The organism is Sinomonas gamaensis, assembly GCF_005876955.1.
GTDB lineage: Bacteria > Actinomycetota > Actinomycetes > Actinomycetales > Micrococcaceae > Sinomonas > Sinomonas gamaensis.
Genome location: NZ_SSCL01000003.1, coordinates 230,146 through 287,029, shown reverse-complemented (window position 1 = coordinate 287,029; position 56,884 = coordinate 230,146). Strand labels below are relative to the sequence as shown.

Annotated in this window: 52 protein-coding genes and 1 pseudogene (2 of these 53 running past the window's edge); 39 read left to right on the top strand and 14 right to left on the bottom strand. The window is 67.6% G+C overall.

Annotated elements, in window-relative coordinates; translation table 11 throughout:
- Window positions 1-126 carry the 3' portion of a holo-ACP synthase gene (locus tag E5679_RS06085; protein WP_138414172.1) on the top strand. Its footprint begins 225 nt before the window's first position, so the window shows 126 of its 351 coding nt (coding positions 226-351); its start codon lies off the left edge, out of view; the stop codon is at window positions 124-126.
- Here E5679_RS06085 and E5679_RS06080 read toward each other — a convergent pair.
- On the bottom strand, window positions 104-286 hold the full coding sequence (locus E5679_RS06080) for a hypothetical protein (protein WP_138414171.1): 183 nt from the start codon (window positions 284-286) through the stop codon (window positions 104-106). The genes E5679_RS06085 and E5679_RS06080 overlap by 23 nt on opposite strands.
- A 48-nt stretch (window positions 287-334) precedes the next feature.
- On the opposite strand from E5679_RS06080, the gene E5679_RS06075 reads away from it, so the two are divergent.
- The 4 genes from E5679_RS06075 (at window position 335) to E5679_RS06060 (ending at window position 4,382) form a co-directional block, all read left to right on the top strand.
- Window positions 335-1,750: an NAD(P)H-hydrate dehydratase gene (locus E5679_RS06075; RefSeq protein WP_138414170.1), complete on the top strand. Its 1,416-nt coding sequence runs from the start codon at window positions 335-337 to the stop codon at window positions 1,748-1,750.
- Window positions 1,747-2,793: an AraC family transcriptional regulator gene (locus E5679_RS06070; RefSeq protein WP_138414169.1), complete on the top strand. Its 1,047-nt coding sequence runs from the start codon at window positions 1,747-1,749 to the stop codon at window positions 2,791-2,793. The genes E5679_RS06075 and E5679_RS06070 overlap by 4 nt, the downstream gene beginning before the upstream one ends.
- 110 nt (window positions 2,794-2,903) lie before the next feature.
- Complete coding sequence (locus E5679_RS06065) at window positions 2,904-3,404, top strand: hypothetical protein (RefSeq protein ID WP_171042244.1); 501 nt, start codon at window positions 2,904-2,906, stop codon at window positions 3,402-3,404.
- Between the two features lie 24 nt (window positions 3,405-3,428).
- Window positions 3,429-4,382 (top strand): TlpA family protein disulfide reductase, encoded by a 954-nt coding sequence (locus E5679_RS06060; protein ID WP_138414167.1) that lies wholly within the window; start codon window positions 3,429-3,431, stop codon window positions 4,380-4,382.
- A 20-nt stretch (window positions 4,383-4,402) separates the two neighbouring features.
- Here the strand turns inward: E5679_RS06060 and galE are convergent, their stop codons facing one another.
- Window positions 4,403-5,416 carry a UDP-glucose 4-epimerase GalE gene (gene galE / locus E5679_RS06055; protein WP_138414166.1) on the bottom strand — a complete coding sequence of 338 codons (1,014 nt, stop codon included), beginning with the start codon at window positions 5,414-5,416 and terminating at the stop codon, window positions 4,403-4,405.
- Window position 5,417: 1 nt separating this feature from the next.
- Entirely contained in the window at window positions 5,418-6,875 is a 1,458-nt protein-coding gene (locus tag E5679_RS06050) for a sugar transferase (RefSeq protein WP_249335983.1), read from the bottom strand.
- A gap of 273 nt (window positions 6,876-7,148) precedes the next feature.
- Here E5679_RS06050 and E5679_RS06045 point away from each other — a divergent pair, with 273 nt between their 5' ends.
- The 11 genes from E5679_RS06045 to E5679_RS05995 all read left to right on the top strand — a co-directional run bounded on the left by E5679_RS06045 (window position 7,149) and on the right by E5679_RS05995 (window position 20,551).
- Window positions 7,149-8,924: an ABC transporter ATP-binding protein gene (locus E5679_RS06045; RefSeq protein WP_171042260.1), complete on the top strand. Its 1,776-nt coding sequence runs from the start codon at window positions 7,149-7,151 to the stop codon at window positions 8,922-8,924.
- Entirely contained in the window at window positions 8,924-9,847 is a 924-nt protein-coding gene (locus tag E5679_RS06040) for a glycosyltransferase family 2 protein (protein ID WP_138414164.1), read from the top strand. Before E5679_RS06045 ends, E5679_RS06040 begins: the two co-directional genes overlap by 1 nt.
- The gene (locus E5679_RS06035) at window positions 9,844-10,857 is read left to right on the top strand and encodes a CgeB family protein (RefSeq protein WP_138414163.1); all 1,014 of its coding nucleotides are present in this window, start codon (window positions 9,844-9,846) and stop codon (window positions 10,855-10,857) included. The genes E5679_RS06040 and E5679_RS06035 overlap by 4 nt, the downstream gene beginning before the upstream one ends.
- Window positions 10,854-11,939, top strand: a complete 1,086-nt coding sequence (locus tag E5679_RS06030) for an RNA-binding protein (RefSeq protein WP_212746910.1) — start codon at window positions 10,854-10,856, stop codon at window positions 11,937-11,939. The genes E5679_RS06035 and E5679_RS06030 overlap by 4 nt, the downstream gene beginning before the upstream one ends.
- Window positions 11,936-12,646 carry an acylneuraminate cytidylyltransferase family protein gene (locus E5679_RS06025; protein WP_138414162.1) on the top strand — a complete coding sequence of 237 codons (711 nt, stop codon included), beginning with the start codon at window positions 11,936-11,938 and terminating at the stop codon, window positions 12,644-12,646. The genes E5679_RS06030 and E5679_RS06025 overlap by 4 nt, the downstream gene beginning before the upstream one ends.
- Entirely contained in the window at window positions 12,643-14,886 is a 2,244-nt protein-coding gene (locus E5679_RS06020; protein ID WP_138414161.1) for an N-acetylneuraminate synthase family protein, read from the top strand. The genes E5679_RS06025 and E5679_RS06020 overlap by 4 nt, the downstream gene beginning before the upstream one ends.
- Window positions 14,877-15,968, top strand: coding sequence for a glycosyltransferase family 4 protein (locus E5679_RS06015; protein WP_138414160.1), 1,092 nt, complete (start codon window positions 14,877-14,879; stop codon window positions 15,966-15,968). Before E5679_RS06020 ends, E5679_RS06015 begins: the two co-directional genes overlap by 10 nt.
- Window positions 15,965-17,125, top strand: a complete 1,161-nt coding sequence (locus E5679_RS06010) for a hypothetical protein (RefSeq protein ID WP_138414159.1) — start codon at window positions 15,965-15,967, stop codon at window positions 17,123-17,125. The genes E5679_RS06015 and E5679_RS06010 overlap by 4 nt, the downstream gene beginning before the upstream one ends.
- A gap of 257 nt (window positions 17,126-17,382) precedes the next feature.
- A complete protein-coding gene (locus E5679_RS06005) occupies window positions 17,383-18,465 on the top strand; it encodes a glycosyltransferase (protein ID WP_171042259.1) in 1,083 nt (360 codons plus the stop codon).
- Window positions 18,462-19,400, top strand: a complete 939-nt coding sequence (locus E5679_RS06000) for a glycosyltransferase family 2 protein (protein WP_138414157.1) — start codon at window positions 18,462-18,464, stop codon at window positions 19,398-19,400. The genes E5679_RS06005 and E5679_RS06000 overlap by 4 nt, the downstream gene beginning before the upstream one ends.
- 26 nt (window positions 19,401-19,426) lie before the next feature.
- Window positions 19,427-20,551, top strand: coding sequence for a glycosyltransferase (locus tag E5679_RS05995; RefSeq protein WP_212746909.1), 1,125 nt, complete (start codon window positions 19,427-19,429; stop codon window positions 20,549-20,551).
- A 9-nt stretch (window positions 20,552-20,560) separates the two neighbouring features.
- On the opposite strand, the gene E5679_RS05990 is transcribed toward E5679_RS05995, so the two are convergent.
- Window positions 20,561-21,412, bottom strand: a complete 852-nt coding sequence (locus E5679_RS05990) for a nucleotidyltransferase family protein (protein WP_138414155.1) — start codon at window positions 21,410-21,412, stop codon at window positions 20,561-20,563.
- Window positions 21,413-21,416: 4 nt separating this feature from the next.
- The gene (locus tag E5679_RS05985; RefSeq protein ID WP_138414154.1) at window positions 21,417-21,758 is read right to left on the bottom strand and encodes a hypothetical protein; all 342 of its coding nucleotides are present in this window, start codon (window positions 21,756-21,758) and stop codon (window positions 21,417-21,419) included.
- A 161-nt stretch (window positions 21,759-21,919) separates the two neighbouring features.
- Here E5679_RS05985 and glgX (E5679_RS05980) point away from each other — a divergent pair, with 161 nt between their 5' ends.
- The 4 genes from glgX (E5679_RS05980) (at window position 21,920) to treZ (ending at window position 30,703) form a co-directional block, all read left to right on the top strand.
- Window positions 21,920-24,022, top strand: coding sequence for a glycogen debranching protein GlgX (gene glgX / locus E5679_RS05980; RefSeq protein ID WP_138414153.1), 2,103 nt, complete (start codon window positions 21,920-21,922; stop codon window positions 24,020-24,022).
- An 81-nt stretch (window positions 24,023-24,103) separates the two neighbouring features.
- Window positions 24,104-26,524: a glycogen debranching protein GlgX gene (glgX, locus tag E5679_RS05975; RefSeq protein ID WP_138414152.1), complete on the top strand. Its 2,421-nt coding sequence runs from the start codon at window positions 24,104-24,106 to the stop codon at window positions 26,522-26,524.
- 1 nt (window position 26,525) lies between these two features.
- Window positions 26,526-28,901, top strand: coding sequence for a malto-oligosyltrehalose synthase (gene treY, locus E5679_RS05970; protein WP_138414151.1), 2,376 nt, complete (start codon window positions 26,526-26,528; stop codon window positions 28,899-28,901).
- A complete protein-coding gene (gene treZ, locus E5679_RS05965; protein ID WP_249335982.1) occupies window positions 28,898-30,703 on the top strand; it encodes a malto-oligosyltrehalose trehalohydrolase in 1,806 nt (601 codons plus the stop codon). Before treY ends, treZ begins: the two co-directional genes overlap by 4 nt.
- Window positions 30,704-30,773: 70 nt before the next feature.
- Here treZ and E5679_RS05960 read toward each other — a convergent pair whose 3' ends face one another.
- Window positions 30,774-31,037: a GlsB/YeaQ/YmgE family stress response membrane protein gene (locus E5679_RS05960; protein WP_138414150.1), complete on the bottom strand. Its 264-nt coding sequence runs from the start codon at window positions 31,035-31,037 to the stop codon at window positions 30,774-30,776.
- A 150-nt stretch (window positions 31,038-31,187) separates the two neighbouring features.
- On the opposite strand from E5679_RS05960, the gene mgrA reads away from it, so the two are divergent.
- The gene (gene mgrA / locus E5679_RS05955) at window positions 31,188-32,204 is read left to right on the top strand and encodes an L-glyceraldehyde 3-phosphate reductase (RefSeq protein ID WP_138414149.1); all 1,017 of its coding nucleotides are present in this window, start codon (window positions 31,188-31,190) and stop codon (window positions 32,202-32,204) included.
- A 13-nt stretch (window positions 32,205-32,217) separates the two neighbouring features.
- Here the strand turns inward: mgrA and E5679_RS05950 are convergent, their stop codons facing one another.
- Window positions 32,218-32,472, bottom strand: a complete 255-nt coding sequence (locus tag E5679_RS05950; RefSeq protein WP_138414148.1) for a PLD nuclease N-terminal domain-containing protein — start codon at window positions 32,470-32,472, stop codon at window positions 32,218-32,220.
- Between the two features lie 93 nt (window positions 32,473-32,565).
- Between E5679_RS05950 and E5679_RS05945 the strand changes: the two genes are divergently transcribed.
- The 7 genes from E5679_RS05945 (at window position 32,566) to E5679_RS05915 (ending at window position 40,771) form a co-directional block, all read left to right on the top strand.
- Window positions 32,566-33,651, top strand: coding sequence for an inositol-3-phosphate synthase (locus tag E5679_RS05945; RefSeq protein WP_138414147.1), 1,086 nt, complete (start codon window positions 32,566-32,568; stop codon window positions 33,649-33,651).
- Window positions 33,652-33,902: 251 nt separating this feature from the next.
- Window positions 33,903-35,249 (top strand): MFS transporter, encoded by a 1,347-nt coding sequence (locus tag E5679_RS05940; protein ID WP_138414146.1) that lies wholly within the window; start codon window positions 33,903-33,905, stop codon window positions 35,247-35,249.
- A gap of 211 nt (window positions 35,250-35,460) precedes the next feature.
- Window positions 35,461-36,108, top strand: coding sequence for a GntR family transcriptional regulator (locus tag E5679_RS05935; RefSeq protein ID WP_138414145.1), 648 nt, complete (start codon window positions 35,461-35,463; stop codon window positions 36,106-36,108).
- Between the two features lie 30 nt (window positions 36,109-36,138).
- Entirely contained in the window at window positions 36,139-36,951 is an 813-nt protein-coding gene (locus E5679_RS05930; protein WP_138414144.1) for an aspartate/glutamate racemase family protein, read from the top strand.
- The gene (locus E5679_RS05925) at window positions 36,951-38,414 is read left to right on the top strand and encodes an amidohydrolase family protein (RefSeq protein WP_138414143.1); all 1,464 of its coding nucleotides are present in this window, start codon (window positions 36,951-36,953) and stop codon (window positions 38,412-38,414) included. The genes E5679_RS05930 and E5679_RS05925 overlap by 1 nt, the downstream gene beginning before the upstream one ends.
- Window positions 38,411-39,142, top strand: coding sequence for a maleate cis-trans isomerase family protein (locus tag E5679_RS05920; RefSeq protein WP_249335981.1), 732 nt, complete (start codon window positions 38,411-38,413; stop codon window positions 39,140-39,142). The genes E5679_RS05925 and E5679_RS05920 overlap by 4 nt, the downstream gene beginning before the upstream one ends.
- 162 nt (window positions 39,143-39,304) lie before the next feature.
- The gene (locus tag E5679_RS05915; RefSeq protein WP_138414142.1) at window positions 39,305-40,771 is read left to right on the top strand and encodes an FAD-binding oxidoreductase; all 1,467 of its coding nucleotides are present in this window, start codon (window positions 39,305-39,307) and stop codon (window positions 40,769-40,771) included.
- Window positions 40,772-40,785: 14 nt separating this feature from the next.
- Here the strand turns inward: E5679_RS05915 and E5679_RS05910 are convergent, their stop codons facing one another.
- The 3 genes from E5679_RS05910 to mshA all read right to left on the bottom strand — a co-directional run bounded on the left by E5679_RS05910 (window position 40,786) and on the right by mshA (window position 44,543).
- Window positions 40,786-41,448: a MerR family transcriptional regulator gene (locus E5679_RS05910; protein ID WP_138414141.1), complete on the bottom strand. Its 663-nt coding sequence runs from the start codon at window positions 41,446-41,448 to the stop codon at window positions 40,786-40,788.
- A gap of 180 nt (window positions 41,449-41,628) precedes the next feature.
- Window positions 41,629-43,314 (bottom strand): formate--tetrahydrofolate ligase, encoded by a 1,686-nt coding sequence (locus E5679_RS05905; protein WP_138414140.1) that lies wholly within the window; start codon window positions 43,312-43,314, stop codon window positions 41,629-41,631.
- Between the two features lie 5 nt (window positions 43,315-43,319).
- Window positions 43,320-44,543: a D-inositol-3-phosphate glycosyltransferase gene (gene mshA, locus E5679_RS05900; protein WP_138414328.1), complete on the bottom strand. Its 1,224-nt coding sequence runs from the start codon at window positions 44,541-44,543 to the stop codon at window positions 43,320-43,322.
- A 123-nt stretch (window positions 44,544-44,666) separates the two neighbouring features.
- On the opposite strand from mshA, the gene alr reads away from it, so the two are divergent.
- Genes alr through tsaD form a run of 5 tightly spaced genes read left to right on the top strand, consistent with a single transcriptional unit; the run spans window position 44,667 to window position 48,805 of the window.
- Window positions 44,667-45,896, top strand: coding sequence for an alanine racemase (alr, locus tag E5679_RS05895; RefSeq protein WP_138414139.1), 1,230 nt, complete (start codon window positions 44,667-44,669; stop codon window positions 45,894-45,896).
- Complete coding sequence (gene tsaE / locus E5679_RS05890) at window positions 45,893-46,537, top strand: tRNA (adenosine(37)-N6)-threonylcarbamoyltransferase complex ATPase subunit type 1 TsaE (RefSeq protein WP_249335979.1); 645 nt, start codon at window positions 45,893-45,895, stop codon at window positions 46,535-46,537. The genes alr and tsaE overlap by 4 nt, the downstream gene beginning before the upstream one ends.
- The gene (gene tsaB / locus E5679_RS05885; RefSeq protein ID WP_138414138.1) at window positions 46,534-47,217 is read left to right on the top strand and encodes a tRNA (adenosine(37)-N6)-threonylcarbamoyltransferase complex dimerization subunit type 1 TsaB; all 684 of its coding nucleotides are present in this window, start codon (window positions 46,534-46,536) and stop codon (window positions 47,215-47,217) included. The genes tsaE and tsaB overlap by 4 nt, the downstream gene beginning before the upstream one ends.
- A 35-nt stretch (window positions 47,218-47,252) precedes the next feature.
- A complete protein-coding gene (gene rimI, locus E5679_RS05880) occupies window positions 47,253-47,735 on the top strand; it encodes a ribosomal protein S18-alanine N-acetyltransferase (protein WP_249335978.1) in 483 nt (160 codons plus the stop codon).
- Window positions 47,732-48,805: a tRNA (adenosine(37)-N6)-threonylcarbamoyltransferase complex transferase subunit TsaD gene (tsaD, locus tag E5679_RS05875; protein WP_138414137.1), complete on the top strand. Its 1,074-nt coding sequence runs from the start codon at window positions 47,732-47,734 to the stop codon at window positions 48,803-48,805. The genes rimI and tsaD overlap by 4 nt, the downstream gene beginning before the upstream one ends.
- Before the next feature lie 71 nt (window positions 48,806-48,876).
- On the opposite strand, the gene E5679_RS05870 is transcribed toward tsaD, so the two are convergent.
- Together E5679_RS05870 and E5679_RS05865 are read right to left on the bottom strand one after the other, a co-directional pair.
- A complete protein-coding gene (locus E5679_RS05870; protein ID WP_138414136.1) occupies window positions 48,877-49,065 on the bottom strand; it encodes a hypothetical protein in 189 nt (62 codons plus the stop codon).
- The gene (locus tag E5679_RS05865; RefSeq protein WP_138414135.1) at window positions 49,062-50,207 is read right to left on the bottom strand and encodes a glutamate--cysteine ligase; all 1,146 of its coding nucleotides are present in this window, start codon (window positions 50,205-50,207) and stop codon (window positions 49,062-49,064) included. Before E5679_RS05865 ends, E5679_RS05870 begins: the two co-directional genes overlap by 4 nt.
- A gap of 325 nt (window positions 50,208-50,532) precedes the next feature.
- Between E5679_RS05865 and E5679_RS21575 the strand changes: the two are divergent.
- Both E5679_RS21575 and E5679_RS21185 read left to right on the top strand, forming a co-directional pair.
- A pseudogene (locus E5679_RS21575) lies at window positions 50,533-50,691 on the top strand (hypothetical protein); the annotation flags it as partial.
- A 561-nt stretch (window positions 50,692-51,252) separates the two neighbouring features.
- A complete protein-coding gene (locus tag E5679_RS21185) occupies window positions 51,253-51,489 on the top strand; it encodes an endonuclease domain-containing protein (protein WP_249335977.1) in 237 nt (78 codons plus the stop codon).
- 138 nt (window positions 51,490-51,627) lie between these two features.
- On the opposite strand, the gene E5679_RS05855 is transcribed toward E5679_RS21185, so the two are convergent.
- Window positions 51,628-53,268: an acyl-CoA dehydrogenase family protein gene (locus E5679_RS05855; RefSeq protein ID WP_138414133.1), complete on the bottom strand. Its 1,641-nt coding sequence runs from the start codon at window positions 53,266-53,268 to the stop codon at window positions 51,628-51,630.
- An 80-nt stretch (window positions 53,269-53,348) separates the two neighbouring features.
- Here E5679_RS05855 and E5679_RS05850 point away from each other — a divergent pair, with 80 nt between their 5' ends.
- On the top strand, window positions 53,349-54,179 hold the full coding sequence (locus tag E5679_RS05850; protein ID WP_275092544.1) for a shikimate 5-dehydrogenase: 831 nt from the start codon (window positions 53,349-53,351) through the stop codon (window positions 54,177-54,179).
- Here the strand turns inward: E5679_RS05850 and E5679_RS05845 are convergent.
- On the bottom strand, window positions 54,176-55,411 hold the full coding sequence (locus tag E5679_RS05845; RefSeq protein WP_138414132.1) for a class I SAM-dependent methyltransferase: 1,236 nt from the start codon (window positions 55,409-55,411) through the stop codon (window positions 54,176-54,178). The two genes, E5679_RS05850 and E5679_RS05845, sit on opposite strands and share 4 nt — an antisense overlap.
- A 66-nt stretch (window positions 55,412-55,477) precedes the next feature.
- Here E5679_RS05845 and E5679_RS05840 point away from each other — a divergent pair, with 66 nt between their 5' ends.
- The 3 genes from E5679_RS05840 to groL all read left to right on the top strand — a co-directional run.
- On the top strand, window positions 55,478-55,843 hold the full coding sequence (locus tag E5679_RS05840; protein WP_138414131.1) for a hypothetical protein: 366 nt from the start codon (window positions 55,478-55,480) through the stop codon (window positions 55,841-55,843).
- 196 nt (window positions 55,844-56,039) lie between these two features.
- Window positions 56,040-56,336: a co-chaperone GroES gene (groES, locus tag E5679_RS05835; protein WP_043120020.1), complete on the top strand. Its 297-nt coding sequence runs from the start codon at window positions 56,040-56,042 to the stop codon at window positions 56,334-56,336.
- A gap of 80 nt (window positions 56,337-56,416) precedes the next feature.
- Window positions 56,417-56,884: the start of a chaperonin GroEL gene (gene groL, locus E5679_RS05830; RefSeq protein WP_138414130.1), read on the top strand. It continues 1,140 nt past the right edge of the window; the window shows 468 of its 1,608 coding nt (coding positions 1-468); its start codon is at window positions 56,417-56,419; its stop codon lies off the right edge, out of view.

The following is a 56,884-nucleotide window of genomic DNA, read 5'->3' as shown; positions in this document are numbered from 1 at the left end:
GGGCCAACGATCCAGATCAAGGGCACGGTGCTCGCCGTCGCCCAGGATCGCGGCGTGCGGACGTGGCACCTGAGCATGTCGCACGACGGCGGCATCGCCACCGCTATGGTCGTCGCCGAGAGCTGAGCTTCAGACGCCCGACGGTCGCGAGTCCGAACACCACCCCGAAGACCCCGCACGCCCCCCACGCGAGGAGCGCTGGATCTGAGGATCCGTTGGTGACAAGATGCGCCGCGATATACGACGCAACGGCGACGACGACGGCAATTCCGACCGGATTCTTCACGAGGTACCCCCAACTTCCGTGGTCCGGGACAAAGTCTAGACTCGCCCTATGATCACGGCCTTTACCGGTACGGAGGTCCGCGAGGCCGAACGCCCGCTTCTGGCGCGGCTGGGCCCTGAGCTCATGGCAAGGGCCGCGCACGGGCTGTACCGCGTCCTCGTCGCCGAGCTGCTCCGCGCCCGGGGCTCGCTCTACGGAGCGCGCGTTTCCGCCGTCGTCGGCAAAGGCAACAACGGCGGCGACGCCCTCTTCGCCCTCGCCGAGCTCGCAAGGCGCGGGGTGCGGACGACGGCGGTGCTCGCCTCGAGCACGGCCCATTCCGATGGCCTTGCGGCGTTCTTGGCGGCAGGCGGACGCATCGAGAAGGCCCTCGAGCCCGCCGAGCTGGTGGTGGACGCCGTGCTCGGAACAGGCGCGTCGGGGGAGTACCGCGCCCCGTTTCCCCGCCCCGAGGGCCTTGTCGTGGCCTGCGATCTCCCTTCCGGCGTTGACGCCGACACGGGGATGGCATCCGAGGACGTCTGGGAGGCGGACGTCACGGTGACCTTCGGAGCGCTCAAGACGGGGCTCCTGGTCGGACGGGGGAGGGTCCTCGCCGGCCGGGTCGAGGTGGTCGACATCGGCCTCACACCCGAGCTGCCTCGTCCTGACGTCCTCGTCCTCGAGCCTGAGGATGTTCGCGCGCTCCTTCCGGAGCCGCGGGAAGACTGGCAGAAATACAGTCGGGGGGTCTTGGGCATCGTCGCAGGGTCGGACCAGTATCCGGGGGCAGCGGTGCTGGCGACGTCCGCGGCGCTCGCAGTCGGAGTGGGCATGGTCCGCTTCATCGGCCCCGAAAGCGTGCGGCGTGCCGTCCTCGCCGCTCACCCTGAAGTGGTGGCATCGGGCGCCCCTCAGGGGCGTGTTCAAGCGTGGGCTGTGGGTCCCGGGATCGCGGACGACGCCGATCAGCACCGAGCGGTCGACGAGGCCGCAGGGTCGGGGCTGCCCCTGGTGATCGATGCCTCGGCACTCAACGGGATTCCCGGAGCGCACCTTAACGGCCGCGCCGTGCTGACGCCCCACGCAGGGGAGCTCTCGCATCTTCTCTCGCGCATGGGGATCGAGGCCGAGCGCGCGGCGATCGAGGAGCAGCCCCTTCGCTGGGCACGCTTCGCCGCCGAACATGTTGGGGCCACGGTGCTCCTCAAGGGGCCCGTCACGGTCTGCGCGGCTCCCGACGGTACGACCTACGTCCAGGCCTCCGGACACCCCTATCTCGCTACGGCCGGGTCGGGCGACACCCTGACGGGAATTCTCGGCGCCCTGCTGGCCACCATCCCCCACGAGCGACCGGTCCAGATTGCCGCTGCCGCCGCCCTGATCCACGGTCGCGCTGGCCGCATCGCGGCCGAAGGAGGTCCCTTCGGTGCCGGTGCCCTCGCGGCTGCGGTTCGGGAATCGGTTGCCAGGCTCAGCCGGTGACATCCAGCCGCCGCGCCCCTGACCGCTTCAGGGTCATTGCCGGAGCCGCGGGCGCGGCTGGCGGAGGGCGCATTTGGACCGCGGACGACCTTGCAGCGAAGGGCTTGGTCCTGGACGGCTCGGACGGCTGGGCGATCAGGGCGGAAGGGGTGCGGTTTGAGCGCTCGTCTGCGTTCAGGCTCGCTGCGCATCCTGGTGAAGTCCGAGTGGGCGCCGGGAGTCTGGGAGTAGGGGTGCTGTTCGGCTTCGTGGAGCGAGGGATGGTGAGCCTCCACTGCGGCGGAGGCACCGAAAGGCTCGGCCCTGGCCAGGCCTTCTTTCTTCAACCGCGTGCCGACCTCGTAGTCCAATGGCCGCTCCAGACCCTCCTGACGGTCGTCAAAGTGCCGCTCAGCGTCCTGGCCGACCATGGGGCTGTTCTTCCGCTCGAATGCGGGAGGCTCTTGGCGCAACGATCCATCGTGGGACCCGTCAAGGACTTCGTCGGGGCCGTGTCCGAGACCGAGGCACCCGAGCCCAGCGCGGGGCGCCGGATCGAGCGACTGCTCGAGGAGATGACGGCGGGGCTGGCCTTGGAGCACAAGGCTGCGCTGCCGTGTCCCCATGGGGGGCGCGACCTCTACGCTGCCGCGGTGGCCCTGATCGAGACGCGCAAGGGCGACCGACGCCTGACTCCCGCCAGCATCGCTGTCAGCCTCAATGTCTCCCTGCGTCACCTCCAACGCGAGTTCAGCCAGCGCGGCGACGCCGTTGCGACGGCGATTCGCCGCCTCCGCACCGAGTACGCCCGCGAACTCCTCCGCGACCCCCGCTTCGCGGCGGTGACCAGCTCCGGGATCGCGGAGCTCGCCGGCTTCGGGTCCGCGAAGTCACTGCACAGGGCCCTGGTGGACTCGATGTCTGATGCTCCGTCGCGTGATGCTCCGTCGCACGACGTTTCAACGCCGGATGTTTCGTCAGGAGAGACAGGACGCGACATGCCTCAGGACGAGTTGCGACAGTTCTCGCCTGAGGCGCCCAATCAACCTCAGCCGTCCTTGTAGAACTGGGGGACAGGCACGCGGGGACGTGCCCACGGACTGAGGAAGGTCGGGGGACCATCATGGAAAGAACTGTTGAGCTACAACCGCCCGCGGTCGAACGTCGTCGAGTCGTGAAAAGCGCAGCATGGGCCGCACCGGTCATCGCCGCGGCAGTCGCCGCTCCCAGGGCAGCAGCCTCCCAGGGATTCTGGGACGTGGGGGTAACCGGAACGTGCACGACCGGACTGCTCGGAATACTGGGGCAGCCGCAGCTGAAGTTCACCATCACTGCTGTGCAGGGCACTGTTCCCGCCGGCACGAGCTTCACGTTGACATCGAACTCGTTGCTGACGATCAGCGCACTCGGCGCCAGCCCGGGCTCTCTCCTCGCGATCTCGCTGCTGAGCGGCTCCTCCGCCTTGCTCACGCTGAACGCGCCGCTCGTGCAGGGAAGCAACGTGACGCTCGACCTCATGGGCCAGCTCATCACCATAGGACTGATCTACACGTACACGCTCCAGCTCAACGGCAACGATCACCCGGCGAATCCGGCAGTCGAGGCGCCGGACTCTGCCGCGCTTTCTGCGCTCGTTCAGCTCAACATCGGCCTCAGGTCACTTGTGTGCCTCTGACTGAGCCTTGCGTGCTGGTGTGCCATGGGCTTTGAGGAGCTTCTCGCCTTCCTCGCGGCCGGATGCCTCTCTGCCCTGTACGGAGTCTCCGGAACTCTCAAGCTGCGCTCGGCGGATTCCTCGGCGAGGAACGCCCGCGAGTTGGGCGTCGCACCACGATTCGCGAGCGTTCGCTTGATCCGGACGCTCGCCTGCTTCGAGCTGGTGCTGTCGGCGGGGTTCCTCCTAGCGCGGGGTCCAGTCCTGACGGCACTCGGTGCGGTCTCCGCCGTCGTCCTCTCTGGTTTCGTGTGGCTCCTCGCGCGCGCCGTTCACCACGGCATCCAGACCCCCTGCCCCTGCTTCGGCTCGGGAGGATCTGTTATGTCCCTGAGGGACGTGGCGCGCAACGCCGCGCTCGTGGTGGTATCCGTGGGCGCTGGCTTCGCGGGTCTAGGCGGGCATGGACTTCTGGCATCTCTCGGGTCGGCGACGCTATCGGACGGAGTCTGGATGTTCTGCCTTGCGGTCGCGATCCTGGGTCCGGCGGCGCGGTCGAGGAGAACCGAGTGGGCGAGAGGCTCGCCACGGCTTACCGGTCGCCCCGTGCCCGATGTCGAGCTCGTTGCCGTGACCGGGCACGTCCGAACACTGCCGCAACTTGTCGGTGGCCGGCCAGCTCTGATGGTCTTCACGAAGGCGGGGTGCGGTGCCTGCGAGGAGGCCGCAGTGCGCGCCGCGGCCTGGGCGGACCGGCTACAGGGCGTGACGGTGATGGTGGCTACGTCGGCAGACACGTCTCAGCTCACGGTGCCTGAAGGCCTCGCGCTGCACATGCTGGGAGCGGGGGCAGCGCGCGAGGCGTTCGGTGTGGGGCCTATGCCCGCCGCAGTGCTGCTCTCACATGACGGCACGGTGGCGAGCGAACTCGTGGAGGGCCTGGCGAGCATCGAGAAATTCGTGGACGCCGTCGAGGGTTTCCTGCCGGCCCCTCACTGAGTTGTGCTCAGGTGCCCGTCCTAACCCCCGTATCCCATCGGATTGCGGCTCTGCCATCGCCAGTGGTCCTCGATCATCTCGCGCAACCCCTGTCGTGCGGTCCAGCCCAGTTCGCGTTCGGCTTTGGCCGGGTCCGCGTAGCTGCTGCTCACGTCGCCCTGCCGCCTCGCGACGATGCGTCGCGGGATCCGCTGCCCTGAGACCTGCTCGTACATCCGGATGACCTCGAGCACCGAATGGCCCTGGCCCGTGCCGAGGTTCCACACACCGATGCCGGAATGCTGCAGTACCCACTCGAGGGCCGCGAGATGGCCGGCAGCAAGGTCCTCGACGTGGATGTAGTCGCGCACGCCCGTTCCGTCCGGTGTGGGATAGTCGCCGCCGAAGATGTTCACCAGAGGTTCGCGCCCGACTGCCACCCGGCCCACGTAGGGGACGAGGTTGCTGGGCGTGCCTCGAGGGTCTTCGCCAATGCGGCCCGACGGATGGCTGCCGACCGGATTGAAGTAGCGGAGGACGGCGAATGACCAGCGAACATCCGAGGCCGCTAGGTCAGCGAGTAGTTGCTCGCCGACGAGCTTCGTTCGGCCGTAGGGATTGGTGGTGCTCAGCGAATGATCCTCCTTCACCGGAACTTCGTCTGGCACCCCGTAGACGGTGGCCGACGACGAGAAGATCAGGCGCCCGAGGTCCGTCTCCTGCATCGCATTGAGGAGATTCAGGGTGCCGCTCAGATTGTTGGAGAAGTATCGCAGAGGCTGCGAATGTGATTCGCCGACGGATTTCAGCCCAGCGAAGTGGATCACCGCGGCAGGGCGGGTTCTGGCGAGGGCTCTTTTGATGGTCTGCGGGTCCCCGAGATCGGCCTCGATGACCTGGAGCCTTCTGCCTGCCAACTCGCTCACGCGGCAGATCGCCTCTGGGACCGAATTCGAGAAGTTGTCCAGAACTGTGACGTCATGTCCGGAGTTGAGCAGAGCCAGGGCGGTGTGGGAGCCGATGTACCCGGCCCCGCCCGTCACCAGGATCCGCATATCAGTACGCCCCGTTTTTGCCAGTCACCGCGCCCGCCGTGCGAAGAAGGATCATCAGATCCTGGATCATCGACCAATTCTCTACGTAATAGAGGTCCAGTTTGATGGAGTCGTCCCACGAAAGGTCACTGCGGCCGCTGACCTGCCATAACCCGGTAATGCCGGGTTTGATCAGGAGGCGTCGATGGGCGGACTTGTCGTATTGCTCAACTTCCTGGGGCAGGGGAGGGCGAGGACCGACGAGACTCATGCTGCCGCTCATGACATTCAGCAGCTGCGGCAATTCATCCAGCGAATATCGGCGCAGGAATCTCCCGAGTCGAGTGACCCGGGGATCTTGTTTCAACTTGAACAGCGGACCGCTTCCCTGGTTGCGGCTTCTGAGACTGTCGAGCTTCATTTCGGCGTCCACCACCATCGAGCGGAACTTGAGCATCCGGAAGGGCTCGCCTGCCCGCCCGATGCGGGTCTGGCGGAAGAACACTGGTCCTGCACTATCGATCTTCACGAGGACCGCGATGAGCGCCATCGGTAGAGCGAGGAGGACAAGGAGGGCCGTCGCCGCGGTCAGATCGAACCCTCGCTTGGCGATTCCCTTCGCTCCTTCTAGGCGTGGAGTGGTCACGTGGATGAGGGGCAGACCGGCAACGGGCTGAGTGTGGATGCGGGGACCCGCGACGTCGGTGAGGGCGGGTGCCATGACCAACCCGATATCCCGGGTCGAGAGGGCCCATCCGAGATGCCGAAGTGCAGTGGGATCGAGCGGCGCCCCGCCGGAAATCACGACGGCGTCTGCGCGGGCAAGGTCGGTAGCGGCAAGCACGCCGTCGAGGTCAGGGCTTCTGCGGGGCACGGGAACGGGGAGGTTCCCCAGCATGTTCGCCTCGCACGGGAGATTCGTGACGTAGGCCGCCACGGGCTCGTAGCCCGCCTCGGGATGTCTGCCCAGTTGCTGCTCCAAGTGGAGGACGCTCTCGGCAGAACCGACGATCAGGACGCGTCGCAGGTCGGCGCCGTGGTGCCGGGCGTCGATGAGCATACTCCGCAGGATCCAGCGTCCGAACAGAAGGCTCGCGAGCCCGAGTGGAAGCGCGACTGCGACGTAGCCGCGGGCGGTCTCGAGCTGCAGGACGTAGGAGAGGACGGCTATGGCGCCGAACAGCCACAGGGAGGCGGAGGTGAGCCGCTTGTACTCTTCCGGGCCGTAACCGAGGACGCGCTTGTCGCGGCTGCCGGCAAGGCCAAGGACGGTCCACCAGAGCGCGATCAGGACCGCGCTCACGAGCGCATAGGGGATCTGGCGCGAACCGACTCCCACACTCGTGTCCTCGACACCGAATCTGAGGAGCTGCGCGCCCGCGACGGCCCACGTGACGGATGCGAGATCGAAGGCCATGAGCCATGCTGCGGGGCGCAGTGCCAGACTGCCAGTTGGATTCCCTGCGAAGGGATTGGTCACATTCGTGCTATTGAATAGTTCGCTTTTGTCCCGTGCCTGTGGCGGGAGATTGGCCACCACCGCATTCTCGCTCATTGTTCCCCTGAATACGCCCACGCTTCTGTTGCGGGGCAGCCCGGCAGCCCCGTTTGAGCCTAAAGCGGAATGCCACCACTGAGATGAGGCGAGCATGGCGATCTCCGTGGTTCGGGAATGCGTTTGAATGGGACCGGCCGTTCGTCGTGCAGGAAAATTTGCACGGCATTGTCGGTTTTAGGTGTGTATGGGGGAATTGTGATCAACCAGTTGAAGGCCGTCCGTCGACTCGTTCGTCGTCCCGTGGCGGGTGGGACGGTGTTCTCAGTTGTGGGTTCCTTCGTCGTGGCCGGACTCGACATGCTGGGTGTCGCGGCGATGCTCCCGCTCATGCAGGTTGTCACCGGCGCCTCTGCGTCGCCCCTCGTGCAGGTGGCTGCGAACACCGTGGGCTCGTCGGAACCCCAGGTCCTCGTTCCAGCCATCGCCGCGGTGGTGGCAGGTGCGTTCGTCCTCAAGAGCCTGGTAACCATCGTCTTCCGCTGGTGGCAGCTGGGCTTCACCGCCCAGTTGGAGACCGAGGCATCGACCGAGCTCATGCGCCGCTATCTCCAGGCACCGTACTGGGCTCATCGCCAGCGGAAACTCGGCGAAGTTCACCGAAGCATCGAGTCCTTCGTGCCACAGACCTTCTCGCACGTCGTGCAAGGGCTTCTGAACTGGCTGACCGACGCCCTGACCCTGGCGGCGATTGCCGTGATCCTGGTCTTCGTCTCTCCGATCGCGACGGCACTCGCCGTGCTCGTGATTGCAGGCTCCGGCTGGGCCGTCCAACGCGTGCTGCGTCCGAGATTTCGTCGGATCGGGAAGGTCGTCGCCCAGACAGAACTCGAAGCATGGGCTGCACTCATGCCGGGTATCAGCGGGTTCCGAGAGGTCAGGCTCGCGGGGGCCGCAGCCATGCTCATCGCTCGGTTCAGCCGCGCGAAGACGGAGCGGGCAAGAGCTCGCCGCGAGCAATCGCTGGCTTCGGAGCTGCCGAAGTATGTGCTCGAGGTTTCCTTCGTGGTTGGAATCGGGCTCATCGCGGGCGTCCTGTTCGCCACCCAGGCGCCCGGTGAGGCCGTGGCGGTCATCGGGGTCTTCGCGGCGGGGTCGACCAGAATCCTGCCGACCGTCAATCGCTTGGTCGCCACCACAGGACTGATCCGCTCGGGGCAGCATGGGCTTTCGGTCCTCTGCGCAGAGCTGAACGAGCTCGAGCAGCAGGGCCAGCATTCTGCGGGCCCGCCGTCCGTCCTCTACGACGGCGACCTCGTCGTGGATCAGCTCACCTACTCCTTCCCAGACTCACGGCAACCCGTCCTCCGCAACGTGTCCACGGTGATCAAACACGGGACAACCACGGCTTTCGTCGGTTCGAGCGGCGCTGGGAAGAGCACACTCCTCGACCTTGTGCTCGGGCTCCTGACGCCCACGGCCGGCAGGATCACGTGCGGGGGACGCGACATCCAGGAAGATCTCAACGGCTGGTATTCGGGGATTGCCGTTGTGCCACAGGACGTCTTCCTCCTCGACGACACCCTGGAAGCCAACATCACGCTCGGTGAGAATGGCACCGCCGACCCTGAGCGGCTCAGCGAGGCGGTCCGCCTTGCTCAACTCGAGCCCGTCCTCGATGATCTTCCACTTGGCCTCGGCACGCGCCTAGGGGAGCGCGGCGTCCGCCTCTCCGGGGGCCAGCGTCAGAGAGTGGGAATAGCGCGGGCTCTGTATCGGCGACCCCGTCTGCTGGTCCTCGATGAGGCCACCTCTGCGCTCGACAATGCCACCGAACAGCGGATCACCGAAACGATCGAAAGGCTGAGCGGTTTGGTGACCGTCGTCATCGTGGCGCACCGGCTCTCCACGGTCCGCAAGGCCGGGACCGTGGTCTTCATGGCCGATGGATCCGTTGCCGCCGAGGGGACCTTCTCGGAGGTCGAGGCGCAAAGTCCGCAGTTCTCGGAGCTCGTCTCGCTGGGGCGGGTCTAGTGGCTGCGGAAGACGCTCCAGACAAGAGGTCCCTTCGGGTCTCTGCCGTCATTCCGCACTACGGCGCGCCAGCACAGACACTCGCTCTGGTCAGGTCCCTCCAGACGCAGGAATCGGTGCGCCCCGCACGCATCATTGTGAGCGACGACGCCTCGCCGGTGCCTTTTCCAGACACCGAGGATGTCCTCGTCGTCCGTCGATGCAGCAACGGAGGCTTCGGCTCGGCGGTCAACAGCGGCCTCAAGAACGTGGAGACCGAATTCGCGCTGGTCCTCAACAGCGATCTCGAGATCGGCCCGACGTTCGTCGCCGACCTCCTCGCCGCTGCCCTCCCCTGGCAGCCCGCCGTGGTCAGTCCGCAGGTTCGAGGGCGCAGCGGTGAGCCGCAGTGGGTTGGGAGGCACTTCCCCACAGTTGGACATCAGGCGGTCGAGTGGCTTACGCCTTTGGCCCGCCATCGCCATCGCCCGCTCCTCCATGAAGCGGTGGGGCACGACACCAGATGTTCGGACGGTGTCTCGATTCCAGTGGATTGGCTGGTGGGGGCGGCGCTCCTCATCCCGGTGAAGGAGTTCCGAGCCGTAGGAGGCTTCGACGAGAGGTTCTTCATGAACTGCGAGGAGGTCGATCTCCAGCGGCGGTTGAGGGCACTCGGCGTACTATCCGTCTTCGCCGGAGGCGTCGAGGTGATCCACGACGGAGGCGGTTCCTCGGACCCCGCAGCGCGACGGCAGTGGCTGGTGGAGTCGCGCCTGGCCTATGCGAGCAAGTGGGGCGGGGAGGTTCGGCTTCGATCAGCGCTCCTTGCTGCCTCTGCCTTCAACTTGGCCGCCAACGCGATTCGTCAAGCGGCTGGGCGAGATGTCCGGGCGGTGGCCACCTTCCGGCAAGAAGTCGGCTATCTGCGAAGGCGGCCTTCATGAGTCGTCAGCCCCGTGTGCTCCTCGTGACCCCCGCCTTCCACGGCTACCACCGCTCCATCGCGCGTGCCCTCGAGCGGCGTGGCTACGAGGTTGTGACGCATTCGTACGACGCTTTTGAGACGCTCCGCGACAAGGTGCGCAACAAAGTGGCGGTGGAGCTGCCACGCCGTCTCGGAGCCGACAGCCACGCGCACGCCGCCGCCTGGGCGACGCATCGCGCCCTCACCGCGCTGCGGTCCACTGGCCCGGACCGGCTCATCGTTGTCAAGGGGGATACCCTCGGTAGCGCCTTCTGGGACGAGGTCGTCCGCAGGAGACTGCCACGGATCCTGTGGCTTTACGACGACCTGGCGCGACATCGCTACACCCTGCATTTCCTCCGCGAGATCGGCCCGGTGGTGAGCTACGCCCGGAGCGAGGCGGAGCACCTTGTCGGCTGTGGGATCAATGCGACCTTCGTTCCGAACGCTTTCGATCCAGACCTTGCGGAACCCTCCGCTAGGCGTACCGGCGAGATCGTCTTCGTCGGCGCCCGATACGCCAATCGGGTCGCCGTGCTCACCCGGCTCCGCCAAGCCGGGCTGCCTGTGCGCGCGTATGGCCGCCAATGGTCACATCACCCCTTGGACCGGCTGCGGACGTGGGAGATCGGTCGGCCCGACATCCCCGCCGAGCGCGATATTGCGCTCCAAGCCGCCTATGCGGTCCAAGGGGAAGCCGCTGCCGCCGTCAACATCCATGGCCCGCAGGCAGGGCTTTCGATGCGGTCCTTCGAAGTTCCTGGAATGGGCGGCCTACAGCTCGTCGATCGCGCAGACGTGGCCGAGTTCTATGACATCGGAACGGAGACCTTGGTCTTCGAGAGCGAGGAGCAACTGGTCGAGCTCGCGGGGCGGGCGCAGCGAGACCGCGCATGGTCCGAGCGGATCCGGGCTGCTGGAAGGCGCCGAAGCCTGGCAGAGCACACGTTTGCCCATCGGGTCGCTCGAGTGGATGGGCTCTGGGCATGACGCGCAGTGGGCTCATCCATCCGCGGGATGTCGAGGCGTGGAGGCGATGGCAGGGCAGGCAGGCTCCTCTACGACGGATCCGTGCCGCCCTCCGCCGTCGGCCTCAATCCGTGCCGTGGCTCGCCGTTCGAGGCACCTCGCCCGCGATCCTCGTCGCCGTCGATGCCCTGACGCCCACCCAGCTTTCTTCGCTGGTGCGGCCGCTTGCGCTGCTCGCCGACCTCGACGTCGCGGTCTTGGCTCCAGGTCGGCTCTCAGGGGTGCTTCCCTCCGGCGACTGGCACTGGCATCAGCCAGCCGGACACGACGTTGTCCCGGAGGCGCTCGTCGGTGTCCGTGCCGTGCTGTCGGTTGGCCATCACCTTCCGAACGGTGCGCTCGCAGAGGCCTGGGCGGAGAAGCTCGAGGCTGAGCGCGTCGTCGTGCAGCATGGCCTGCTCACCCCGCACGCACCGCCTTTGCCGGCCAACGCGCGCCTGCTCGCGTTCAGCGATGCCGATGCGGCGTTCGCGGCGTCTGGGCGTGACGACATCCTGAGTGTCACCGTGGGGTCGCAGCTTCTGTGGGCGGCGGGTTCAAAGGGGGTCGCCCTCACGGACGATGCCTGCGCTCGCCTGCTCTATCTCGGCCAGCTCCATGGGGCGGAGCTTCCGCGCAGGGCCAAGGCCAGCGCTGCCGAGGCGTTCTGCCGCGCCCATGGCGCCGAGTACCGACCGCATCCCGCCGAGGGAGATGTTGCCTCGCGGCTCCAGCACCGCCTCTGGGAGAGGGCAGGGATCGGGATCGACCGCGAGCCGAAGCCTCTCGGGGAGCACGGGCGACCGGTGGTGTCCGTGTTCTCCACAGGGGTTCTAGAAGCCGCGTCCCTGGGCGTTCCGGCCTGGGTCTCGTACCCACGCCCACCTCGGTGGCTTGAGGAGTTCTGGGACCGGTATTCCATGAGCCGTTGGGGCAGAAGGCCGACGTCGGCGCCTCCGAGGCCGGAGAGGGAACCCGCCGCGGCGGTGGCCGATCACGTGGCCCGGGCGGCCGGGCTTCAGCGCGTCGAGGACACCTCGAGACCTTCCAGAGGGAGAAGATGAGCATTCTGTGTGTGATACCCGTCCGGGGCGGGTCCAAGGGGGTTCCGCGGAAGAATCTCCGCGTCGTCGCGGGCAAGCCTCTCGTTGTGTGGACCATCGAGCAGGCGCTCGCCGCACGCGCCGACCTTGACGTCCTCGTTTCGACCGACGATCCCGAGATCGCGGGGGTGGCCAAGGACGCCGGCGCCGACGTACCGTTCCTCCGCCCGTCCACCCTCGCTCGTGACGAGACGCCGACCGAACCAGTGGTCCGCCATGCCATCGGGGTCCGAGTGGAGCAAGGGCGCCGTCCTGAGGCCGTCATGCTCCTGCAGGCCACGTCTCCGGTCCGTTTTGCGGGAACGCTCGACCGCGCAGTCGAGCAATTCCACGCGAGCGGCGTCGATTCCCTCGTCGGGGTCGTTCCCCAGACGCCTTTCCTCTGGATGATGGGAACGGATCCCATTGCCGCCTACGAACCTTCTCGGCGTCCTCGGCGGCAGGATCTATCGGCCGAAGACTACGCGTACCGCGAGACGGGCTCGCTGTATCTCACGAAGACGTCGCTCTACTCGGAGTGCGGAAGCCGGCTTGGCGGCAGGATCGGCCTCTTCGTCATGGACGAACGTGAGGGAGTCGACGTCGACACGGAGCTGGACCTGCTGATCGCGGAACAGCATCTGGACTGGTTCCGCTCCGAACTCGATGGGGGAGAGCGGGCGTCATGATCATTGAACGCGACATTGCGCGCTACGTGGTCTTCGCCGAGGATCCCGTCCTTTCCGCGCTCCACAAGATCACCTCCAATCAGGAGCGCATCGTGTTCTGCGTCGACGAGCACGGTGTTCTGAGGGGTTCGCTCTCCGACGGCGACTTCCGGCGCTGGATCGTAGAGAATCCCGGCGCGGATCTTGGCGCGTTCGCACTTGCCGTGGCGAACCGTGCGGTTCGCAGCGCACATCACAAGAGTCCATTGACGAAGCTGCGTTCCCAGATGTCCTCGGGAGTCACTCACGTCCCGCTCGTCGATGATCGCGGGCGCCTCATCGCCGTCGCTGTCGACCGCGCGGACGTTCTGCGGCTCGGCTCGCACGATGTCGGGGAAGGTCTTCCCGCGTTCGTCATCGCTGAGATCGGCAACAATCACAACGGGTCGGTCGACCTTGCGCGGCATCTCGTGGACCTCGCGGCCGACGCGGGCGCAGACGCCGTGAAGTTCCAGCTCCGCGACCTGGATGCCCTCTATCGGCAGGGGAGCGCTTCGAGCGAAGGCGAAGACCTGGGCGCCCAGTACACGCTCGATCTCCTCTCGCGGTTCTCCCTCCCGGCCGAAGCCCTCTTCACGGTCTTCGACCACTGCCGGGAGCGAGGAATCGACGTGATGTGCACCCCGTGGGACACGCCGAGCGTGGCTGCGCTGGCCGACTACGGCATTCCAGCGCTCAAGATCGCCTCGGCCGATCTCACCCATCACTCGCTCCTGCGCGACGCGGGTTCACGGGGACTTCCGCTTGTCCTCAGCACGGGGATGTCTCGCGAGGACGAGATTCGCGAGACTGCCGCCCTTCTTCGCGGCCTCGGCACGTCGTTTGCGATGCTCCATTGCCAGTCGGCCTATCCGGCGCCCTACAAGGACGTCAACCTGGCTTACATGGACCGGCTTGCTGAGATCGGGCAATGCGTTGTGGGGTACTCCGGGCACGAGCGCGGATACCACGTGCCGGTGGCGGCAGTGGCCCGTGGAGCGAAGATCATCGAGAAGCACTTCACTGTTGACGTGTCGATGGAGGGGAATGATCACAAGGTCTCCCTCCTGCCAGACGAGTTCGCCGAGATGGTCCGCTGGATTCGGGAGACCGAGGAATCAATCGGGGAGAGCGCGCCGCGGGAAGTCTCGACGGGCGAGCTCATGAATCGCGTCAATCTGGCGAAGTCGCTGGTGGCCGCGCGCCCCCTCTCAAAGGGACAAATCGTGCGCGAGGCCGATGTCGACGTCAGGAGTCCAGGGCGGGGGCTGCAGCCCAACGCGCTGCCGCAGCTGCTGGGCCGGACGCTCGGGCGGGACCTCGCGAGAGGCGACTTCTTCTTCGCCGGTGATCTCGCCGACGTCGTGCCGTCGGGTCGTGACTTCGCGTTCCGCCGACCGTGGGGATTGCCCGTCCGATATCACGACCATGCCGCCCTTGTTCGCGACTGCACGCCGAACTTCCTCGAGTTCCATTTCTCCTACAAGGACCTCGAGATCGATGTCGGCTCCGTGTTCACCGAGCCGCTCGACATGGGCTTCACCACCCACCTCCCGGATCTCTTCTCGGGTGATTTCATCGTGGACCTCGCCTCCCCCGATGACGTGGTGTGGGAGCGTTCGATCGCCGAGGTCCAGAGAACCATCGACGTCACCCGATCGCTCACGCGGTGGTTCCGCCGCGCTGACGAGCCGATCATGGTCGTGACCATGGGCGGCTTCACGACCGACGCTCACGTTGCCGCCGAACGCCGGCCGGCAATGTACGAGCGGATCGCCAGCGCGCTCGCCCGGCTCGATAGAGGTGGCATCCGGCTCGCAGCTCAGACACTGCCGCCCTACCCCTGGCTCATGGGCGGCCAGCAGTTCCACAACTTGTTCCTCGATCCGGCTGACACTGCTGAATTCGCGCGTTCCACCGGAGTTGGACTCTGCCTTGACATCTCGCATTCCAAACTGGCCGCCAACCATCTCGGAATGCCTTTCTCGGAGGCCGTCGAGCTGCTCGCCCCGCACGCGGTTCACCTGCACCTTGTGGACGCCAAAGGGGTAGACGGCGAAGGGATCCAAGTGGGCGAAGGGGAAGTTGACTGGGGCGCGCTGGCGCAGCAGCTCGACCGGTTGGCCCCGGGGGTGGGCTTCATTCCGGAGATCTGGCAAGGGCACGTGAACAGCGGCGAGGGCTTTTGGACCGCGCTCGAAAGGCTTGAGCAGTGGTTCTGAGTGGACGACGGCGGTCTCCGGGCCTCAGCGCCCACCCCACCACTCTCTGGGCAGTGCCAGTCGGTGGGCTCGGCGGCGTCGCGCGACACGTCCTCGATGTGGCAACGGTCGGGATCCCAGGCTGGCGTCTGATTGTCCTGTGCCCGGAGGGCGATCTCGCCCATCGGCTCCGAGCAGCGGGGGCGGCGGTGGTCACCGGCCCGTTCGGTCCCGAGGCCGGCTTGGTCCGATCAGTACGGACCCTGCTGAAACACGTCGCGGCTATTCGACCCAATGTCCTCCATTCGCACCTTGCCTATGCCGACGTTGTCGCTGCCGTTGCGAGGGTTCTGACCGGAATTTCTCTGGCCACGACAGAGCACGGCATCGCGGGGGACGAAAAGCTCTACCACCGAACGCGGCGGAGGGCACGAGTCAGAGCGCTAGTGCATTCATGGCGCCTCCGGAGGACCGACCTCACGATCGCTGTTTCCCGGGCGACCCGACAGGCCATGCTGGAGAAGTGGCGTCCGCCTGTGGATCCAGTGATCATTCCCAACGGCGTGGAGGCAACCAGACGCCCGCAGCCGCGGCCACCCCGTTCCTCGCCTCGAGTTCTTTCGCTCTCCCGTCTTTCGCCCGAGAAGCAGCTCCCGGAGCTCCTGCATGCCTTCGCCGAACTCCAGAGGCGCGATCCAGGCGCGCGTCTCACGGTGGCGGGGGAAGGACCAGAGCGGGAGGCAGCTGAGGCGATGACCAAGGCGTTAGGCCTCGAGCATGTGGTCTCGTTCCCCGGGTTCCTCGACGCGTCCCAGGCGATGTCCGCAGCGGACGTCGTCATCCAGCTCTCGGCCTGGGAGAACTGTTCCTATACGCTGCTCGACGCTGTTGCAGCTGGCCTCGGTGTGGTGGCGACCCCAGTGGGAGGCAACCCCGAAATCCTGCCCGAGGTCTGTCTGGCGCGCGCCACTGATTCCCGGGCCGTGGCGGCGGCCATCGTCCGCCAGGTTGGCAACGAGGCGCGACCGGCGTTGCCTGAGGGCTGGCCCTCGAGGAAAGAGATGACGGCGCGAATAGCCGCGGCGTACGGAACCCTGCTATGACCGCAGCGACGGTAGCGGTGCACGAGAAGGCACCGCCAAGACGGGACCGCGTGCGGGGCGTTGAATTCAGCCTGTTCTTCCTTCTGATCTTTGACGGCCTCGGCGTACCCGTACTGCCGGTCTCGGTTCCCCTTTCGGAACTGGCGGCCGTTGCTCTCGTTGCAGTCGGCATCTTCCGCTCGCCCGCCCGACCGCTCACTCGATACGGCTGGTACATCCCCTTCTGGGCGATCCTGCTTGCCTATTGCGTCATCGAGTCCTGGGTCAATGAGGTGGATTGGTTCAGGCGTACGGTCCGCCTTGTGGCGATGGTCGTGCTGTCGCTCCAGATCGCAACCGGGAGGCTGGACGTGTGGTCCGGGCTGCGGGGTCTTCTCGCCGGGCTCGCCGTCAACGTGCTGCTCTTCTACTTGCGGCTCGCCCCGGACAGCTACGGGGGCCTTCTCACGGGGTTCCTGGGCGACAAGAACGTCGCGGGCCTGTTCTATGCGACAGTGCCCCTTCTCGCGCTGCCCTGCGTGAGCCGTGCGCGATGGCGCGTTGCTCTGCTCGTCTTTGCTGGGGTGACGGTCTTCCTCACGGGGTCGCGGACGTCAATAGCTGCGCTCGCCGCCGCTTCTCTGTGGGTGTTGGTGCGGCGACGGCTTCCGCTCCCGTTTCATCTCCCGATGTTCGCGGCGCTCTACGCCGGAATTCAGTATCTCGAGGCCAATTTTGCCCACGCATGGATCTTCAGTGACCGAAAGGGCACCGATCTTCTCCGATCGCGCATTGACGAAGCGTCATGGCAGAAGGCCGAGGGCGCCCCGCCGTATGGACTTGGACTCGGTGAGGCCACCGTCTACCTCGATGGGAGGTCATGGTTCTTCCACAACTCCTTCCTGGGGCTGTATGTAGAAGGAGGCTGGATCCTTCTCGTCGCCGTCACCGGTGTTCTCATCGCCGTCGCGCTCCCACTTCTGAGGGCGACGCATATGCGGCCTCCGATTGCGTTGGAAGCCGCCGCCATTGCGCTGTTATTTTGCGCTTCAAGGCTCGGTGAAGTTCTCCTTGCGCTTCCGGTATTCCTCCTTCTGGGCTGCGTTATGGCAATAGGACTGCAACGCGGATTGGCGCCGCCGAAATGCGAAAAAGCAGCAGCGGCGGTGGAAGAATGAAACTATTCGTTGGGACAAGAGTGGGCCTCGGATGCCGTCGTAGCTGGCCTCCCCGGCTCTCGTCCTCGGGCCGGACGAACGGCACCGGCGTGTTGGATGCGGCGCCCGCGTGCGGGCCGATCGGACCGGCTATTCTCGTGAGTGGTGCATTCCATCCCCGGGCACGCGGTCATTCGGTGGTTGCCGCCAATTCGATGAACGCGTGAGCGGTGTACGGGCGTGAGATTTGGTAGTCGAGTGACATGGGGACAGTGAACATGACAAATCCTCCTTCTGATTTTCCGGTTGTCCTCGCCGCCAACAATGGCGATATCGCCGGCGGCGAGGTCATGCTCCTTGCGCTTGCCGAAGCGCTCCGTGAACTCGGGAAAGAACCGCTCGTCGTCGGCATGGACACTCCCGCAGGCCTCGTCGAAACGGCGCGGAACCGCGGCTTCACGGTCGAGGCGCTGCGCGTGCGAGGCCGCGCCGAGTACATGCACGTGCTGCGCCGCTGGCGCAAAGAGCACCCCGAGGGGGTGCTGTGGTGCAACGGGCTGGTCCCAGCGGCGGCAACGTCCGGAATGGCCCGCCGAATCGTTCACCTGCACCAGCTTCCAGCAGGACCGCAGCGTGCCGCGGTGACGGTCGCTCGCCTCGGGGCAATGGCCACAGTGGTGCCGTCCGAATTCATGGCCAGCAGGATCTCGGGGGCCAAAGTCCTCCATAATTGGTCCCCCGCCCTCGAGCGGGTCGTCGTTCCCCGGGGCAAGGGTCCGCTCCGTCTAGGATTCCTGGGGCGCCCGTCAGAGGCGAAGGGAGTCCACATCCTGGCCGACGCCGTCAGCCTGCTCCGCCGGAGGGGGCAGGAAAAATACTTCCTCCGGGTGGCAGGAGAGCCGCGCTTTGTGGACGCACGGGAGCGGGTGGTTATCGAGAACCGCCTGCGCAGGCTGTCGGGTTCCGTCCAGCAGCTCGGCTGGATGCTCCCGGACGAGTTCTTCGGAACGATCGACATCCTCGTGGTGCCCTCGCTGTGGGAGGAGCCGTTTGGGCTGGTGGTGACCGAGGCAATGTCGGCGCGGGTGCCGGTCGTCGTCTCGGACGCCGGAGCTCTTCCGGAGGTCGTCGGCCCGGACCATCCCTGGATTGCCCGGGCAGGCGACCCGCGCTCGCTCGCTGATGCCATTGCCGCGGCGGCCTCCGCGCTGCCGGCGAGCGACGTCGTCGAACGCGCCCATATGCGATGGGCCGAACGTTTCTCGCCGGAGGTCGGAAGGGAGGCCCTCCGCGACCTGCTCACATCGCTGGGGCTGCTGCCGGAGGGTACGGCTGCACCGAAGGCTGAGGCAGCCACGTGATCGGTCCGGCGGCGTCCGTCATTGTGCCCACGCGTGGCGGCGTCCGGCGCCTCCCAGTCCTCCTCGCTGCACTGGCCGCGCAGGACTCCATGGACTTCGAAGTGCTTGTCGTCGTAGACGGCGACGTCGACGGGAGCGAGGAGGAGGTGAACCGTTGGCGCGATCTGCTCGATGTGCGGACGATCGTCTTCCCTGAGAACAGGGGGCGGTCGGCCGCCCTCAACGCCGGGGCAGAGGCAGCGGCTGGCGGGATCCTCATCCGTTCCGACGATGACCTCGAACCCCTGCCGGGGTTCGTGTCGGGGCACGTGACCCGCCATGCGGAGGGCCCTTGCGGCGTCGTCGGACTCACCACCAACGTGTTGCCCGAGACGCCCTACGCCCGGGCCTATGGAAGGAAGGCCGACAAGCGGGCGCTCGCCGAGGCGCTCGCCCTTCCGCCCGAGAGAACCTGGCGGCTCTGGGCAGCCAACGTCTCCGTCAGCGCGAGCGTGCATCGCGAGCTCGGCGGCTACGATCGCCGCTATCGACGCTACGGGTGGGAGGACGTGGACTTCGGCTACCGGCTTCACGCCGCAGGCATCCCCGTCATCGTCGCGCCGGAGCTCATCGCCCGCCACCACGGCGCATCCACCACCACCGCTGTCCGCGCTCTTCGTGCACTGCATTCGGGCGCCGCCCGCGAGGCATTCGAGGACATCCACGGACGCGAGGCTCTCGGTGACCGGGAGTCCGGGGGCGGCCTGTGGAACCGGATGGTCGGCGCAGGCAGCGCAATCGCCACGGAGCGAACCCTTGCCGCGTATGGCCGCGCGGTCGATGGGCTCGCTCGGCTCCTGCCGTCGGGGGTGGCGGAGAAACTCATCGCCCTCGGCGTCGAATCGGCGGGACTTGCCGGGATCCGTTACCCGTCCCGGGCACGGGCCGCGTTCTGAAGGGGACTCGTTTCACGAGGGGAATGATGGGGGAGAAGCAGCCGGTCGTCGCGATCGCACACGATTACCTGACACAGCGCGGAGGCGCGGAGCGAGTGGTGCTCGCCATGCTCCGGGCCTTCCCCGAGGCCAAGATCTACACCACGCTCTACGACCCTGACGGCACCTACCCCGAATTCCGCACGGCCGACGTCGTGACCTCACCGCTGAACAGCCTCCGGGTCTTCCGTCGGAACCATCGCTCCGCGCTGCCCCTCCTCGCCCCCGCGGCGCACGCGCTCAAGGTTCCGGCCGACGTCGTCATCACCTCCTCGAGCGGGTGGGCGCACGGGTTCCGGACTGCGGGACGGAGGTTGGTCTACTGTCATTCGCCGGCGCGCTGGCTCTACCTTTCGGACCAGTACCTCGGCCCTGGAGGGAAACGGAATCCGGCGGCGCTCGCCCTCGCTTCCTTGAAGCCCTTGCTTGTCCCATGGGATCGATGGGCGGCGGCGAGGGCGCACCGCTACGTGGCCAACTCGACCGTGGTGAGAGATCGCATCGGAGAGGTCTATGGCTTCGAGGCAGCCCTCTTCCATCCACCGCACAGCGTAGACGTCGCGGGACCTGTGGAGACAGTCGAGGGTCTCGAGGATTTCGTGGGAGAGGGCGGTCATTTCCTCGTCGTGTCGAGGCTCCTGCCGTACAAGAACGTGGACCAGGCAGTCGAGGCTTTCCGTGGCCTGAGCGAGCGGCTCCTCGTCATCGGTGATGGCCCCCTCCGAACCGCCTTGTACGGGCGGCTGCCCGACAACGTCCGACTTGTGTCAGGGCTTAGCGACGGCCAGATGCGGTGGGCCTATGCTCGGTCGAAGGCCCTCGTGGCGCCGTCGCATGAGGACTTCGGCATCACGCCGCTCGAGGCGGGCGCCTGGGGCAAGCCGACCATCGCCCTGCGGGCGGGTGGGTATCTCGACACCATCATTGAGGGGGTCACGGGCCGCTTCATTGAACGGCCGACGGCGGACGCCATCCGTGCGGCCGTCCTCGCCTTCGACGCGGGGGAGTGGGACGCAGAAATCATCCAAGCTCGCGTTGAGGACTTCTCGGAGGAACGCTTCCGCACCTGGTTGCGGGCAGAGGTGGCCTACCTCGCCAAGACCACGCGGTGAGAGCGGCGGTCAGGTCGTGGATCGTCCCGCCGTCAGGGACCGAACAGCTTCGCGCACTCGTTCCCGCAGCTCGGTGGCGTAGTCCGCGGGGCGGGGCTCCCGCAGGAGTTTCATCCGGAGGTGGTCCCGGTTGACCACCAGGAGCCCTCGGAGCAGAGCCCACCGTTCCCGGCCGGACCGGGACGCCCGCCATCTGGCCCGGAAAAACTCGACGCGGGTCCCTCCTCGGGACGCCACGTGCCAGATGTCATGGTCGGGGTGCCCCTGCCACTCAGCGAGCCGACCCGTGGCGGCGGCCAACGTGATCGAGGCGCCGACCTGTTCGGCGAGCAGCTCGAGACGCTCCCACTCTTCCCGTCCGAGAGCCTTCCTGACGAAATCCACATCGGATGCTCCGCGGTGCGGGTCTCGGGCCGCATGGAGGACGATGAGAAGCGCCTGGTGCTGGAGCACGGGTACCCGGCAGGGCCGGCCTGCTATCTGAGTGGAGTCGCGGCGGGCCCAGAGGAGCTCGAAGAAGGCCTCAGGTTCGAGCCCGACCCCGGGAAAGCTCCGGTGAATGTCGACGTGCCCCCACTGCTCGTTCCAGAGCGTCATCGCGTGCTGGAAGACGGAGCCCGTCCGAAACGACGTGACGGCTTCCCACCCGTCCGCGAGGAGGACTTCGGCGAGCCGCGCGGCATCGGGTGGCCGGACGAGCACATCCACGTCACTGCTGACGCGGCCCTCCTCGTAGAGGCTGCCGTGAGCGGCGTATCCCTTCATGTGCAGAAGGTCGACGCCGGACTCTATGGCGAGGTGCTCGATGAGGGCATGGGCCAGCTGGATGCGGTCGGCCTGCGGCAGATCGACGTGGGCCATCACGTCAGGGGCGTCCGTTCACCGCAGTGATCGAGAGGCTGACCCAGCGGGTGAAATCCATCACCGACTGAGTTGCCGGAGCATCCGCCGAGACTCCGCGGAAGAAGCGCCACAGATTCCGATGGACGCCCGAGCCCACGAGATGCCCCTTGCCGAAGGTCCCGTCGAGGCCACGGGCGTCCCGGTCCCAATCGATCATCGTGTACTCGACCGCATCCGTGCCCTCCACGGGGCGGCTCAGGATGACGACGCGTTGGTCAGGGGAAATGGCGCGCACATTGAAGGGAGTCGGGCCAGTATCGAGGAATGTGACCTTATCCCCGAGCGCCAGGCTGCGGAAGCTCATGGCGACCCCCCAAGTAATCTTCGATGCCAGTGACAGTGTAAGCGGTTACGCAAACACTTGTCATGGATGTTACGGAGGCATCACATCATGACGCCAGTCACACAAGCTATGTCGATGTGCGGCTTCCGTCCAGTGTCGGGGCAGTGGGATAGTGTCGGCCCATGGAGGACAAGCCATACGGCGCCCGTCTGACTGAAATCGGCGTCGCCTTCGCGGTGGCGACCGGCGTGGAGGCCGAGCGGGTCGAGGTCTGCCTCATTGACGACGACGGAGCCGAGTCCTGCTCGGACCTCACCAAGGCAGGGGAGGCGGACGGTGCAGTCCGCTGGGAGGCAGAAGTCGCCCGCGTCCGCGAAGGGCAGCTCTACGGCTATCGCGTCCATGGCCCGTGGCAGCCCGAACGCGGCCTCCGATTCAATCCCGCCAAACTGCTGCTCGACCCCTATTCGCTCGCCGTTGCAGGACGCTACGGGGGCGAGCAGGCAGTTCACGCGTTCGTGTTCGGGGAACCAGCTACCCTCGATCCGACCGATTCGCTCCCCTGCGCCCTCCTGTCGATCGTGTGCGATCACGGCGAGTACGACTGGGAACAGGATGCCCCTCCACGGCATCCCTACAACGAGACGGTCATCTACGAGGCCCACGTCAAAGGGCTTACACAGCTTCATCCCGCTGTGCCGGCCCAACTCCGGGGGACGTATCGCGGCGCGGCCCATCCCGCCGTCGTCGACCATCTCGCGAGCCTCGGGGTGAGCGCGATCGAACTCATGCCCGTCCACCAATTCCTCGAGGATCCCATCCTCACCGGCAAGGGATTGTCGAACTACTGGGGCTACAACTCCATCGGCTTCTTCGCCCCGCACAACGAATATTCGTCGAGCGGCGACCGGGGCCAGCAAATCGCGGAATTCAAGGACCTGGTCAAGGCCTACCACCAGGCGGGGATCGAAGTGATCCTCGACGTCGTCTACAACCACACCGCCGAAGGAAATCATCTGGGGCCCACCCTCTCGTACAGAGGGCTGGACAATGCGGCGTACTACCACCTCGTCCCGGGCGACGAGTTCTACTACATGGACTACACGGGAACGGGAAACACGCTCAACCTCGGGCATCCCCTCTCCCTGCGGCTCGTCGTCGATTCGCTGCGCTATTGGGTCACCGAAATGCACGTGGATGGATTCCGGTTCGATCTGGCGTCTGCCCTTGCCAGGGAAGACGGGAACGTGGATATGGTCTCGCCATTCTTCGAGCTCGTGGCCCGGGACCCGGTCCTGTCCAGGGTCAAGCTCATCGCCGAGCCCTGGGATGTAGGACCAGGCGGATACCAAGTGGGCAACTTCCCGCCCCAGTGGGTCGAATGGAACGGCAAATTCCGCGATTGCGTGAGGGACTATTGGCGCGGTGAGCCGGGAAAGCTCCGCGAGCTCGCGACGCGCCTCGCCGGATCGGCCGACCTGTACGAAGAGGAGGGTAGGCGTCCTTCGGCGTCCGTGAACTTCGTGACCGTCCACGACGGCTTCACCCTGCGTGACCTCGTCTCCTACAACCAGAAGCACAACGAGGCCAACGGCGAGGACAATCGCGACGGCACCGACGACAACAGATCGTGGAACTGCGGGTTCGAGGGACCGAGCGACGATCCGGCCGTCCTCGAACTCCGCGCGCGGCAGCAGCGCAACCTCCTCCTGACGCTCATGCTGGCCCAGGGAGTTCCGATGCTCTCCCACGGCGACGAACTCGGTCGCACGCAGGGCGGCAACAACAATGCCTACTGCCAGGACAATCCCACCACGTGGATCGATTGGCCGCACGGCGACCACGAGCTCTTGGAGTTCGTGCGGCGGCTCGTCCGGCTCCGCTCGGAACACCCAGTGTTCCGCCGTCGGCGCTTCTTCGACGGCACTCCCGTGGCACCAGCCGAGGGCGACCCCCTGCCCGACGTGGTCTGGCTGGACGCGGACGGATCACCCATGGGGGCGGGCGATTGGGACGAGGACTGGGCGAAGTCGCTCGCCTTCTTCCTCAATGGCGGCGCCGTCCCGGGACCCGGTGGGGCAAGCGCTGACTCCGACATGCTCGTCATCCTCAACGCGGCCGACAACGACGTCTCCTACACGATCCCAGCCGGCTATTTCCCGCGTAAATGGGCAACTGTGCTGACTACGTGTAGTTCGGCGCTGGTGGGGGAACGTACAGGGGCGGGGGAGGAGTTTGTGGTTCCGGCTCGAAGCGCGGTCGTCCTGGAGGCGGTCGACGATTGAGACGGTAACGCGAGGTTCATCACCCGTCGCTATGATGCGAGGCACCCGGGTCCCCGAGACCCACCACACCTGAGGAGCTACATGGAGATCTGGCCCGGCACCCCCTATCCGTTGGGCGCGACGTTCGACGGAACCGGGACCAATTTCGCCCTTTTCAGCGAAGCCGCAGAGAAGGTGGAGCTGTGTCTTTTCGACGCCGACCGGCGCGAGACCAAGGTCGAGATGACCGAGGTCGACGGCTTCGTCTGGCACTGCTACCTTCCTGAAATCCAGCCCGGCCAGCTGTACGGCTACAGGGTTCACGGAACGTATGACCCGAGCCAAGGACTCCGCTGCAACCCCTCGAAGCTGCTGCTCGACCCGTACGCGAAGGCCGTCCACGGTCAGCTCGATTGGGCCCAGCCACTGTTCTCGTACAACTTCGGGGATCCCTCGAGCCGCAACGACGACGATTCGGCGGCGCACATGATGCTCGGCGTCGTGACGAACCCCTTCTTCGACTGGGGCAACGACTCGCAGCTGGGCATCCCGTATCACGACACAGTGATCTACGAGGCCCACGTCAAGGGCCTGACCAACCTCCACCCGGAGATACCCGAGAATCAGAGGGGAACCTACGCCGGGGTGGCCAACCCCGCTGTCATCGCCCATCTGAAGAAGCTTGGTGTGACGGCGCTCGAGCTCATGCCCGTCCACCAGTTCGTGGACGACAGCACACTTCAGGACAAAGGCCTGCACAACTACTGGGGCTACAACACCATCGGCTTCTTCGCCCCGCATGCCGGCTACAGCTCGGCCGGCGACCTTGGATCGCAGGTCCAGGAGTTCAAGGCGATGGTCCGGGCGCTTCACGAGGCCGACATTGAAGTGATCCTCGACGTCGTCTACAACCACACCGCGGAGGGCAACCATCTGGGGCCCACGCTGTCCTTCAAGGGCATCGACAATGCTCGGTACTACCGACTCGTCGAGGACGACCCGCAGTACTACATGGACTACACCGGCACGGGGAACTCGCTCAACGCGCGGCAGCCCCATTCGCTCCAGCTCCTCATGGACTCGCTGCGCTACTGGGTCACCGAGATGCACGTCGACGGCTTCCGCTTCGACTTGGCCTCCACGCTGGCCCGCGAGTTCTACGACGTGGACCGACTCTCGAGCTTCTTCGAACTCATCCAGCAGGACCCCGTCGTCTCGCAGGTCAAGCTCATCGCGGAACCGTGGGACGTCGGCCCGGGCGGCTATCAGGTGGGCAACTTCCCGCCGCAGTGGACGGAATGGAATGGGAAGTACCGCGATACCGTCCGGGACTTCTGGCGCGGCGAGCCTGCCACGCTCGGTGAGTTCGCCTCTAGGCTCACCGGATCTGCCGACCTCTACGAGCGGGATGGGCGCCGGCCCGTCGCGTCCATCAACTTCGTCACGGCCCATGACGGTTTCACGCTGAGGGACCTCGTCTCCTACAACGAGAAGCACAACGAGGCCAACGGCGAGGACAACAACGATGGCGAGTCCCACAACCGCTCATGGAATTGCGGTGCTGAGGGCCCGACGAAGGATGAGAAGGTCCTCGAACTGCGCGCCCGCCAGCAGCGCAACTTCATCGCGACGCTCCTCCTGTCACAAGGCGTTCCGATGATCTGCCATGGCGACGAGCTCGGCCGCACGCAGCACGGCAACAACAACGCCTATTGCCAGGACTCCGAGCTCACCTGGATCAACTGGGATGCAGTGGACCGGCCGCTCGTCGAGTTCACGGCGGCGGTCGCGCGGTTGAGGGCCGAGCACCCGACGTTCCGACGGAGCAAGTTCTTCCTCGGCAAGCCGGTGCGGCGGGAAGAGGGGGATCGGCTCCCGGACATCGTGTGGCTTCGGCCAGACGGCGAGACCATGGTGCCGGAGGACTGGGACACGGCCTTTGGCCGTTCGGTCGCCGTGTTCCTCAACGGCAACGCGATCAATGGGGTGGACCGGCGCGGTCAGGCGATCACGGATGCCCACTTCCTGCTGTACTTCAACGCGCACGACGGCGAGGTGACGTTCCGCCTTCCGTCCGAGGAATACGCGCCAGGCTGGGACGTGCTGATCGACACTTCCGGTGATCTGCCGCATGGGAAGCAAGTCCTCGCCGGATCCGAACTTGGGATCGCTTCGAAGAGCCTTGCGGTCCTCAGGGCCCACGAGACCGCTCCGCTCGAGGCGGACCACTCGGTCGCGGCATCCCTCGCGGCGCTGGCCGAGAGCGAAGGCCGTGGGCAGGAGGAGCTCGAGGAGGCGCCGGCTGAGGAGGCTGCGCCCGAGGAGGCGCCTGCTGAGGGGGCTGTGGCCGAGGAGGCTCCTGCCGAAGAGGCGCCTGCTGAGGGGGCTGTGGCCGAGGAGGCGCCGGCTGAGGAGGCTGTGGCCGAGGAGGCGCCTGCTGAGGAGGCCCCGGCTGAGGACAGCCCGCGCGAGACCCCGCACAGGACGAAGCGCCAGGGGCCGACGAGGAGGGGCAAGGCCTGACATGCGTTACCCCTCCTCGACGTATCGACTTCAGATCCGCCCGAGCTTCACCCTCGATGACGCTGCCCGCCTCGTGCCGTACCTGCATCGGCTGGGCGTCGACTGGGTCTACCTCTCGCCGATCCTGACACCTGTCAGGGGGTCGGAGCACGGATACGACGTAGCGGATCCGACGAAGGTGGACCCCGACCGTGGCGGCGCGGAAGGGTTGACCCACCTGTCGGCGGCGGCGCACGACCGCGGCATGGGGGTGCTCGTGGACATCGTCCCGAACCATCTCGGCGTGGACGTGCCGGAGCAGAACCCATGGTGGTGGTCGCTCCTGAGGGAGGGTCGCGATTCGCCGTACGCCGAGGCGTTCGACGTCGACTGGGACGCAGGAGGCGGGAAGATCCTGCTGCCGCTGCTGGGGTCCGACGACGATCTCGACGGTCTCAAGGTCGACGGCGATCGGCTCTTCCTGGGAGAGCTGGCCCTTCCGGTTGCCCCGGGCACGGAGGGGACAGATGAGCCGAGGGCGGTCGCCGAGCGCCAGCACTACCGACTCATCCCGTGGCGCGAGGGGGACAAGCGGCTCAACTATCGCCGGTTCTTCACCATCACAAGCCTCGCCGGGGTACGCGTAGAGGTGCCATGGGTCTTCGACGAGGCCCACGCAGAGGTTCGAAGATGGTTCACCGAGGGCCTCGTGGATGGGCTTCGCATCGATCATCCTGATGGCCTCGCCGATCCCACGGGATATCTGCGGTGGCTCAGGGATCTGTCGGGCGGGGCTTACACGGTGGTGGAGAAGATCCTCGAACCGGGGGAATCGCTCCCCTCGGCCTTCGCGTGCGAGGGCACCACCGGCTACGACGCCCTCGGGCTCATCGACCGGCTCCTCGTCGACCCGGCTGGTCAAGAGCCGCTCGATCGGCTGGACCAGAAGCTGCGTGCGTCCGCCGGTCAGGCTGAGGGGGATGACGATGGGCCCGTCGACTTCGAGGAGCTGGCGCTCGAGGGGAAGCGGGAGATCGCGTCCGCCGCGCTCCGAGCCGAGATCCTTCGCCTGACGCGCTTGGTCCCCAAGGCGGGCGAGAGGCCCGAGGCACAGGCGCTCGTGGCGGCCGGGCCGGAGACGACCGAGGCCGCACTGGCAGAGATCGCCGCATCGTTCCCTGTCTACCGAACGTATCTTCCCGATGTGCCCAACGGCGTGCAGGTCTTGCACGGGGCCTGCGAAGACGCGGCAGCTGCGCGTCCGGACCTTGCGGATACAATCGAAGCCCTCGAGCCACTCCTGGCGGATCCCGGGACCGAACTGTGCCGCCGTTTCCAGCAGACCACGGGCATGGTCATGGCGAAGGGGGTCGAGGACACCGCGTTCTACCGGTACACGCGATTGGGCACCCTGACCGAGGTCGGCACAGACCCGGCAGAGTTCGCTGTTGGCCTCGACGAATTCCATGCCAAGATGGGGGACCGGGAGCGTGACAGCCCCCATTCCCTCACCGCGCTCACAACCCACGATACGAAGCGCAGCGAGGACGCCCGTGCCCGGATCACCGTACTGTCCGAGCTCGCCGACGAGTGGGCCGAGCTGCTGCCGAAGCTCCTCGAGCAGGCACCGCTCCCGGACGGCGGGCTCGCAAACCTCGTCTGGCAGGCGATCCTCGGGGCGTGGCCAGCGAGTGGCGAACGTCTCACGGACTACGCCCTGAAGGCCGCCCGGGAGGCGGCTCTGCGAACAACCTGGACGGACCCGGACGAGCAGTTCGAGGCTCAGCTGCGGGGCGTTGTGGGAGCAGCGACGTCGGACTCGCCAGCGAACCGGCTCATCGTCGACTTCGCGGCCAAAGTGGAGCCATACGGTGCCTCGAATGGGCTCTCAGCCAAGCTCATCCAGCTCGCCGCACCAGGCGTCCCCGACGTCTACCAGGGCACCGAGTTCTGGGATTGCTCCCTCGCCGACCCCGACAATCGGCGCCCCGTGGACTTCGAGGCTCGGGAGAAGGCCCTCGCCGCCCTGGACGAGGGCGTTTCGACGCCCGGCCCCACGTCCGCCGAGGCGAAACTCCTCGTGGTGTCCCGGACGCTCCGGCTGCGGCGGGAGCACCCCGAGCTCTTCGAGGGTTACGTACCGCTCGATGCCACGGGGCCAGCCGCAGAGCACGTGGTGGGATTCAGGCGCGGGGCGCGCGGCGCCGTCGTCCTTGCCACCCGTCTGCCGGTGGGCCTGGAACGCCGCGGTGGCTGGGGCGAGACGAGCATCGTCCTCCCCTGGCCGTCGCGCGACGTGCTCACCGGTGTGGTCCACGAACCGGGGCGTCTTCAGGTCGCCGCGGTCCTGGACGCGCTCCCGGTCGCACTGCTCATCCCGGAGGAGGAAACATCGTGACGACGCTCGACGACGCAGTACACGGCCCCGCATCGGTGTGGGCTCCGCGCGCGGAGCGAGTCGAACTCGTCCTCGGCGGCGAGCGCGTCCCGCTCGAGGACTCGGACGGCGGGTGGCGGGTGGTCCCGGTGGCCGACCGGGAGAAGGTGCGGGCCCAGCTCGCAGCGGGGGAACGCTATGGGTTCGCGCTGGACGGCGAGAAGGACGCCCTGCCCGATCCACGCTCGCTCCGCCAGCCCGACGGTGTTCACGCCCTCTCCGCGGGGTTCGATCCTTCGGCCCATGAGTGGGCTGACAAGGCCTGGACGGGACGCGCGCTCGCCGGCGGAGTCGTCTACGAACTCCACGTGGGCACGTTCACTCCCGAGGGCACTCTTGATTCCGCTGCCGCCCGATTGCCGTACCTTGCGGACCTCGGCGTCGACTTCGTGGAGCTCCTCCCGGTCAACGGGTTCAACGGGGCCTACAACTGGGGCTACGACGGAGTCCTGTGGCACACCGTCCACGAGGGCTACGGAGGCCCTGCCGCCTACCAGCGGTTCGTGGACGCGGCGCACGCGCATGGGATCGGCGTCATCCAAGACGTGGTGTACAACCACCTCGGCCCGAGCGGCAACTACCTTCCCCGCTTCGGACCGTACCTCCTCGAGGGCAGCGGGACCGGGTGGGGCGATTCCGTCAACTTGGACGGGCCGGACTCGGATGAGGTGCGCGCGTACATCCTCGAGAACGTGCGTCTCTGGCTTTCGGACTATCACGTGGACGGCCTCCGGCTCGACGCAGTCCATGCGTTCGTCGACCGTCGCGCCATCCCGCTCCTCGAGGAGATCGCGACGGTTGCGGAGGGGATCGAACACGTGACGGGCCGGACCAAGGTCCTCATCGCCGAGTCCGACCTCAATGACCCGCGGATCATCTCACCCCGTGAACGCGGAGGCGACGGGATCCACGGCCAGTGGAGCGACGACTACCACCACGCGGTGCACGTGGCGCTCACCGGAGAGGACGAGGGCTATTACGCGGACTTCGCGGACCCCACGGCCCTCGCAAAGGTCCTCCGCGGCGGTTTCTTCCATGACGGAACGTATTCGAGCTTCCGCGCCCGCTGCCATGGGCGGCCCCTCGATCCCGCCGTGATCAAGCCGACGCAGCTCGTGGTCTGCAGCCAGAACCATGACCAGGTGGGCAACCGGGCAGCAGGAGACCGGCCGAGCGCGAAGCTGGACTACGACGGGCTTGCGGTCGCGGCCGTGCTGACGATCGCCTCCCCCTTCACGCCGATGCTCTTCATGGGCGAGGAATACGGGGCGCACACCCCGTGGCAGTTCTTCACGTCCCACCCCGAGCCTGAGCTGGCCAAGGCGACCGCGGAGGGGCGTCTGCGCGAGTTCGAGAAGATGGGCTGGGACCCAGCGCTCGTGCCGGATCCGCAGGATCCGGAGACGCGTGCGCGTTCGGTCCTGAACTGGAACGAGGCAGAAACGGACGACGGCGGTCGCCTGCTGTCGCTATACCGTCGCCTCATTGCGGCTCGTGGAGAGCATCCTGGCCTGTGGGCGGCGCGCTTGGACGAGACCGAGGTGGTCGCGGGCGGCGACGGCGAGGGGCGTTGGATCGCCTGGAGCCGCCCGGGGGTAACCGTGGCAGTCAACCTCGGCTCGGGACCCGCCGACGTCGAGCTCCCTCGCGGCGGGCGAGTGATCGTGTCGACGCGCGAGGCGATCCGTGTGGAAGGCGGGCGTTGTGTGTTCCCCGGCCGCGGCGCCGTCGTCCTCGCTCATGAGGAATCCGCCGACCAGTGAGGCGTGCCCCCTCGGGCACAGTGAAGGGCGCCGTCCGGCAGTGCCGGGCGGCGCCCTTGGTCAGTGAGTATTAGGCCCTGCGTCGCGTAATTGCTCCCCAGATGAGCAGGACGATGATGGATCCGACAATGGCCGTGATCCAGGTGCGGATCTCGAAGAACGATCCGAGGGTGTTGAATCCGAAAATAAGGCCACCGATGAGGCCGCCGAGCCACGCTCCGACGACGCCAAGGATGAGGGTAGCGATCCAGCCACCGCCCTGCTCGCCAGGGAGGATGGCCTTCGCAATGGCCCCGGCGATGAGGCCGAGGATCAGGAATCCGATGAAACCCACGTTATTCTCCTTCTGCTGGTGCGCTTCCGGTAGAGAACTACGTATGCCGGCTGACCCGCTTTTTCTAGCACGCCGAGCCGGCGCAGTCACGCATTGGGGCGGGCTGATGCCGAATCTTTATGCCCAGCCGCGGCCGATACGATGGCGTGCGTGACCTACATCGCAGACGCTAGCCGCTACGGCTCCATGCAGTACAACCGAGTAGGCCGGAGCGGACTCAAGCTTCCGGCTATCTCCCTCGGCCTCTGGCACAACTTCGGCGACGACAAGAATTTCGAGGAGCAACGCGCAATCCTGCGACGCGCTTTTGACCTCGGCGTCACACATTTCGACCTTGCCAACAATTACGGACCCCCGCCCGGCAGCGCGGAGTCGAACTTCGAACGGCACCTGAGGGAGGACTTCCGGCCCTACCGAGACGAGCTGATCATCTCGACGAAGGCGGGCTATTTCATGTGGGACGGGCCCTACGGCGAATGGGGCTCGCGGAAATACCTCATTTCGAGCCTCGACCAGTCCCTCAAGCGGATGGGGCTCGAGTACGTGGACATCTTCTACAGCCACCGCCCCGACCCTGACACGCCGCTCGAGGAGACGATGGGCGCGCTCGACTACGCGGTGCGCTCGGGGCGCGCTCTGTACGCCGGCATCTCGTCCTACTCGCCCCAGCAGACCCTGGAGGCCGCGCAGATCCTCCGCGACCTTGGCACCCCTCTGCTGATCCACCAGCCCCGCTATTCGATGGCCGACCGGTGGACCGAGCAGGGAAGCCCCAACCTCTACGAGGCGCTCGATGAGGTGGGAGCCGGCTCCATCGTCTACTCGCCGCTAGCACAGGGCCTCCTGACCAATCGGTACCTCAAGGGAATTCCGGAGGACTCGCGGGCGGCCAAGGAGCAGTTCCTCAAATCGTCATCGATCACCGAGGACAAGGTCTCCATGGTCAGGGACCTCGACGCGATCGCGCAGGGGCGCGGCCAGACTCTGGCCCAGATGGCCATCTCGTGGGTACTCCGCCCACAGCCGTCGGGTGCCTCGCCCGTAACGTCTGCGCTGATCGGCGCCTCGTCTGTCGGGCAGTTGGAAGACTCCCTCGGTGCGCTCGGGGGCCCGGAGTTCCTGGACGACGAATTGGTGCAGATCGATTCGATCCTCGCGGCCCATTAGGCCTTCGGGATCATCAGCGATGGGTGGGGGAGACGTTCGTCGTCCTGCGCCGCCCGAACACGTAATAGAGGACAGGGCCGCCTGGGTTCGCGAGGATCGCGGCGAACCAGGCGGCCTTGGGGCCCACCACCTGCTCCCGGGGCCGCCTGACGAGGTCGCGCCACGCAACCACCTTGAGCGCCAGTTGAACCGCGCCGACGGCGATCACGGTCGCGCGGGTGCGCGGGCTCAGGTCTTCCCACTTCTTCTTGTTCGGGCGACGTGCCATAGCCTTGGCCTCCTGTGACATGCTGTGAGACGAGTTTAGGCGTCGCCGGCCTTCACCGGGCCGGTAACGAGAACTGCAAGTGCAAGGAGAACTGTGTCTGAGAATCCGATCCGCGTGGCCATCGTCGGCGTGGGCAACTGCGCCGCCTCCCTTGTGCAGGGCGTGCACTACTACCGTGACGCCAACCCCGAGGACACCGTCCCCGGCCTCATGCACGTGAAGTTCGGCCCGTACCACGTCAGCGACCTCGAGTTCGTTGCTGCGTTCGACGTCGATGGGAAGAAGGTCGGGGTCGATCTCGCCGAGGCCATCACGGCCAGCGAGAACAACACGATCAAGATCGCGGACGTGCCCCCGACTGGCGTGACGGTCCAGCGTGGGCACACCCTCGACGGACTCGGCAAGTACTACCGCGAGACGATCGAGGAGTCGGACGCCGAGCCCGTCGACATCGTGGCCGCCCTCAAAGACGCCAAGGTCGATGTCCTCGTGTGCTACCTCCCGGTTGGCTCCGAGAAGGCCGCCAAGTTCTACGCGCAGTGCGCCATCGACGCGCACGTGGCGTTCGTGAACGCGCTGCCGGTGTTCATTGCCGGGACCCCCGAATGGGCTCAGAAGTTCACCGATGCCGGCGTCCCGATCGTGGGCGACGACATCAAGAGCCAGATCGGCGCGACGATCACGCACCGCGTGCTCGCCAAGCTGTTCGAGGACCGCGGCGTGACCGTGGACCGGACGTACCAGCTCAACGTCGGCGGCAACATGGACTTCAAGAACATGCTCGAGCGCGAGCGGCTCCAGTCCAAGAAGATCTCCAAGACGCAGGCCGTGACCTCGAACGTCGAGGCCGAGCTCGCCGAGCGCGACGTCCACATCGGCCCGAGCGACTACGTCGAGTGGCTCGACGACCGCAAGTGGGCCTTCGTTCGCCTAGAGGGCCGCAACTTCGGCGACGCTCCCGTCTCGCTGGAGTACAAGCTCGAAGTGTGGGACTCGCCGAACTCGGCTGGTGTCATCATCGACGCCGTCCGCGCGGCCAAGATTGGCCTGGACCGTGGCGTCGGGGGCCCGCTGACGTCCCCGAGCGCATACTTCATGAAGTCCCCGCCGGAGCAGCGCGCCGACGACGTCGCACGTGCCCAGGTGGAGGCGTTCATCCGCGGCGAGGTCGAGCGCTAAGCCTTCAACTCGTCACACCCACGGGAAGGCCCTCGCGTCCTTGGAGGCGCGGGGGCCTTGTTTCGTGCTTTCGGCGATGAGAGGAGGAGTGGGATCCCAAATCGGGATCCCAAACTCTTGACTGTGATGGACGCCACCGCCTACCATCGTTCTTGGGATCCCAACCCGGGATCCCAGAAACGTTGCGCACCTCCCTCGGGCTAGTCCGTCTTCTGCGGACGAGCCCTTCCCGATGACGTGAAGGAGGACACGTGTCCCTTCAAGAGGAAACCTCGCCCCATGGCTCTGCGGGAGCTGCCGAAACAACCGCAGAGGCACCGTCGGCCAAACGGACCAACGTCCGCTGGAAGCTCTTCGTCCTGCTGCTCGTGCTGGTCACGGTGAATTACGTCGACCGTGGGTCCATCTCTGTGGCCCTGCCGATCATCCAGAAGGAGTTCAACCTCACTCCCGAGCTCGTGGGGCTCCTGCTCTCGGCCTTCTTCTGGACCTACGCCCTCATGCAGGTTCCAGTGGGCTGGCTCATCGACCGCTTCGGCCCCCGCAAAGTCGTGACGGCATCCTGCATCGGCTGGGGTGCGGCAACCGCCGCCTCGGGACTGGCAGGCAGCTTCCTCAGCATGTTCATCGCCCGCATGGGCATCGGCATCACGGAAGCCGGTGTCATGCCCGCGGGCGGCAAGCTCAATGCCCTCTGGATGCACTCGAAGGAGCGCGGACGCGGTGCCACGATCCTCGATGCCGGCGCACCGCTCGGCGCGGGCGTCGGCGGCATCCTCATCACCTGGCTGATCGCCGCCGCGGGCGGATGGCGCGTCGCGTTCATCGTCGCGGGCATCGCGACCGTCATGCTCGGCGCGCTCGTCTGGTGGTACGTGCGTGACAATCCGCGCCGGCACCGCGCGGTCAACGAGGCCGAGGCAGACTACATCGAGGCCTCCCACCGTGCCGAGGACGAGGCCGCACACGCCACGGGAAGCACGTCCCGCCGCGGACTCCTGCCCTACCTCAGGTTCCGTTCGTTCTGGGCCATGTGCTTCGGCTGGCTCGGCTTCAACGGGGTGTTCTACGGACTGCTCACATGGGGACCGCTGTACCTCGCTCAGGCCAAGGGCTTCAATCTGAACACCATCGGCTGGTCGACCTTCGTGATCTTCGGCGCCGGCTTCGTCGGCGAGATCCTTGGGGGCACGCTCGCCGACCGCCTCCGGGCCAAGGGCTACGCGGCGAACCTCGTCATGCGGACGCTCCTCGGCGCGTCGAGCCTGATCGTGACAGGGGGCCTCATCGGGGTGACCATCGTCGGGGACCCGATCACCGCCGTCGTGCTTCTCTCGGTGGTGCTGTTCTTCCTCAGGTGGGTCGGCCTCTTCTGGGCGGTGCCAGCAACGCTCGGCGGGCGGACCAATGCCGGTGTACTCGGGGGAGCCATGAACCTGAGCGGGAACATTGCGGGCTTCGTGACCCCGATCGTCGTCGGCTTCATCGTGGGCGCCACCGGCGGATACACGTGGGCGCTGCTGTACTTCGTCGCGTCGGCGATCGTCATGGGCCTCTCCGTTCTGACCCTCGACTACAGCAAGCGGCTACCCGTGTAGCACTTCATCGGCGGGGGGCGCGCCCGCGCGGCGCCGCCCCCCCCCCCCCAACGCAGAGAGAGAAGGGGACCCACGCGCCCCCCACGGGTCTACGCGTTTTGATGTTCATCGGCGGGCGCCGAGCCTGCTCGGCGCCCGCCCCCACCTGCATGGTCGAATGGACCAGGACCGCATCGCTGCACACCATCGCAGCCCAACCCGAGAGGGAATCATGGCACAGCCTGCCGAGGAGTCGCAGCGCGAACGACCGCTGCGCGAGGTCATCCGGGACACGCTGCGCTCCCGCATCTTCGAGGGCCACTACGCGCCCGGAACCCGGCTCATCGAACGCGATCTCGCTTCCGAGTTCAACGTCTCGCGGCTTCCGGTGCGGGAGGCGCTGCGGATGCTCGCCCAGGAAGGGCTCCTCGCGGAGCGTGCTTCCCGCGGATCGGTCGTGGCCGGCCTCAGCGAAAAGGACGTTGAGGATCTGTTCGACGTCCGGCTCTCCCTCGAAGTCCTCGCATGCCGCCTCGCCGCGCAGCGAGCCACGCCCGAGGACATCGAACGACTCGAGGCACTCCTCGATCGGGCCACGGACGCCCTGGCGCGCGGAAGCATCAACGAGGCGCACCGCGAGAACAGCGAGTTCCACGATGAGGTCACCCGGATCGCCGACAACGGCTTCCTGCGCACCGCGCTCGAGCCGCTTCAAGGCCGCATGCATTGGCTCTTCCGGCATGTCACAGATCTCCCGGAACTGGTCCAGGAGCATCGCGACCTGTTGGCGGCGATCGCGAGCGGGGATCCAGAGCGGGCTGCCGAGCAGTCGGCCCATCACATTGGCAAGTACAGACAGCAATACCCGGACACCGTCTAGCGCCTCTGGCTGGACGCAAAGGAATCACCCATGAGACTTCTCGTCGTCAATCCGAACATCAGTGATGACGTCACCGAACTGATCCGCGCCGAAGTGGAGCGGTCGGCGGCGCCCAGCACCGAACTGGTCGTACGCACGGCCCCCTTCGGCGTCGAATACATCGAGACGCGTTTCGAATCCCTCGTCGCTGCCGGGGCCTTGGCAGAGGTCATCGCCGAGCACTGCACGCACGGCAACGGAGCCGGTCGCGTCGATGGCGTCGTTGTCGCTGCCTTCGGCGACCCCGGCATGCCAGCGCTCAAGGAACTCGTTGACGTCCCAGTCCTCGGCATCACGGAAGCCGCGCTGTGCGCCGCGGCGCTTCAAGGTCACCGGTTCTCGATCATCGCGATCTCCGATCGGATCACGGCTTGGTACCGCGAATGCGTCGAGCGCTTCGGCTTCGGCTCCCGCCTCGCCTCGATCCGTTCCATCAAAGAAGCACTCCGTGGGATCGGCACTGTCCAGGAAGACTTCCGGCCGACCCTGATCGAGCTAGCGCGGCTCGCCGTCGCCGAAGACGGGGCCGACGTCGTCATCCTGGCCGGGGCGCCGCTCGCCGGCCTAGCGCGAGACGTTGCCTCCGAAATCCCGGTGCCGGTCGTCGACGGGATCGCCGCAGGCGTCCGGCTGGCCGAAGCCGTCGTCGCCCTCGGCAGCGGCGTGCACCGCGCGGGGTCCTTCGCCGCACCGCCTCCCAAGCGCCGCGCGGGCCTGTCGCCCGCTCTCGATTCCGCGCTCGATGCGGCCCAGCTCGCTGACCGCCAGAACGCGGTGCTTGCCAGGGAAGGAGGTGCGCTCTGATGGCCGATCTCGTCATCGCGAACGGCCGCGTGGTCAACGCCTCGGGGACCCGGTTCGCGCACGTTGTGGTCGACGGCGGCCGCGTCGCCGAGGTTGTCGATGCCACTGAGGCGGTCCCAGCAGCCTCACGGATCATCGACGCGGCGGGCCGGGCGGTGATACCCGGCGGGGTTGACGCCCATTGCCATGTGGCGCAGGTGACCGGACGCTACCGGACCCTCGACGACTACGAAGTGACGTCGAAGGCCGCCCTGTGGGGCGGCACCACGACGATTCTCGACTTCGGCATCCCCCGCGATCGGACCGAGACCCCGCTCGAAGCCGCCATGAACAAGCTGGCCCTCGCTCGGGAGGCACGCTGCGACGTCGCCCTCCACGGTTCGGTGATCACGTGGGACGAGACAGTCCCAGCGCAGCTCGAGGAGCTTGCCGAGCTTGGCATCTGTTCGGTCAAGCTCTATATGACGAACCGCGGCTCGACCATGGCGGACAACGACACAGTGCTCAAGGTGATGCACGAGATGGTGCGGCTCGACGGGCTCACCTACGTGCACGCCGAGCACGACGCGATGATTGTCGACTGCACTCAGGCGCACGCCGAGGCAGGGGAGATCGGGATCGAGCACCTCCACGAGAGTCGCCCCGAGCTTGCGGAGGAGGCATCGGTGCGGGAGGTCATCGCCATGGCCGAGTACACGGGGGCGCCTGTGTACTTCGTCCACCAGTCCACACCCGGCGCCGTCGACCTCGTGACTCGCGCGCGCCGCCGGGGACTTGCGATCCACTCCGAGACCTGCCCGCACTACCTCGTGCTTGATGACGGCGTCTACGCCTCGCGCTTCCCTGAGTGGTACGCGTGCTGCCCGCCGATGCGCTCGCCGGAGACCGTCGCGGCCTTGCGCGAGCGCGTCTCGGACGGTGCGATCCACACGGTCGCGAGCGACCACTCGTGCTATGACCTGTCCCAGAAGCGCGAGCGGATGGATGACCTCCGCGAGATGCCGCACGGCCTGCCGGGGGTGGAGACACGCATGCCGGTGACGTTCACAGCGCTGGCTGCTGCGTGGACAAGGGAGGACGAGGGGCTGCTCGAGCGCTTCGTAGAGCTGTTCTCCACAGCACCGTCGCGGATCAACGGGCTCGCGGGCAAGGGCGTCATAGCGCCGGGCTACGACGCCGACTTGGTGGTGTTCGACCCGTCCGAGCTTCGGACGGTCAGCGGGGTCCGGCTCCACATGGGCACGGACTTCTCGCCGTTCGACGGCCGGGAGCTGCGTGGGTGGCCCCACGTGGTGATTTCCGGAGGACGGGTGGTCCTCGACGACGACGGATTCCATGACCCCGGTCCCGTGGGCCGCTTCATCCCACGAACTGGCTATCGGGAGGCCGCTGCTGCCCTGCCTCCCGCCGTCGCCTCGCTTGTCGCGCCAGGTTCGCTGGTAACAACAGGGAAGGGAGCATGACCATGGCGCCTTCGACACGCCCCGCGCGCCTCGGGATGATCGTCCCCTCTTCCAATACGTGCGTTGAGCCGATGAGCTACCGGATTCTGGCGGACCGCGAAGACGTCACCATCCACTCGACGCGGATCGCCGTCACCCGCATCGCGCTCGACGCGGGTTCAGACCGCCAATTCGACGTGGAGGGGATGCGTCGCGCCGCCGAGCTCCTGGCAACGGCGGATGTGGACGTCATCGCCTGGAACGGCACCTCGGGCTCCTGGCTGGGCTTGGACCACGACCGCGAGATCGTGGACGAGGTCACTGCGACGACCGGAATCCCGGCGACGACCTCGACGCTCGCCTACTTCGACGCGTTTCAGGAGTTCGGCACCAAGTCGGTCGGCCTCCTGACGCCCTACACCGCCGACGTCAATCAGGAAGTTGTTGAGCGGTACGCGGCCGAAGGGATCCGAGTCACTGGGCACCGCGCCCTCGGACTGAGCGACAACGAGTCGTTCGGCCGCGTGGCCCCAGAAGAGCTCGTCCCCGGTTCGCTCGAACTCGCGGCAGGCCGTCCGGACGCGCTCGTGTATCTCTGCACGAACCTCTACGGGGCCCCCATCGTCGAGGAGATCGAGGCGCGCACCGGCATTCCCGCCCTTGATTCAGTCGCCGTGACGCTGTGGCGGTGCCTGCAGCTCGCCGGTGCACCCCTTGTGGATTCGCGCTGGGGCAAGCTCCTCGCGTGACCTTGCCCAAGGGCACACGTCGAGGGCGCAGGTTGCGGTCCTGCGCCCTTGACGTCGGCACGGCCCAGGCGTAGACCGAAGGGGTCATCGGGCCTGCCCTGGCTGGGCACTGTATCGGGGCGGCCCCCAATCTGGTCTCGGAATATCCCCCTTGGAGCGGTCATGGGTACCGACAGATTCGATGTGCTCCGCGAGCAAGTCCGCGGGCAGGTCATCGAGGAAGGAGACGCCGAGTACGACGCGGCTCGCCGCGTGTTCAATGGCATGATCGACCGGCGGCCCGCGGCGATCCTGCGGGTCTCGCAGGTCGCGGACGTCTTGGCGGCGGTTCGCTTCGCGCGCGGCCTCGGCATCGATCTGGCGATCCGCGGCGGCGGACACAGCGCGCCGGGCTTCGGGACGCTCGACGACGGCCTCGTCGTGGACTTCTCGGCCCTCCGTGGCGTGCGCGTCGATCCCGCGACGAGGACGGCACGGGCCGAGGCGGGAGCGACGTGGGCGGACTACAACCACGCGACGCACGCCTTCGGCCTCGCGAGCACGGGCGGGATCGTCGGCACCACCGGGGTCGCCGGCCTGACCCTCGGCGGCGGGATCGGCTATCTCGCCCGGAAATACGGGCTTGCCTGCGACAACCTCATCTCGGCGGACGTGGTCCTCGCGGACGGGACGTTCGTGACGGCGAGCGAGGCGCAGAATGTCGAGCTCTTCTGGGCCCTGCGAGGCGGAGGAGGCAATTTCGGTGTCGTGACCTCCCTCGAGTTCAGGCTCCATCCGGTGGACATGGTGTACGGGGGCGCGGTCGTCTTCCCGGCGTCCGAGGGCGTGAGAGTCGGCGAGTTCTACCGCGAGTGGCTCGCGGAACAGCCCGAGGAGTTCGGCGCCTTCTACGCCTACCACCAAGGGCCGCCAGTGCCGTTCGTGCCTGAGGAATGGCACGGGAAGCCCGTGACGATCATCGCCGGCATGTGGACCGGCGATCTCGAGGCCGGAGAGAAGCGGTGGCAGCCGGTCCTCAAGGCCGCACCGGTGGTGGGATCCATGGTCGGCCCCATGCCGTACCCGGCTCTCAACGTCGCCTTCGATGCGCTCAACGCCCCCGGACTGCAGGGATACTGGAAGGCCGACTTCGCCAAGGAGCTTTCCGACGATGTCCTGCGGGTCGCGAACGAGTTCGGGAAGCTCGTACCGAGCGTGCAGACGGCGAACCACTTCTACCCGATCGATGGCGCCGTGAACCGCGTGGCGGCGGACGCGACGGCCTTCCCGTACCGCAACGCCAAGTTCGCCCCGGTGATCGCGGGGCAATGGGAGAACCCGGCCGACAATGCGGCCAACATCCAATGGGTGCGCGACTACTGGGCCGCGCTGCACGAGTACTCCGAACCTGGCGGTTACATCAACTTCCAGGACGCCGACGACCAGTCGAGAATCGAGGTCAACTACGCGGCCAATTACGCGCGGCTGGCCGAGGTCAAGGCGAAGTACGATCCGGACAACTTCTTCCACGTCAACCAGAACATCAAGCCGGCCGTGACGCCCGCACCGGCGACCACCGTCGTCACCCCGCCCGAGGGAACCGCGGCGGCTCCGAAGCCGGTTCCGCCTGAGGGCGCCGCTACTGCATGAGTCACTGATCGCCCTCAGTTCCCGCCAGCCGGGACTGCGCTCGCCGGTCCCTGGGCGTTGTGCGGTCCCGGCGCGGGTCCGTAGAGGGCAATGGAGCGGCTGGCCTGCGCGAGGGCCAAGAGGCGCAGCACCAGCTGCGAGTGCATGTGCATGCCTGCGGCCGCCTTCGTGACGAGGGTATCGAGATCCTCGGCGGCCGCGGCGTCGCCCACGTCTACGTGGGCGATGAGGTCGACGGCGCGGCTGTACACGTCAAGTGCCTTCTCGGGCACCGGGACGCCGAGCCGGGCCATCTCCTCCAGATGGTCATCGAGGGCGCCGCGCGCCGCGGTGGGGACATCGGGCCACCCCCGCATTCGTACGACGGCGTTCCCCGCCTCTGTGCGCCCAGGAACAGGCTCGCCGAGTGCCTGCACTTCGCGCTGGAGGGCCTTCATGATCTCGACCCGACTCGCGCCCCTGTCAACGAGCCCCACGATGACCCGGATCTGCTCGACACTGAGGCCGTTGACATTGCGCAGCGTCTGGATCGTGCGGATCCGGCGCACATGGCCCTCGTGGTAGTGAGCGCGTGTCGCGGTGACGAGCCGTCCCGCTGGAACGATCCCCTCGCGCAGGTAGTACTTGATGCTCGCGATCGGCATTCCCGTGACGTCGCTGAGCTCCCGGAGCCTCATGCCTTCCCCCATCATGATCTGCAGGCACTGGATAGCAGAATGAGCCAAATTTATCCGTATGGCGACGCAAGGATAGCCCGTGTATCTTCATCCCGGACGGGGGGTCAAGCCTTGACCGAGGGAGCGCTGCAGATGGGGGGCGTTCCCTCGGCTCACGCCTGATCAGAAGAGGCCGTCGGATCAGAAGAGGCCTACAGGGCGCCCATCCTCGTCCAGCCCCATCCTGAGGGCACCCGGATGCTTCGGCAGCCCGGGCATCGTCATGAGCGAGCCCGTGACGGCCACGATGAAGCCCGCCCCCGTGCGAGGCCGCAATTCGCGCACATGCACGGTGAAGCCCTGAGGCGCGCCGAGGAGCGTGGCGTCGTCAGAGAACGAATACTGGGTCTTGGCCATGCAGACCGGCAGCATCTCCCACCCGTTCTCGCGGATCTGGGCTAGCTGCTTGCGGGCGCTGTCCGAGAATTCCACGTCCGTCCCGCCGTAGACCTCGCGGACGATCGTCCGAATCTTGTCTTCGAGCGGAAGCTCGAGCGAGTAGAGCGGGGCGCAGGTCGCGGGCTCGTCGAGCGCTGCGAGGACATTCCGCGCGAGGTCGTCACCGCCGTCGCCCCCTCCGCCACGCGCCCAGACGTCGGCGACCGCTGCCCGCACCCCAGTTGTCGCGCACCACGCGAGGAGGGCATCGAGCTCGTCAGCGGTGTCGGTCGCGAACCGGTTCACGGCGATCACAGGGTCCAACCCGAGCTTGCGGACGGTTGCAATGTGACGGGCGAGGTTCGCCGTGCCGCGCTCGAGGGCGGCCACGTCGCGCTCGCCCAGGCGGTCGGCCGGCACGCCCCCGTGGAGCTTGAGGGCGCGCACGGTCGCCACGAGGACGACGGCGGAGGGCGCCACATCCGCGCACCTCGCCTTGATGTCCACGAACTTCTCGGCGCCCAAGTCTGCCCCGAACCCGGCCTCCGTCACGACGATGTCGGAGAGGCGGCGGGCTGTCGTCGTGGCGATCACGGAATTGCAGCCGTGCGCGATATTCGCGAAGGGGCCACCGTGGACGAGGGCGGGCGTCCCGGCGAGCGTCTGGACGAGGTTGGGCTTGATCGCGTCCTTCAGGAGCATCGCCATGACGCCCTGCGCCCCGAGGTCGGCGACGGTCAGAGGCTTCCGGTCGTAGGTGTAGCCGAAGGTGATGCGCCCGAGCCGCTCGGTCAGGTCCGAGGCCGAGGACGCGAGGCAGAACACGGCCATGACCTCGGATGCGACAGTGATGTCGAAGCCGTCCTGCCGCGGGATTCCCTGCGCCGGACCGCCGAGGCCCACCACGATCTCCCTCAGGCTCCGGTCGTTCATGTCCATGACCCGCCGGAACGTGATCCTCCGAGGGTCGATGCCCAGCTCGTTGCCTTGGAAGATGTGATTGTCGATGAGCGCGCAGAGGGCGTTGTTGGCGCTCGTGATCGCGTGGAAGTCCCCGGTGAAATGGAGGTTGATGTCGTCCATCGGGAGGACCTGCGAGCGGCCCCCGCCCGTCGCGCCTCCCTTCATGCCGAGCACAGGACCCAAGCTCGGCTCCCGGATCGCCACCATAGTGCGCTTGCCCGCCCGGGCCAGGGAATCGGCGAGGCCCACGGTGAGGGTTGACTTTCCCTCCCCGGCCGCCGTCGGCGACATCGCGGAGACGAGCACCACCTTGCCTTGCCCGGCCGCCGAAGGGAGGCGGCCGACGTCGACCTTGGCCTTGTAGCGGCCGTACAGCTCGAGCGCTTCGGCCGGGATGCCGGCGCATGCGGCGATCTCCTCGATGGGGCGGAGGGTGGCGGCCCGCGCGATATCGAGATCGCTGGGCGTCGCTGCCGTTGCGCTCATGCGCCTCACCCTACCGCCGGATGCACCACCGCGTGAGTCCGAACGGCGCGACGGTAGGCCGCCCGCGTGCCCTCGGCGGTCTGCTCCCAGCCGAACCGCTGCGCGTAGATCGAGGCGGCACGCCCGAGGTCCACGCGGGTGGAGGGGTCGTCGTAGAGCTGCTCGAGGACGTCCGCCCATTCGGCTGGGTCGTGACCGTCCACGAGGAAGCCGGTCCGCCCGTCCGAGACGGCCCGCGGCAAACCCCCGACACGGGCGGCGACCACGGGAGTCCCGCAGGCCTGGGCCTCAAGGGCCACGAGCCCGAACGACTCGGAGAAGCTCGGCATCGCGACGACGTCGGCCGAACGAAACCATTCGGCCAGCACTCCGGCCGGCACAGGCGGGAGGCGATGCACCACGCCCCCGAGGCCCTCCTCCTGCGCGAGCGCGTCGAGATCGAGGCCCAGAGAGCCGCTCGGCGCCCCGATGATGGTCACTTCGAGCGGGATGTCCGGACGACGACGGCGCAGCTCGCCCACCGCCGCAACGAGAACCTGCGGGCCCTTGAGCCGCTGGAGGCGGCCCGCGAAGAGGACGTGGAAGGTGGACGCGGGGACTCCCGAGGCGACCCGGGACCGGGACCGGAACGCAGGCCGGAAGATGTCCAGGTCCACACCCGGGCTCACCACGTCGATCCTGTCCTCATCGGCGCCGTAGTGCTTCACGAGTTCGTCCCGCTCGGCGGCGGTGTTGGCGGTGAAACGGGCCGCGTTGTCCGCGATCAGCTGCTCGCCTCTTTCCCGCCACGTGGGCTCGGGGACGTCACCGATCGCGAGGTGGCGGTTCTTCACCCGCGCCATCGTGTGCATGGTGTGGACGAGGGGGACGTCCCACTCGACCGCGGCCCGGAGCCCGGCAAGGCCAGAGACCCAGTAGTGGCTGTGAACCACGCGCGGCAGGGGTGCGGCCTCCATCCGCTGCAGCAGCCGGTCGGCGAACTCCTCCGCGATCGGCGGCATCTGCTCCTTGGCGAGGCGGCGGCGAGGCCCGGCCTCGATGTGGTGAACAGTGACGCCGGGAACGAGCAGCACGGTGTCGGGCTGCGACGGATCGGTGGCCCGGGTGAAGATCTCGACCGTGAGCCCGTCGGCGGCCAAAGCACGGGCGAGGTGGCTGATGTACACGTTCATGCCCCCGGCATCGCCCGCACCGGGCTGTTCGAGGGGCGACGTGTGGAGGCTGATCATCGCCACACTGTTCTGCTCGGGGTGCTGCACGCATACAAGGCTACGGTTTCCGGGCGGGGGGCATGTTCGGGGCCGCCGGTAGACGTTCGGGGCCGCCGGTAGACGTTCGGGGCCGCCGGTAGACTGTCGGGCGTGACTTCCACCCCCGACCCGTCATCAGCGCGCCTCCCTGAGCGCGCCGCCGTCGTCGACCTCGAGGCCATCCGCCACAACGTCCGGGTTGTGCGGACGGTAGCGGAGCCAGCCCGCGTGATGGCAGTGGTGAAGGCGGATGCCTACGGTCACGGTGCCGTGCCCGTTGCGCGCGCGGCTCTGGAAGCGGGAGCGGCGTGGCTCGGAGTGGCCCACATCAGCGAGGCGCTCACGCTGCGTGCCGCTGGCATCGAGGCCCCAACGCTCGCCTGGCTCCACACGGCGGACAGCAACTTCTCCGCCGCGGTGGGCGCCGGCGTCGACCTCGGCTGCTCCGGCTGGGAGTTGAGCCGCATCGTCGACGCGGCCCGCGAGCAGCAGCGCCCGGCCAGAGTCCACCTCAAGATCGACACCGGCCTCGGCCGCAACGGCGTTACGCCGGACCGCTGGGAGCAGGTGCTCGACGAGGCCACCGAGTATCAGGACGCGGGCCTGCTGCGCGTCGTGGGCGTCTTCAGCCATCTCGCGGTAGCCGACGAGCCGGACCGGCCCGAAACGGATGTCCAGCTCGAGGTGTTCCGCGACGCCGTCGCGCTGGCCGAGGACGCCGGGTGCGATCTCGAGGTGCGGCACATCGCGAACTCGCCCGCCATCTTCTCCCGCCCGGACACCCACTTCGACCTGGTCCGCGCCGGGATCTCGATCTACGGTCTCTCGCCGTTCCCGGATCAGTCTGCCCACGATCTCGGGCTGCGCCCCGCCATGACGCTCCGGACGCTCGTCTCCCAGTCCAAGCGCGTGCCCGCCGGTCAGGGCGTGAGCTACGGCCTCACGTACAGGACGCCGGGGGAGAGCGCCCTCGGGCTCATTCCGCTTGGCTACGCCGACGGCATCCCGCGGACGTCCAACGGCGGTCCCGTCCGGATCGCCGGAACCACCTATCGTGTGGTGGGCCGGGTGGCGATGGACCAGATGGTCGTAGACCTCGGGCCAGATGCAGACGTCGAAGCCATCGCGGGCAGCGAAGCGGTCCTCTTCGGCACGGGCGACGACGGCGGTCCGACCGCTGACGACTGGGCACGGGCCGCGAACACGATCAACTACGAGATCGTCACGCGCATCAGCCAGCGGGTTCCCCGCATCCATGTCGACTCGCGTCCAGCTCCCCTGACCGAGTCGGCGGAGCACGCTGTGGCGACGCGTGCCGGAGGGGTCGCGTGAGCGGAGGTGGGAATGCTTCCGCGCCGGAGCCCCTGTGGGAGCTCCGTGCGCGGCCCACGACGGCCGCCGAGACCCAGGAACTCGGTGCTGCCCTCGGCAGGATCCTCGAAGCCGGGGACCTTGTGGTGCTCACGGGAAGCCTCGGTGCCGGGAAGACGACCTTCACCCAAGGCCTCGGTGCGGGGCTCGGCGTTCGCGCCGGCGTCATCTCGCCGACCTTCGTGCTCGTGCGGATCCACCCAAACCTGCCCGACGGCGCGCGGCCGGGCGGCCCGGACCTCGTCCACGTGGACGCCTACCGTCTCGAGGGCGACGGCGAGATCGATGACCTGGACCTCGAGAACTGGACCGACACGTCCGTCACGGTCGTGGAATGGGGGCGCGGACGGGTTGAGCACCTGGCGGAGTCCTGGCTCGACATCGAGCTCGAGCGGGGACCCCTTCCCGTGTCCGGCGGTTCCGTGAGCGCCGACCCGCAGGTGGACTTCGATCCCGAAGGCAGCGAGGCGAGCGTCGACGAAGAGTACGACGACGACGAGCCGCGCTTCGTCGTCGTCCGCGGCTACGGACCGCGATGGGCCGCGGCTCCGGCCCTGCCCGGGGCTGAAACCGCCCAGCTGCCGACGGGAGACGGTCGATGATCCTGCTCGTCATCGACACCTCGGCCATCGCCTCGGCCGCGATCATCCGATGGCATGAGGACGGCTCGGACGCGGCGGTCCTCGCCCAGTTCGCCACGGAGGACACCAAGTCGCACGCGGAGGTTCTGGCCCCCGGCGTGCGGGCTCTCCTTGAGGAGCAGGAGCTCGGCGGGGCCGATGTGGACCACATTGTGGTGGGCGTCGGCCCTGGTCCGTTCACTGGCCTCCGCTCGGGTATCGCGACCGCCCGCGCCCTCGCCTTCGCATGGGGAACGCCACTGTCGGGACTCATGAGCCTGGACGCAATGGCCTGGGACGTCCTTGCCGCGGCCGCGCCATCGTCCGACTTCCTCGTGGCAACCGACGCGCGGCGCCGCGAGGTCTACTGGGCGCGGTATTCCCCGTCGGGCCTCCTCCTGGATGGTCCGCATGTCGCGTACCCCCACGCGCTGCCGCCGCTCCCGGTCTACGGGGCGGGGGCCGGGATCTACCGGGACAAGCTCGCGGAGGCCGGCGCCGTCGTCATGCCCTCGTTCGACCGCGCCCAGCCGACCGCCGCCTCGCTCGGCCTCGCCGCCGTCGAACGACTCGCGCGCGGCGAGGAGCTCCTCGACACGGCGCCCCGATATCTGCGGGAATCGGACGCGCAGGTGCCCGGGCCGCGGAAGCGGGCGCTGTGAACGCTCAGATGCCCCAAGGAGTGCGGCTCCGCGACATGACTGAGCGCGACGTCCCCGCCGTGCACGCGCTCGAGCAATCCCTCTTTCCGTTCGATGCCTGGCCAGCCCAGATGTTCCGGGACGAGCTCTCGCAGCCGCAGACACGGCGCTACTACGTCGTCGAAGAGGCGATCGGGGACCTTGGCGACCGCCAGGGCGACGCCCCGGCCCGGATTATCGGATACGCAGGGGTCATGTGCGTCCCCCCGATTGCGGACGTCCAGACGATCGCCGTCGTGCCCGAGCGGGAGGGGCGCGGGATCGGCTCGGCCGTTCTCACGGAACTCATCGCGGAAGCCGCCCGGCGCGGGGCGCGGGACGTGCTCCTCGAGGTGAGGGAAGACAACCCGCGGGCCCAAGCCCTGTACCGTCGCTTCGGCTTCGTGCACATCCACACACGACGGCGCTACTACCGCGACGGAGTGAACGCGCTCATCATGCAGCTGCCGCTCACTCCGACCGGGGAGGGAGGCAAGTGAAGGAGCCCCTCGTTCTGGGCATCGAATCCTCCTGCGACGAGACCGGGGTCGGCATCGTGCGCGGCACAACGCTGCTCGCGAACACGGTGTCGTCCTCGATGGACGAGCATGTGCGGTTCGGCGGAGTGATTCCCGAGATCGCCTCGCGCGCCCACCTCGACGCGATCGTGCCGACCCTGCGGGAGGCCCTCGACACCGCCGGAGTCACGCTGGACCAGGTCGATGCGCTGGCTGTCACCTCGGGACCCGGCCTCGCCGGCGCCCTCATGGTGGGCGTCTGCGCCGCGAAGGCCCTGGCGGTCGCGACGGGCAAGCCGCTGTACGCCATCAACCACCTCGTCGCCCACGTCGGCGTGGGCCTGCTCGACGACGGCGTCTACGGCGGTTCCCTGCCCGGCGACCTCGGCGCCCTGCTCGTCTCCGGTGGTCACACCGAGATCCTCCGGGTGCGGAACATCGCCGCCGACGTCGAGCTGCTCGGCTCGACGATCGACGACGCCGCAGGCGAGGCCTATGACAAAGTCGCACGCCTCCTCGGGCTCGGCTACCCCGGCGGTCCCGCCATCGACCGGATCGCGCGCACCGGCGACCCCCGCGCCTTCCGCTTTCCCCGCGGCCTCACCCAGCCCAAGTACATGGGGAGCGCCGAGGCGCCCGGGCCGCACCGCTACGACTGGTCGTTCTCGGGCCTCAAGACGGCCGTCGCCCGATGCGTCGAGCAGCACGAGGCGGCCGGGAAGCCCGTGCCCGTCGCGGACATCGCGGCGTCCTTCCAGGAGGCTGTCGTGGACGTGGTGACGTCCAAGGCTGTGCTCGCGTGCCGGGAGCACGGCCTCCGGAATCTCCTGCTCGGCGGGGGAGTGGCCGCGAACTCGCGCCTCCGCGAACTGACGGCGGAGCGCTGCGCCGAGGCCGGCATCTCGCTCGCCGTGCCGCCGTTCTCGCTGTGCACGGACAACGGGGCGATGGTCGCGGCGCTCGCCTCGCGGGTCATCATGGACGGCCGGTCGCCGAGCGACCTCGCGTTCGCGCCGGATTCGTCGCTGCCCGTGACGACGGTCTCCGCCTGACCCTTCCGCCCCCCGTTGCGCCGTCACGTTTACCGTGTAGACCTGACGGCGCAACGTGATGAGGAGCGGGATCAGGAGTCGGTAGCGCGCCTGCGCCGCCACGCGATGACAGCTTCAACGCCGGCGTAGAGAACCGCGAGCACGACGACGGCCAGCGCCGCCTGCGCGTGCGACGTCACCGCCAGGATGACAGCGACCACAGCGAGGACGAACACGAGACGCCCGGGTGATCGGCGTCGTCGTGCGGGGCGCTCGCTCACGCGCCGTGGCCCTCCCGCATGAGCCGCGCCTCCTCGAGGACGACCTGGCGCAGGTTGCCCCCGTGGGCCTCCGCCGTCCGACGCTGCCTCTGGTACCCGGCGCCCCGGCGGAGAATGCCCTCGATGTCGCGCAGCTCCCGTTGGCAGCCGAGGTCTCGCGCGATGGGCTCGAGCCGCTCGAGGGTCTCGGAGAGATGCTCGGTGACGAGCTTCTCGTTCCCGGCGGCGTCGAGGATGATGATCGCGTCGAGCCCGTAGCGGGCTGCGCGCCATTTGTTCTCCTGGATGTGCCACGGCGGCATCGTCGGGATCATTCCGCCGTCGTCGAGAATCCTGGAGGCCTCCTCAACGAGGCACTGCGTCAGCGCCCCTATGGCGCCGACCTCCTCGAGCGTGGAGAGTCCGTCGCACACCCGCATCTCGATCGTGCCGAGGCGTGGCACGGGCCGGATGTCCCAGCGGATCTCGCTGATGACGTCGATGACGCCAGTTGTCAGCATGTCGTCCACATACCGCTCGAAGCCCTTCCAGTCGGGAAACTGGAACGGCAGCCCGGCGGTTGGGAGCTGCTGGAACATGAGGGCCCGCTGGGACGCGTACCCCGTGTCCTCGCCGCCCCAGTAAGGGCTTGAGGCTGACAGCGCCTGGAAGTGGGGGAAGTAGTTGACGAGGGCGTCGAGGACCGGCATGGCCTTGTCCCGGCGGTCGAGGCCAACATGCACGTGGACACCGTAGATCACCATTTGACGGCCCCACCATTGGGTCCGGTCGATGAGCTTGGCGTATCGCTCCTTGTCGGTGACCGGCTGGAGCCGAGGCTGGCTGAACGGGTGGCTGCCGGCCGAGAACAGCTCCACTCCGATGTGGTCCGTGATGCCCCGGACGGCGCTCATGGTCCTCGCGAGATCCGCCTTCGCATCTCCGACGGTCTCATGGACGTCGGTGACGATCTCGACCGTGTTGAGCAGGAGTTCCTGATGGACACGGGGGCAGTCGGCATTCAGCTCGGGGTGCTCCTCCGCGACGCGCCGCATGACTTCCGGGGCCGCCGAGACGAGCTCCCCGTCGTGCCGGTCGACGAGGGCGAGCTCCCACTCCATGCCGATCGTGGACTGCCTGGAAGCAGCGAAGTCGATCTCCATGTCCGCCCCCGCTTCTGGAGCTCAGGCTCCGGCCAGGCCGGCAGCATCCGTACAGAACGTGCCCAGTCTAGGGCAGGGGCGCTCTCCGGCGAGCCGGGCATCCCGGGCGGGGGGAGAGGCATCCGTCACTCCGGGCCGCGGCGCCGCCCCCGCACTTCCGCGCCGCACCCGCACTTCCGCGCCGGGCCCCGCGCGGATGTGCGGGGTCGGGCGCTGTATGCGGGGAAGGGCCTCTCACGGCGTTCCTCACCCTCTCGTGGTCATCCAGTCGGAGTTTTCCACATAGGCCATTCCACGAGTGCAAGGCCCAACGGGATCCACCACGATGAGCGCTATGGAACCTCGAGTAGCGCGCGCAATCGTTGCCAGTCGGTGGCCTGGGCAACTCATCGCCTCGACAGCGGAGCTGAAGGCTGCGGGTCTCGATGATCGCGTGCTCACCGCTTGCGTGCGTGCCGGCGTGCTCCTGAGGATTCGCCGAGGGGCGTATGCCCTGGGCTCGTCGTGGACGGAGCTGAGCCCTTGGGACCAAGATGACTATCGCATCGACGCTCACGCCGCCGGCTCACAGGGCAAACCCTGCTATAGCCACGCATCGGCGGCTCGCCTTCACGGATTTGCTACCTGGAACGTTGGATCTCAAGTACACCTCCTGACAAGTGCGGATTCCGGAGCCAGCCACGGGGCAGATGCTGTGGGGCACAGGGCAGCACTCGGAGCGGATGAGATTGTCCAAGTGCGGACGCGTGGAGGCCGTGTAGTTTTTGCCACGTCCCCGGTCCGAACCGTGCTCGACTGTGCTCGTGCCTACGGCCAGGAGGAAGCAGCCGTGATCGGAGACAGTGCACTCCATACCGGGGTAGGTTTGGCCGATCTCACTGCGTCCCTTGAGTCCTCGCCGATTGTTCGGGGCAGCGTGCGAGCGGCACAACTGCTGGGATTGCTGGACGGTCGCGCCGAATCCGCGGGGGAAACGCGTACGCGATTCCTTCTCTCGCGGCTCCGCGTCGAACCGCCTGAGGTCCAACATTGCATCGAGACGCCTTTGGGCACATACCGCGCTGACTATGCGTGGCCGCGGATCAAGGTCATCCTCGAATTCGACGGACGCGGGAAGTACTACGACTACCGCCCGACGGCCGAGGCACTCCTCCTGGAGCGGCGGCGCGAGACTGCACTCATGGACCTCGGGTGGCGCGTCGTCCGGCTCACCTGGGCGGACCTGGAGCGACCCGACCTGGTCGCCGCGCGTCTCGCAGCCGCCTTCGAGGCCGCGGCCTGACCGTCTCCTGACGGCGGCAGCTTCAGCGCCGGGCCCGCACTTCCGCGCCCGGCCCCGCACTTCCGCGCCGGGCCCCGCGCGGAAGTGCGGGGAAGGGCGCTTCGTGCGGGGAAGGGCGCCGCAGAAGTCAAGCGGGGCCTAGACCCTCTCGAGGACGCCCTTCACGGCCGCCTTGTCCGGGAGGCACCCGTACCCGAGTGCCCGCTGATCGCCGAGTCGGGCCGCGACGAAGGCCTCCGCGACGGACGAGGGCGCATGCCCCACAAGGAGGACGGCCTGCAGCGCCAGCGCGAGTTCCTCGGCGAGCCGGCGGGCCCACGGCTGGGCCTCCTCCGGCTCGTGGACGGCGTCGGAGAGGAGCGACAGGGCGCGGCCGAGCTGCCGGTCGAGTGCCGGATCGACGCCCCGCTGGCTCTCGAGCTCGTCCGCGAGGGCTTCGGCCGACGCGGGCTCGCGAGCCAGGGTCCGCAGGACGTCGAGGGCCACGACGTTGCCCGACCCCTCCCAGATGGCCATGACAGGCTGCTCGCGGTACCGCATCGCGAGCGGAAAATCCTCCGTGTAGCCGTTGCCGCCAAGGCACTCGAGCGCCTCGGCGGCGTGTCCGGGCCCGCGCTTGCAGACCCAGAACTTTCCGACGGCGGTCGCGAGCCGCGCGAAGCTCCGCTCGCGGGAGGCGACGTCCCGACCCTGGTGGGTGCCGCCGTCGTCCGTCGCCGCGAGCCGCAGGCCGAGCGCGGTTGCGGCCTCGGCTTCGATCGCGAGGTCGGCGAGGACCGCGGCCATGGCGGGCTGGTCGATCAGCAGCTGCCCGAAGGCCCGGCGGTGACGAGCGTGCCACACGGCCTCGGTCACCGCCTGTCGCATGCCGGCCGCGCTCCCGAGGACGCAATCGATCCTCGTCTCATGGACCATCTCGAGGATGGCCCGCACGCCCCGCCCGGGCTCGTCGATCCGCCAGCCGAGCGTGTCCTCGAACTCCACCTCGGCGGATGCGTTGGACCGATTGCCCAGCTTCGACTTGAGCCGCACGAGGCGGAAGGGATTCCTTGTGCCGTCGTCGAGCACACGGGGGACCAGGAAGCACGAAAGACCCGGCGGCTCCTGGGCGAGCACCAGGAACGCATCGCTCATCGGGGCCGAGCAGAACCATTTCTGGCCGGTGATTCGCGCTGTCCCGTCGCCCGTGTCGACCGCCCTGGTCGTGTTGGCGCGCAGGTCGGAACCGCCCTGACGCTCCGTCATCGCCATGCCCACGAGCACGCCCGACTTCTCGGCGGGGCGGACGAGCCGCGGGTCGTAGCCGGTGCCGTAGAGGAGCGGCAGCCAGGAGCGGCCGACGGCGCTCTCCCGGGCGAGGGCGGGGACGGCGGCGTGCGTCATCGAGACAGGGCACGCGTGGCCGGGCTCGACCTGCGCGAACAGCATGAAGGCGGCAGCGCGGGCCACGTGGGCTCCAAGTCTCGGGTCCGCCCACGACGACGTGTGGGCCCCATGAGCGACAGCGTCGCCGAGCACGCGGTGATAGGACGGGTGGTACTCGACTTCGTCCCGGCGCTCGCCGTACCGATCGAGGGCATGGAGCGTGGGCGGGTGCAGGTTCGCGAGCCGAGCCTGCTCGTGGAACTCGGCGGATCCGACGAGCCGCCCGACCGCAGCCAGGGCTCCCGACGCCCACCCGGCGCCGTACCGCCGGACGCCGTCGACGAGGGCCGCGTTCGCGGAGAACTCGTCGACTCCGACTCGCGGGGGAACCTGATTCGTGGAGGAGCCCGGCATGGGTCCATTGCACACCCGGTGCTTCGAGGCAGCCAGAGTCCGGGGGCCGGAGCTTGGTGCAACCCGATTAGCCTTGTCCTGTGCCGATCCTCAACAAAGACATGACCCTCTGCATCTCGCTCTCCGCCCGCCCGAGCAACAACGGGACGCGCTTCCACAACTTCCTCTACGAAGCGCTGGGCCTCAACTGGATCTACAAGGCTTTTGCCCCCACGAATCTCGAGCAGGCCATCGCGGGCGTGCGGGGGCTCGGCATCCGCGGCTGCGCCGTCTCGATGCCCTACAAGGAGGACGTCATCGCCCTCGTGGACGGCATGGACGCTTCGGCGAAGGCGATCGACTCGGTCAACACGATCGTCAACGACAACGGGGTCCTGACGGCATACAACACGGATTATGCGGCGATCGAGCAGCTCATCCAGCGCGCTGCGGACCGTGATGGCCTGCGGCCCGATTGGTCAGTGCTCCTCCGAGGCTCAGGCGGGATGGCCAAGGCCACCGCGGCCGCGTTCCGTGACGCCGGCTTCCGGAATGTGACGATCGTGGCCCGCAACGAGGCCAGTGGCCGTGCCCTTGCGGGGCTGTACGGCTTCGGCTGGCAGGCCGAGCTTGGAGACAGCCGCGCGGACGTCCTGGTCAATGTCACGCCCATCGGCATGGCCGGCGGGGCTGAGGCCGACTCCCTGTCCTTCCCCCGCGAGGCGATCGATGCAGCGCGGCTGGTGTTCGACGTCGTCGCCCTCCCCGCTGAGACGCCGCTCATCGTCGCGGCGCGGGACGCGGGGAAGCCGGTGATCAGCGGCGCGGAGGTCATGACGATCCAGGCCCTTGAGCAGTTTGTGCTCTACACCGGCATTCGGCCCACCGACGAGCAGGTGCGCGCGGCGGAGGAGTTCATGCGCGCCGGCTAGGCGGGCTCGACGACAGCAGCCACCCGGTCCTCGCCGATCCGCGTCAGCACGAGGGTCGCCCGCTTGTGCGGCGCCTTGCGCGCAGGCTTGCCGAGGCCGGCCATGAGCAGCTTGCGGAGCTCGTCGGGGGCGACGGCGACGCCGCGCTTCTTGATGTCGAGCGCGGTGATGCCCTCGTCGCGCACCCACTGGCGCAGCGCCCGGACGTTGTAGTGGCGCACGTCGAGGACCCTGTAGGCCCGAGCGAAGGGGGTCGAGACGAGGTCCGGGGCGCAGATGTAGGCGATGTGCGGATCAAGCAGGTGCCCGCCCAACCGGTCCGCGAGCTCGGCGACGAGGCCCGAGCGGATCACGGCGCCGTCGGGTTCGTAGAGGAAGCCCTCGAGCGGTCCGAGCTCGGGCTGCACGCCCTCGCCGAAGTCCGTTTCGGCGACGAGCTCCGACACTGAGTCGTCGGCGAGCACGAGGGCTGCCCGGCGAATCGTAGGGCGCCTGAGCGCGTTGAAGTACAGGGCCACCTCGGTGACATCCCCGTCGACCGAGACCCACTGTGCCTCGCACCCGTCCGGCACGGAAGCATGCGGGATTCCCGGCCCGAGCTTGACGCCCACGGGCAGGCCTTTGTCGGCGAGCTCCGACGCGAAGCTGAGCGGCGGCGAGAAGTCCTCCGGGTCCCACAGTCGCGTGGTGCCTGACGTCGTCGTCGTCCGCCGCGCGGGATCGAGCCACACGCCGTCGATCCCCTCGAGCGAGACTGCTTGGGCATCCGCGTGGACGACGCGTGCCTGGGGAAACGGCATGAGGTTGATCGTGGCGCAGGCCGCGGTCGTCTCATCGAGTTCGACGGCGGTGACCTCCAGGTCGAGGGAGGCCATCGCCATGGCGTCCGCACCCAGGCCACAGCCGAGGTCCGCGACGTGGCGGACGCCGGCGTCGACGAATCGCCGCGCGTGGCGGGCGGCGACACTGAGCCGGGTGGCCTGCTCGAGTCCTGCCCGCGTGAAGAGCATGTGGCCCGAGAACTCGCCGAACTTTGCCTCCGCCTTCACCCGGAGGCGTGCCTGGCTCAGCACGGCGGAGACGAGCTCGGGGGAGTGGCCGGCCTTGCGCAGCCGGGCGCTGATCGCCAGGGCGTCCTCCTCGCGATAGGGGCCAAGCGAGTTCAGGAGGGCCCAGCCTTCGGCGGTGAGCAGGGGCGCGAGCTGCTCGGAGGCGGAAGGGTCCTGGGGCATGGATCAAGCCTAGTTCACGGCCGCATGACGCCCGCCGGCAGCCGCGAATCTGGTTATGGTGGAGGCATGGAGACGACGCCAGCAGACGCTTCGCCGACCGCCAGCCACGGAGATTTCTCCCGCTACACCCGTCCTTTGCTCATTCTCGGCATTGTTGTCGCTGTCGTCTCGGCGGTCCTCCTCCTCGTGGTCCTCGGCCTCGATGCCTTCACGGCCACCGTGTACTCGGTGGGCGGCAAGAGCATCGACGACGGGACTCCCGAGGCCCAGGCGCTCCGGGACCAGTACCTCGGTGCGAAGATTGCCGCCATCGTGGGGCTCGTGGTGGGCGGGGTCTTCCTCGTGGGGTCCCTCCTCGTCATGTACTTCAACCGCTCCCGCGGGGGCGACGACGGCGACGACCTGAGCTTCGACGAGCTCGCTGGCGAATAGCCCGCCGGGGAATAGTCGCCGCGACACGGGCACTCACTTGGCACTCGCCTTGACCGAGTGCCAGCCTCTCAATAGAGTCATGAGTAGCACTCGTCATGTGTGAGTGCTAACTGTCCAGGCACGCTCCGGCACCCGCGACGACGGTTGCATGCCCGGCTGAGGATTTCCGTGACCCGTTCATGAAAAGGAGAGATCCGTGTCGGTCTCCATCAAGCCCCTCGAGGACCGTATTGTCGTCAAGCCGCTCGAAGCGGAGCAGACCACTGCTTCGGGCCTCGTGATCCCGGACACTGCCAAGGAGAAGCCGCAGGAAGGCGAAGTTGTCGCTGTCGGCCCCGGCCGCGTTGACGACAACGGCAACCGTGTTCCGGTCGACGTGACCGTCGGCGACGTTGTCCTCTACTCGAAGTACGGCGGCACCGAGGTCAAGACGGGCGGTTCCGAGTACCTCGTGCTCTCGGCCCGCGACGTCCTCGCCATCGTCGTCAAGTAAGTCCGCGCCGAGCAGGACTTCAACGGCAGCACCCCGGTCGACGCGGCCGGGGTGCTTCCCTTGGACCCAAGGAGAAGCGAATGGCAAAGCAGCTCGCATTCAATCAGGACGCCCGCAAGGCCCTCGAGGCCGGCGTCGACAAGCTCGCCGACACGGTCAAGGTGACCCTTGGCCCGCGCGGCCGCAATGTCGTCCTCGACAAGAAGTGGGGTGCGCCGACCATCACGAACGATGGCGTGACCATCGCCCGCGAGGTCGAGCTCGACGATCCCTACGAGAACCTCGGCGCCCAGCTCGCCAAGGAAGTTGCCACCAAGACGAATGACGTCGCCGGCGATGGCACCACGACCGCGACCGTGCTCGCCCAGGCTCTCGTCAAGGAAGGCCTCCGCAACGTGGCCGCTGGCGCCGCCCCGGGTGAGATCAAGCGCGGCATCGAGGCGGCCGTCGAGGCCGTCGCGACCCGCCTCGGCGAGAACGCCCAGGAGGTCTCGGGCAAGCAGGTGGCCAACGTGGCCGCCATCTCGGCCCAGTCGGACGAGATCGGC

What these genes read in the sequence shown, in the direction of transcription:
- E5679_RS05950 (WP_138414148.1), bottom strand. Translation starts at nt 32,472, where the DNA reads ATGGCACGTCGCCCGAACAAGAAGAAGTGGGAAGACCTGAGCCCGCGC.
- E5679_RS05990 (WP_138414155.1), bottom strand. Translation starts at nt 21,412, where the DNA reads ATGGCCCACGTCGATCTGCCGCAGGCCGACCGCATCCAGCTGGCCCAT.
- E5679_RS05935 (WP_138414145.1), top strand. Translation starts at nt 35,461, where the DNA reads ATGGCACAGCCTGCCGAGGAGTCGCAGCGCGAACGACCGCTGCGCGAG.
- E5679_RS06060 (WP_138414167.1), top strand. Translation starts at nt 3,429, where the DNA reads ATGGGCTTTGAGGAGCTTCTCGCCTTCCTCGCGGCCGGATGCCTCTCT.
- E5679_RS05905 (WP_138414140.1), bottom strand. Translation starts at nt 43,314, where the DNA reads ATGAGCGCAACGGCAGCGACGCCCAGCGATCTCGATATCGCGCGGGCC.
- E5679_RS05925 (WP_138414143.1), top strand. Translation starts at nt 36,951, where the DNA reads ATGGCCGATCTCGTCATCGCGAACGGCCGCGTGGTCAACGCCTCGGGG.
- E5679_RS05910 (WP_138414141.1), bottom strand. Translation starts at nt 41,448, where the DNA reads ATGAGGCTCCGGGAGCTCAGCGACGTCACGGGAATGCCGATCGCGAGC.
- E5679_RS05985 (WP_138414154.1), bottom strand. Translation starts at nt 21,758, where the DNA reads ATGAGCTTCCGCAGCCTGGCGCTCGGGGATAAGGTCACATTCCTCGAT.
- E5679_RS06030 (WP_212746910.1), top strand. Translation starts at nt 10,854, where the DNA reads ATGACGCGCAGTGGGCTCATCCATCCGCGGGATGTCGAGGCGTGGAGG.
- rimI (WP_249335978.1), top strand. Translation starts at nt 47,253, where the DNA reads ATGACTGAGCGCGACGTCCCCGCCGTGCACGCGCTCGAGCAATCCCTC.
- glgX (WP_138414153.1), top strand. Translation starts at nt 21,920, where the DNA reads ATGGAGGACAAGCCATACGGCGCCCGTCTGACTGAAATCGGCGTCGCC.
- E5679_RS05995 (WP_212746909.1), top strand. Translation starts at nt 19,427, where the DNA reads ATGGGGGAGAAGCAGCCGGTCGTCGCGATCGCACACGATTACCTGACA.
- mshA (WP_138414328.1), bottom strand. Translation starts at nt 44,543, where the DNA reads ATGATCAGCCTCCACACGTCGCCCCTCGAACAGCCCGGTGCGGGCGAT.
- E5679_RS05855 (WP_138414133.1), bottom strand. Translation starts at nt 53,268, where the DNA reads ATGCCGGGCTCCTCCACGAATCAGGTTCCCCCGCGAGTCGGAGTCGAC.
- E5679_RS06020 (WP_138414161.1), top strand. Translation starts at nt 12,643, where the DNA reads ATGATCATTGAACGCGACATTGCGCGCTACGTGGTCTTCGCCGAGGAT.
- E5679_RS05915 (WP_138414142.1), top strand. Translation starts at nt 39,305, where the DNA reads ATGGGTACCGACAGATTCGATGTGCTCCGCGAGCAAGTCCGCGGGCAG.
- E5679_RS05920 (WP_249335981.1), top strand. Translation starts at nt 38,411, where the DNA reads ATGACCATGGCGCCTTCGACACGCCCCGCGCGCCTCGGGATGATCGTC.
- glgX (WP_138414152.1), top strand. Translation starts at nt 24,104, where the DNA reads ATGGAGATCTGGCCCGGCACCCCCTATCCGTTGGGCGCGACGTTCGAC.
- E5679_RS05865 (WP_138414135.1), bottom strand. Translation starts at nt 50,207, where the DNA reads ATGGAGATCGACTTCGCTGCTTCCAGGCAGTCCACGATCGGCATGGAG.
- tsaB (WP_138414138.1), top strand. Translation starts at nt 46,534, where the DNA reads ATGATCCTGCTCGTCATCGACACCTCGGCCATCGCCTCGGCCGCGATC.
- E5679_RS06035 (WP_138414163.1), top strand. Translation starts at nt 9,844, where the DNA reads ATGAGTCGTCAGCCCCGTGTGCTCCTCGTGACCCCCGCCTTCCACGGC.
- E5679_RS05840 (WP_138414131.1), top strand. Translation starts at nt 55,478, where the DNA reads ATGGAGACGACGCCAGCAGACGCTTCGCCGACCGCCAGCCACGGAGAT.
- E5679_RS05930 (WP_138414144.1), top strand. Translation starts at nt 36,139, where the DNA reads ATGAGACTTCTCGTCGTCAATCCGAACATCAGTGATGACGTCACCGAA.
- E5679_RS06005 (WP_171042259.1), top strand. Translation starts at nt 17,383, where the DNA reads ATGACAAATCCTCCTTCTGATTTTCCGGTTGTCCTCGCCGCCAACAAT.
- galE (WP_138414166.1), bottom strand. Translation starts at nt 5,416, where the DNA reads ATGCGGATCCTGGTGACGGGCGGGGCCGGGTACATCGGCTCCCACACC.
- E5679_RS06010 (WP_138414159.1), top strand. Translation starts at nt 15,965, where the DNA reads ATGACCGCAGCGACGGTAGCGGTGCACGAGAAGGCACCGCCAAGACGG.
- treY (WP_138414151.1), top strand. Translation starts at nt 26,526, where the DNA reads ATGCGTTACCCCTCCTCGACGTATCGACTTCAGATCCGCCCGAGCTTC.
- E5679_RS06075 (WP_138414170.1), top strand. Translation starts at nt 335, where the DNA reads ATGATCACGGCCTTTACCGGTACGGAGGTCCGCGAGGCCGAACGCCCG.
- E5679_RS05845 (WP_138414132.1), bottom strand. Translation starts at nt 55,411, where the DNA reads ATGCCCCAGGACCCTTCCGCCTCCGAGCAGCTCGCGCCCCTGCTCACC.
- E5679_RS06025 (WP_138414162.1), top strand. Translation starts at nt 11,936, where the DNA reads ATGAGCATTCTGTGTGTGATACCCGTCCGGGGCGGGTCCAAGGGGGTT.